General features: G+C 67.5%; 56 protein-coding genes, 1 tRNA gene and 1 pseudogene (1 of these 58 cut by a window edge). 32 read left to right on the forward strand and 26 right to left on the reverse strand.

The annotated features are described in order from the left end of the window. Positions 1-22: 22 nt before the first annotated feature. Positions 23-355: an acyl-CoA carboxylase subunit epsilon gene (locus ABZ942_RS27120; protein ID WP_357386634.1), complete on the reverse strand. Its 333-nt coding sequence runs from the start codon at positions 353-355 to the stop codon at positions 23-25. 162 nt (positions 356-517) lie between these two features. After that, the gene (locus ABZ942_RS27125) at positions 518-2,158 is read right to left on the reverse strand and encodes an acyl-CoA carboxylase subunit beta (protein ID WP_357386635.1); all 1,641 of its coding nucleotides are present in this window, start codon (positions 2,156-2,158) and stop codon (positions 518-520) included. Positions 2,159-2,365: 207 nt separating this feature from the next. On the opposite strand from ABZ942_RS27125, the gene ABZ942_RS27130 reads away from it, so the two are divergent. Together ABZ942_RS27130 and ABZ942_RS27135 are read left to right on the forward strand one after the other, a co-directional pair. Then, entirely contained in the window at positions 2,366-2,548 is a 183-nt protein-coding gene (locus ABZ942_RS27130) for a hypothetical protein (RefSeq protein ID WP_357386637.1), read from the forward strand. An 81-nt stretch (positions 2,549-2,629) separates the two neighbouring features. Next, the gene (locus tag ABZ942_RS27135) at positions 2,630-3,400 is read left to right on the forward strand and encodes a biotin--[acetyl-CoA-carboxylase] ligase (protein WP_357386639.1); all 771 of its coding nucleotides are present in this window, start codon (positions 2,630-2,632) and stop codon (positions 3,398-3,400) included. A 78-nt stretch (positions 3,401-3,478) separates the two neighbouring features. Here the strand turns inward: ABZ942_RS27135 and ABZ942_RS27140 are convergent, their stop codons facing one another. Next, positions 3,479-4,432 carry an acyl-ACP desaturase gene (locus ABZ942_RS27140; protein ID WP_357386641.1) on the reverse strand — a complete coding sequence of 318 codons (954 nt, stop codon included), beginning with the start codon at positions 4,430-4,432 and terminating at the stop codon, positions 3,479-3,481. A 182-nt stretch (positions 4,433-4,614) separates the two neighbouring features. Here ABZ942_RS27140 and ABZ942_RS27145 point away from each other — a divergent pair, with 182 nt between their 5' ends. From ABZ942_RS27145 to ABZ942_RS27155, 3 genes are all read left to right on the forward strand, one after another. Beyond that, positions 4,615-5,160 carry a PH domain-containing protein gene (locus ABZ942_RS27145; RefSeq protein ID WP_357386643.1) on the forward strand — a complete coding sequence of 182 codons (546 nt, stop codon included), beginning with the start codon at positions 4,615-4,617 and terminating at the stop codon, positions 5,158-5,160. Positions 5,161-5,221: 61 nt separating this feature from the next. Further along, positions 5,222-5,899, forward strand: coding sequence for a response regulator transcription factor (locus ABZ942_RS27150; RefSeq protein ID WP_150408010.1), 678 nt, complete (start codon positions 5,222-5,224; stop codon positions 5,897-5,899). 1 nt (position 5,900) lies between these two features. Continuing rightward, positions 5,901-7,208: a HAMP domain-containing sensor histidine kinase gene (locus tag ABZ942_RS27155; RefSeq protein WP_357386645.1), complete on the forward strand. Its 1,308-nt coding sequence runs from the start codon at positions 5,901-5,903 to the stop codon at positions 7,206-7,208. A 61-nt stretch (positions 7,209-7,269) separates the two neighbouring features. On the opposite strand, the pseudogene ABZ942_RS27160 reads toward ABZ942_RS27155, so the two are convergent. Then, positions 7,270-7,749: pseudogene (locus ABZ942_RS27160) on the reverse strand (GtrA family protein); the annotation flags it as partial. A gap of 109 nt (positions 7,750-7,858) precedes the next feature. Between ABZ942_RS27160 and ABZ942_RS27165 the strand changes: the two are divergent. Both ABZ942_RS27165 and purE read left to right on the forward strand, forming a co-directional pair. Then, on the forward strand, positions 7,859-9,082 hold the full coding sequence (locus tag ABZ942_RS27165; protein WP_357386647.1) for a 5-(carboxyamino)imidazole ribonucleotide synthase: 1,224 nt from the start codon (positions 7,859-7,861) through the stop codon (positions 9,080-9,082). After that, the gene (gene purE / locus ABZ942_RS27170) at positions 9,075-9,584 is read left to right on the forward strand and encodes a 5-(carboxyamino)imidazole ribonucleotide mutase (RefSeq protein ID WP_357386649.1); all 510 of its coding nucleotides are present in this window, start codon (positions 9,075-9,077) and stop codon (positions 9,582-9,584) included. Before ABZ942_RS27165 ends, purE begins: the two co-directional genes overlap by 8 nt. Before the next feature lie 557 nt (positions 9,585-10,141). Here purE and ABZ942_RS27175 read toward each other — a convergent pair. Beyond that, on the reverse strand, positions 10,142-10,600 hold the full coding sequence (locus ABZ942_RS27175; protein ID WP_357386651.1) for a helix-turn-helix domain-containing protein: 459 nt from the start codon (positions 10,598-10,600) through the stop codon (positions 10,142-10,144). 99 nt (positions 10,601-10,699) lie between these two features. Here ABZ942_RS27175 and ABZ942_RS27180 point away from each other — a divergent pair, with 99 nt between their 5' ends. Together ABZ942_RS27180 and ABZ942_RS27185 are read left to right on the forward strand one after the other, a co-directional pair. Beyond that, positions 10,700-11,383, forward strand: coding sequence for a TetR family transcriptional regulator (locus ABZ942_RS27180; RefSeq protein WP_357386653.1), 684 nt, complete (start codon positions 10,700-10,702; stop codon positions 11,381-11,383). A gap of 132 nt (positions 11,384-11,515) precedes the next feature. Further along, entirely contained in the window at positions 11,516-12,673 is a 1,158-nt protein-coding gene (locus tag ABZ942_RS27185; RefSeq protein ID WP_357386655.1) for an acyl-CoA dehydrogenase, read from the forward strand. Positions 12,674-12,742: 69 nt separating this feature from the next. Here the strand turns inward: ABZ942_RS27185 and ABZ942_RS27190 are convergent, their stop codons facing one another. Next, a complete protein-coding gene (locus tag ABZ942_RS27190) occupies positions 12,743-13,558 on the reverse strand; it encodes an SGNH/GDSL hydrolase family protein (protein WP_357386657.1) in 816 nt (271 codons plus the stop codon). Between the two features lie 21 nt (positions 13,559-13,579). Then, complete coding sequence (locus ABZ942_RS27195; RefSeq protein WP_357386659.1) at positions 13,580-14,260, reverse strand: hypothetical protein; 681 nt, start codon at positions 14,258-14,260, stop codon at positions 13,580-13,582. A gap of 67 nt (positions 14,261-14,327) precedes the next feature. Between ABZ942_RS27195 and ABZ942_RS27200 the strand changes: the two genes are divergently transcribed. Continuing rightward, complete coding sequence (locus ABZ942_RS27200; RefSeq protein ID WP_357386661.1) at positions 14,328-14,825, forward strand: MarR family winged helix-turn-helix transcriptional regulator; 498 nt, start codon at positions 14,328-14,330, stop codon at positions 14,823-14,825. Between the two features lie 24 nt (positions 14,826-14,849). Here ABZ942_RS27200 and ABZ942_RS27205 read toward each other — a convergent pair. The 3 genes from ABZ942_RS27205 to ABZ942_RS27215 form a co-directional block, all read right to left on the reverse strand. Next, positions 14,850-14,923: transfer RNA gene (locus ABZ942_RS27205), tRNA-Leu, on the reverse strand. Positions 14,924-14,953: 30 nt separating this feature from the next. Then, positions 14,954-15,238 (reverse strand): GNAT family N-acetyltransferase, encoded by a 285-nt coding sequence (locus ABZ942_RS27210; protein ID WP_357386663.1) that lies wholly within the window; start codon positions 15,236-15,238, stop codon positions 14,954-14,956. Positions 15,239-15,279: 41 nt separating this feature from the next. Beyond that, entirely contained in the window at positions 15,280-16,638 is a 1,359-nt protein-coding gene (locus tag ABZ942_RS27215) for an FAD-linked oxidase C-terminal domain-containing protein (protein WP_357386665.1), read from the reverse strand. Between the two features lie 117 nt (positions 16,639-16,755). Here ABZ942_RS27215 and ABZ942_RS27220 point away from each other — a divergent pair, with 117 nt between their 5' ends. From ABZ942_RS27220 to ABZ942_RS27230, 3 genes are read left to right on the forward strand one after another with little or no spacing between them, the layout of a single operon-like run. Then, a complete protein-coding gene (locus ABZ942_RS27220; protein WP_357386864.1) occupies positions 16,756-17,010 on the forward strand; it encodes a hypothetical protein in 255 nt (84 codons plus the stop codon). A gap of 57 nt (positions 17,011-17,067) precedes the next feature. Beyond that, on the forward strand, positions 17,068-17,571 hold the full coding sequence (locus ABZ942_RS27225; protein WP_357386667.1) for a GtrA family protein: 504 nt from the start codon (positions 17,068-17,070) through the stop codon (positions 17,569-17,571). An 18-nt stretch (positions 17,572-17,589) separates the two neighbouring features. After that, positions 17,590-18,384 (forward strand): MerR family transcriptional regulator, encoded by a 795-nt coding sequence (locus ABZ942_RS27230; protein WP_357386669.1) that lies wholly within the window; start codon positions 17,590-17,592, stop codon positions 18,382-18,384. Here ABZ942_RS27230 and ABZ942_RS27235 read toward each other — a convergent pair. The 3 genes from ABZ942_RS27235 to ABZ942_RS27245 are packed head-to-tail and all read right to left on the reverse strand — an operon-like array spanning position 18,365 to position 20,352. Then, on the reverse strand, positions 18,365-19,018 hold the full coding sequence (locus ABZ942_RS27235; protein ID WP_357386671.1) for a Type 1 glutamine amidotransferase-like domain-containing protein: 654 nt from the start codon (positions 19,016-19,018) through the stop codon (positions 18,365-18,367). The two genes, ABZ942_RS27230 and ABZ942_RS27235, sit on opposite strands and share 20 nt — an antisense overlap. A gap of 6 nt (positions 19,019-19,024) precedes the next feature. Continuing rightward, positions 19,025-19,864 (reverse strand): maleylpyruvate isomerase family mycothiol-dependent enzyme, encoded by an 840-nt coding sequence (locus ABZ942_RS27240; RefSeq protein WP_357386673.1) that lies wholly within the window; start codon positions 19,862-19,864, stop codon positions 19,025-19,027. Continuing rightward, a complete protein-coding gene (locus ABZ942_RS27245; RefSeq protein WP_357386675.1) occupies positions 19,861-20,352 on the reverse strand; it encodes an HIT family protein in 492 nt (163 codons plus the stop codon). Before ABZ942_RS27245 ends, ABZ942_RS27240 begins: the two co-directional genes overlap by 4 nt. A gap of 406 nt (positions 20,353-20,758) precedes the next feature. Between ABZ942_RS27245 and ABZ942_RS27250 the strand changes: the two genes are divergently transcribed. The 4 genes from ABZ942_RS27250 to ABZ942_RS27265 all read left to right on the forward strand — a co-directional run bounded on the left by ABZ942_RS27250 (position 20,759) and on the right by ABZ942_RS27265 (position 24,917). Next, on the forward strand, positions 20,759-21,910 hold the full coding sequence (locus tag ABZ942_RS27250) for a Re/Si-specific NAD(P)(+) transhydrogenase subunit alpha (protein ID WP_357386677.1): 1,152 nt from the start codon (positions 20,759-20,761) through the stop codon (positions 21,908-21,910). Further along, positions 21,910-22,224, forward strand: a complete 315-nt coding sequence (locus ABZ942_RS27255) for an NAD(P) transhydrogenase subunit alpha (protein WP_107654393.1) — start codon at positions 21,910-21,912, stop codon at positions 22,222-22,224. Before ABZ942_RS27250 ends, ABZ942_RS27255 begins: the two co-directional genes overlap by 1 nt. Then, complete coding sequence (locus ABZ942_RS27260; protein ID WP_357386680.1) at positions 22,224-23,657, forward strand: NAD(P)(+) transhydrogenase (Re/Si-specific) subunit beta; 1,434 nt, start codon at positions 22,224-22,226, stop codon at positions 23,655-23,657. The genes ABZ942_RS27255 and ABZ942_RS27260 overlap by 1 nt, the downstream gene beginning before the upstream one ends. A gap of 132 nt (positions 23,658-23,789) precedes the next feature. Next, entirely contained in the window at positions 23,790-24,917 is a 1,128-nt protein-coding gene (locus ABZ942_RS27265) for a DUF5925 domain-containing protein (RefSeq protein WP_357386682.1), read from the forward strand. On the opposite strand, the gene ABZ942_RS27270 is transcribed toward ABZ942_RS27265, so the two are convergent. Continuing rightward, the gene (locus ABZ942_RS27270; protein WP_357386684.1) at positions 24,895-26,139 is read right to left on the reverse strand and encodes an MFS transporter; all 1,245 of its coding nucleotides are present in this window, start codon (positions 26,137-26,139) and stop codon (positions 24,895-24,897) included. The genes ABZ942_RS27265 and ABZ942_RS27270 overlap by 23 nt on opposite strands. A 208-nt stretch (positions 26,140-26,347) precedes the next feature. Beyond that, positions 26,348-27,178: an NAD(P)H-binding protein gene (locus ABZ942_RS27275; protein ID WP_357386686.1), complete on the reverse strand. Its 831-nt coding sequence runs from the start codon at positions 27,176-27,178 to the stop codon at positions 26,348-26,350. 81 nt (positions 27,179-27,259) lie between these two features. Here ABZ942_RS27275 and ABZ942_RS27280 point away from each other — a divergent pair, with 81 nt between their 5' ends. Both ABZ942_RS27280 and ABZ942_RS27285 read left to right on the forward strand, forming a co-directional pair. After that, positions 27,260-28,213 carry an AraC family transcriptional regulator gene (locus ABZ942_RS27280; protein WP_357386688.1) on the forward strand — a complete coding sequence of 318 codons (954 nt, stop codon included), beginning with the start codon at positions 27,260-27,262 and terminating at the stop codon, positions 28,211-28,213. A gap of 26 nt (positions 28,214-28,239) precedes the next feature. Continuing rightward, positions 28,240-28,632 carry a thioesterase family protein gene (locus tag ABZ942_RS27285; protein ID WP_357386866.1) on the forward strand — a complete coding sequence of 131 codons (393 nt, stop codon included), beginning with the start codon at positions 28,240-28,242 and terminating at the stop codon, positions 28,630-28,632. Between the two features lie 23 nt (positions 28,633-28,655). Here ABZ942_RS27285 and ABZ942_RS27290 read toward each other — a convergent pair whose 3' ends face one another. The 3 genes from ABZ942_RS27290 to pdhA are packed head-to-tail and all read right to left on the reverse strand — an operon-like array spanning position 28,656 to position 32,278. After that, positions 28,656-30,155, reverse strand: a complete 1,500-nt coding sequence (locus ABZ942_RS27290; protein ID WP_357386690.1) for a dihydrolipoamide acetyltransferase family protein — start codon at positions 30,153-30,155, stop codon at positions 28,656-28,658. A gap of 30 nt (positions 30,156-30,185) precedes the next feature. Then, on the reverse strand, positions 30,186-31,169 hold the full coding sequence (locus ABZ942_RS27295; protein WP_357386692.1) for an alpha-ketoacid dehydrogenase subunit beta: 984 nt from the start codon (positions 31,167-31,169) through the stop codon (positions 30,186-30,188). Further along, complete coding sequence (gene pdhA / locus ABZ942_RS27300; protein WP_357386694.1) at positions 31,166-32,278, reverse strand: pyruvate dehydrogenase (acetyl-transferring) E1 component subunit alpha; 1,113 nt, start codon at positions 32,276-32,278, stop codon at positions 31,166-31,168. Before pdhA ends, ABZ942_RS27295 begins: the two co-directional genes overlap by 4 nt. A gap of 135 nt (positions 32,279-32,413) precedes the next feature. On the opposite strand from pdhA, the gene ABZ942_RS27305 reads away from it, so the two are divergent. The 3 genes from ABZ942_RS27305 to ABZ942_RS27315 all read left to right on the forward strand — a co-directional run bounded on the left by ABZ942_RS27305 (position 32,414) and on the right by ABZ942_RS27315 (position 35,296). Continuing rightward, positions 32,414-32,905 (forward strand): Lrp/AsnC family transcriptional regulator, encoded by a 492-nt coding sequence (locus ABZ942_RS27305; RefSeq protein WP_357386696.1) that lies wholly within the window; start codon positions 32,414-32,416, stop codon positions 32,903-32,905. A gap of 96 nt (positions 32,906-33,001) precedes the next feature. Next, entirely contained in the window at positions 33,002-33,808 is an 807-nt protein-coding gene (locus ABZ942_RS27310) for an SDR family oxidoreductase (protein ID WP_357386698.1), read from the forward strand. Positions 33,809-33,898: 90 nt separating this feature from the next. Next, a complete protein-coding gene (locus tag ABZ942_RS27315) occupies positions 33,899-35,296 on the forward strand; it encodes a nucleobase:cation symporter-2 family protein (RefSeq protein WP_357386701.1) in 1,398 nt (465 codons plus the stop codon). 37 nt (positions 35,297-35,333) lie between these two features. Here ABZ942_RS27315 and ABZ942_RS27320 read toward each other — a convergent pair whose 3' ends face one another. Beyond that, positions 35,334-36,566, reverse strand: a complete 1,233-nt coding sequence (locus ABZ942_RS27320) for a benzoate/H(+) symporter BenE family transporter (RefSeq protein WP_357386703.1) — start codon at positions 36,564-36,566, stop codon at positions 35,334-35,336. 250 nt (positions 36,567-36,816) lie between these two features. On the opposite strand from ABZ942_RS27320, the gene ABZ942_RS27325 reads away from it, so the two are divergent. Next, positions 36,817-37,638: a sulfurtransferase gene (locus ABZ942_RS27325; RefSeq protein ID WP_357386868.1), complete on the forward strand. Its 822-nt coding sequence runs from the start codon at positions 36,817-36,819 to the stop codon at positions 37,636-37,638. 158 nt (positions 37,639-37,796) lie between these two features. Here the strand turns inward: ABZ942_RS27325 and ABZ942_RS27330 are convergent, their stop codons facing one another. Together ABZ942_RS27330 and ABZ942_RS27335 are read right to left on the reverse strand one after the other, a co-directional pair. Then, positions 37,797-38,495, reverse strand: a complete 699-nt coding sequence (locus ABZ942_RS27330; RefSeq protein WP_357386705.1) for an HNH endonuclease family protein — start codon at positions 38,493-38,495, stop codon at positions 37,797-37,799. 80 nt (positions 38,496-38,575) lie between these two features. Continuing rightward, positions 38,576-38,938 carry a hypothetical protein gene (locus ABZ942_RS27335; protein WP_357386706.1) on the reverse strand — a complete coding sequence of 121 codons (363 nt, stop codon included), beginning with the start codon at positions 38,936-38,938 and terminating at the stop codon, positions 38,576-38,578. A gap of 115 nt (positions 38,939-39,053) precedes the next feature. On the opposite strand from ABZ942_RS27335, the gene ABZ942_RS27340 reads away from it, so the two are divergent. The 3 genes from ABZ942_RS27340 (at position 39,054) to ABZ942_RS27350 (ending at position 43,668) form a co-directional block, all read left to right on the forward strand. Then, positions 39,054-41,885: a DEAD/DEAH box helicase gene (locus tag ABZ942_RS27340; RefSeq protein WP_357386708.1), complete on the forward strand. Its 2,832-nt coding sequence runs from the start codon at positions 39,054-39,056 to the stop codon at positions 41,883-41,885. Next, on the forward strand, positions 41,882-42,649 hold the full coding sequence (locus ABZ942_RS27345; protein WP_357386710.1) for an SWIM zinc finger family protein: 768 nt from the start codon (positions 41,882-41,884) through the stop codon (positions 42,647-42,649). The genes ABZ942_RS27340 and ABZ942_RS27345 overlap by 4 nt, the downstream gene beginning before the upstream one ends. A 218-nt stretch (positions 42,650-42,867) precedes the next feature. Beyond that, positions 42,868-43,668 carry a helical backbone metal receptor gene (locus ABZ942_RS27350; protein ID WP_357386712.1) on the forward strand — a complete coding sequence of 267 codons (801 nt, stop codon included), beginning with the start codon at positions 42,868-42,870 and terminating at the stop codon, positions 43,666-43,668. Here ABZ942_RS27350 and ABZ942_RS27355 read toward each other — a convergent pair. Further along, positions 43,661-44,068 (reverse strand): DUF3224 domain-containing protein, encoded by a 408-nt coding sequence (locus tag ABZ942_RS27355; RefSeq protein ID WP_357386714.1) that lies wholly within the window; start codon positions 44,066-44,068, stop codon positions 43,661-43,663. The genes ABZ942_RS27350 and ABZ942_RS27355 overlap by 8 nt on opposite strands. A gap of 42 nt (positions 44,069-44,110) precedes the next feature. Continuing rightward, a complete protein-coding gene (locus tag ABZ942_RS27360; protein ID WP_357386716.1) occupies positions 44,111-45,604 on the reverse strand; it encodes an NAD(P)/FAD-dependent oxidoreductase in 1,494 nt (497 codons plus the stop codon). Positions 45,605-45,765: 161 nt separating this feature from the next. On the opposite strand from ABZ942_RS27360, the gene ABZ942_RS27365 reads away from it, so the two are divergent. Further along, a complete protein-coding gene (locus ABZ942_RS27365; protein ID WP_357386718.1) occupies positions 45,766-46,422 on the forward strand; it encodes a TetR/AcrR family transcriptional regulator in 657 nt (218 codons plus the stop codon). Here the strand turns inward: ABZ942_RS27365 and ABZ942_RS27370 are convergent. Together ABZ942_RS27370 and ABZ942_RS27375 are read right to left on the reverse strand one after the other, a co-directional pair. Continuing rightward, positions 46,406-47,500, reverse strand: a complete 1,095-nt coding sequence (locus ABZ942_RS27370; protein WP_357386720.1) for an amidohydrolase family protein — start codon at positions 47,498-47,500, stop codon at positions 46,406-46,408. The two genes, ABZ942_RS27365 and ABZ942_RS27370, sit on opposite strands and share 17 nt — an antisense overlap. A gap of 122 nt (positions 47,501-47,622) precedes the next feature. Next, positions 47,623-48,252, reverse strand: coding sequence for a TetR/AcrR family transcriptional regulator (locus ABZ942_RS27375; RefSeq protein ID WP_357386722.1), 630 nt, complete (start codon positions 48,250-48,252; stop codon positions 47,623-47,625). Between the two features lie 110 nt (positions 48,253-48,362). On the opposite strand from ABZ942_RS27375, the gene ABZ942_RS27380 reads away from it, so the two are divergent. Beyond that, positions 48,363-48,764, forward strand: a complete 402-nt coding sequence (locus tag ABZ942_RS27380; RefSeq protein WP_357386724.1) for a Dabb family protein — start codon at positions 48,363-48,365, stop codon at positions 48,762-48,764. Between the two features lie 10 nt (positions 48,765-48,774). On the opposite strand, the gene icmF is transcribed toward ABZ942_RS27380, so the two are convergent. Beyond that, complete coding sequence (gene icmF / locus ABZ942_RS27385; RefSeq protein ID WP_357386726.1) at positions 48,775-51,993, reverse strand: fused isobutyryl-CoA mutase/GTPase IcmF; 3,219 nt, start codon at positions 51,991-51,993, stop codon at positions 48,775-48,777. A gap of 236 nt (positions 51,994-52,229) precedes the next feature. On the opposite strand from icmF, the gene ABZ942_RS27390 reads away from it, so the two are divergent. The 4 genes in view from ABZ942_RS27390 to ABZ942_RS27405 are tightly spaced (at most 50 nt apart) and all read left to right on the forward strand, a layout consistent with a single transcriptional unit that may run on beyond the window. Continuing rightward, complete coding sequence (locus ABZ942_RS27390; RefSeq protein ID WP_357386728.1) at positions 52,230-53,237, forward strand: hypothetical protein; 1,008 nt, start codon at positions 52,230-52,232, stop codon at positions 53,235-53,237. Then, entirely contained in the window at positions 53,234-54,280 is a 1,047-nt protein-coding gene (locus tag ABZ942_RS27395; RefSeq protein WP_357386730.1) for a hypothetical protein, read from the forward strand. The genes ABZ942_RS27390 and ABZ942_RS27395 overlap by 4 nt, the downstream gene beginning before the upstream one ends. 50 nt (positions 54,281-54,330) lie before the next feature. Continuing rightward, positions 54,331-55,146 carry a hypothetical protein gene (locus ABZ942_RS27400; protein WP_357386732.1) on the forward strand — a complete coding sequence of 272 codons (816 nt, stop codon included), beginning with the start codon at positions 54,331-54,333 and terminating at the stop codon, positions 55,144-55,146. Between the two features lie 22 nt (positions 55,147-55,168). After that, a protein-coding gene (locus ABZ942_RS27405; RefSeq protein ID WP_357386734.1) for a hypothetical protein crosses the window boundary here: on the forward strand, positions 55,169-55,450 show its 5' end (the start). 669 nt of this gene lie beyond the right edge of the window; the window shows 282 of its 951 coding nt (coding positions 1-282); it begins with the start codon at positions 55,169-55,171; its stop codon lies off the right edge, out of view.

Here is a 55,450-nt window from a genome sequence, read left to right on the forward strand (position 1 = left end):
GCTGCGTCGTCGGTTCGCTCGCTCACCCGCGCAGGTGCGACAGCTGCGGGAAGGCGTAGGGGGAGAACGGCGAGGTGCCGCGGTGCATGAAGGTGGGGCGACCCCACATGTCCGCCGGACCGGTCGAGCCGGCCGCAGCGCTTTCCGCGGCTGCGGACAGCACACAGACCAGCGCGGCGATCTCCTCGTCGCTCGGGTTGCCCTTCACCACGGTGAAGAACGGCGCCGCGGCCTGAGCCGCGGACTCGGCGACAGGCGCGTCGACCTGCGCCGCCTCGACCTCATCGGTCATCGTGCCGACGGTCAGGTCGAGTTCGGCGGCGGTCAAAACATCTTCTTCTGCCACGGTCGTCACAGTGCCAGATCCTCTCTTTGCCTGATCAGGCGTGTTCCCTATTCGAAATCAACGGGGGCCGGTGATGCGATCATCCTCGAATCCACTCATTGCGTCTCTGCAACCAGTGTGCGCGGCCCACCGAGGGTATCGCTGGAGCGCGGCCGGGTGTTGCGGCCGGAATCACAGTGGGATGTTGCCGTGCTTCTTCGGCGGCAGCGTTACCATCTTGCGCTCGAGCAGGCGCAGCGCCGAGACGATCTGACCGCGGGTGTGCGAGGGCGGGATGACCGCGTCCACGTAACCGCGTTCGGCGGCGATGTAGGGGTTCACCAAGGTGTCCTCGTACTCGTTCTGCAGCTGAAGCCGCAGCGCATCGACGTCATCGCCGCCCTTGGCCGCGTCCGCCAGCTGCTTGCGGTAGACGAACCCGACGGCGCCGGAGGCACCCATCACGGCGATCTGCGCGGTCGGCCAGGCCAGGTTCACGTCGGCGCCCATGTGCTTGGAACCCATCACGTCGTAGGCGCCGCCGTAGGCCTTGCGGGTGATGACCGTGATCTTTCCCACAGTCGCCTCGCCGTAGGCGTAGAGCAGCTTCGCGCCGCGCCGGATGATGCCGTTGTACTCCTGGCCGGTGCCGGGCAGGAAGCCGGGCACGTCGACCAGGGTGAGGATCGGAATGTTGAACGCATCGCAGGTGCGCACGAACCGTGCGGCCTTCTCCGAGGCGTCGATGTCCAGGCAGCCGGCGAACTGGGTGGGCTGGTTGGCCACGATGCCGACGCTGCGGCCGTCGATCCGGCCGAAGCCGACGATGATGTTCATCGCGCGCTCGGCCTGCACCTCGAGGAACTCGTCGTCGTCGAGCAGGCGACGGATCACCTCGTGCATGTCGTAGGGCTGGTTCGGCGAGTCCGGGATGATCGAGTCCAGCTCGCGGTCCTCGTCGGTGAGGGAGTCCTCGATGGCGCCGTCGATCGGGTCGGTGGCCGGAAAGCGCGGTGCCTCGGCGCGGTTGTTGCTCGGCAGGTAGGACAGCAGGTCCTTGACGTAGTCGAGCGCGTCCTGCTCGCCGGACGCGACGTAGTGCGCCACACCGGATTTCACCATGTGCGTCTGCGCGCCACCCAGGTCCTCCATGGTGACGTCCTCGCCGGTGACGGTCTTGATGACGTCGGGTCCGGTGACGAACATCTGGCTGGTCCCGTCGACCATCACCACGAAGTCGGTGAGCGCCGGGGAGTACACGTGGCCACCCGCGGCCGCGCCCATGATCAGCGAGATCTGCGGAATCACGCCGGAGGCCTGGATGTTGCGGTGGAAGATCTCGCCGTAGAGGCCGAGCGAGACGACACCCTCCTGGATGCGTGCGCCCGCGCCCTCGTTGATGCCGACCAGCGGACGACCGGTCTTGAGCGCCAGGTCCATCACCTTGACGATCTTCTCGCCGTAGACCTCGCCGAGGCTGCCACCGAACACGGTGACGTCCTGGCTGAAGATGCACACGTCGCGGCCGTCGATGGTGCCGTACCCGGTCACCACGCCGTCGCCGAGCGGGCGGTTGTCGGCCAGGCCGAAGTTCACGCTGCGGTGCCGCGCCAACGCGTCGAGTTCGACGAAGGAGCCCTCGTCCAGCAGGGCCAGAATACGCTCGCGGGCGGTCATCTTGCCCTTGGCGTGCACCTTGTCGACCGCGGCCTCACCCATCGGGTGCTTGGCCTCATCCAGCCGATTCCGCAGGTCAGCCAGCTTCCCGGCGGTGGTGTGGATGTCGGGGGCGCCCGCTGGATCTTGTGCGGACTGCTGCTGGACACTCGTCATGGCTCCGGAGTGTAACGAGTGGCAGTGGTTCCCACTAACCGAGTAGGGGCTACCGGTGGGTAAAAAGTGCAGCTAGATCGTGTTGTCGAGGCGAAATTTCGAGTCTTTTGGCGCGTTTGCGCCGGTAGGAAATCGGTATCAATCCAGATGGGGGACCAGTTAGCCTGGGGGAGTCCAGTTTTCGTGCTCAGGGGGAGGAGCCCAGTTATGTGGGAATGGAGCAAGACCGTCGCGGAATACGCGGCCGCGGCGTCGTGGACGAGCTGTCACAACTATGAGAACGAGCCGACGATCCTGGACCCGGAGAACAAGCCCGAGGTCAGCCATGGGAACGCCGAAGGGGCCGACGGTGCGGCACGCGCACCGAGTAGCTACGTCCTCGTCGGTTAGTCGACTGCGACCTGGTCGGTCAGGCCACCGCGCACCAAGTAGCCTGCCCGAGTGACCAGGTCTCCGTTAGATGCAGAGCAGTTGCGACGCAGTCTTGTCGAACAGCCCGAGCTGTCGTTCTTCCGCCACATCGAGGTGGTGGAGTCGACCGGGTCCACCAACGCGGACCTGATCGCGCGCGCAGGCGAACCGGATGCCGATCGCGCGGTACTTCTCGCAGAGGCGCAGGAGCAAGGGCGCGGCAGACACGCACGTACCTGGGTCAGCCCGCCGCGGGCGCAGATCTCCATGTCGCTGTTGGTGCGACTGGACGGGATCGAGCCCGCGGTGCTCGGCTGGCTGCCGCTGCTCACCGGCATCGCCGTGGTGGACGCACTGCGCGCGACGGCCGGGGTGGCCGCGAACCTCAAGTGGCCCAACGATGTGCTGATCGATGGCCGCAAAGTGGCGGGCATCCTGGCCGAGGTCGCGACGAGCAACGACGCGCCGGCGGTGGTCATCGGGATGGGGCTGAACGTCAGCCTCACCGAGGCGGAACTGCCGGTGCCGCATGCCATTTCGCTCACCATCGCCGGTGCGGCGAACACCGACCGGACGCTGCTGGTGCAGTCGATGCTGACCGAATTCGCCCGTCGTTTCACGGCATGGCGCGACGCGGGCTGGCAGACCGCCGACCTCGCCGCCGCCTATCGCGAGCGGTGCGCGACATTGGGCGTGCAGGTGCGCGCCGAATTGCCCGGTGGCCGAACGCTTACCGGTATCGCCACCGATATCGACGACGCGGGCCGCCTGCTGATCGGCGACCAGCCGGTGTCGGCCGGCGATGTCACTCACCTGCGCGCCGAGTACTGAAAACGAAAGAGCCGCACGATTTCTGACTCCCGCACCGGCATCGGTGCGGGAAATCGGAAACAGTGCGGCTCTTCGGCGTCAGGCGGGTTGCAGCGCGGCCTTCGCGGCTTCCCTGGCGAACATGCGGTCGCGCTGTTCCTCGAACTTGAGCACGTCCTGCTCCAGCTTCTCGATGAACACGCCGAGCTCCTCCCGCGCCTGCTCGCCGCGCGGCCCGAAGTCGTTGCGCTCGAAGATGTTCCACTGCTTGAGCACCGGCGCCACCACGTCTTCCAGATGCTGGCGCAGATCGTAGATGCCGTGCTTGGCCATCAGCACGCCGTTGCGGCGGAAGTTGGGCATGCCCGCGCCCGGCATGATGAAGTGCGTCAGGATCTTGGTGATCGCCATCATCGCCTGATCGGGGGCCAGGTCGAGGCCCGCGCCGCACATGTTGCGGTAGAAGATCATGTGCAGGTTCTCGTCGGTGGCGATGCGCTGCAGCATGCGATCGGCGATCGCGTCGTTGCACACCCGGCCGGTGTTGCGGTGTGAGACGCGGGTGGCCAGCTCCTGGAACGTCACATAGGTGACGCTCTCCATGAACCCGCCCCAGTTGTCCGGCGCGGCAACACCGTTCGTCATGTGGATCATCCGTGCTTGTTCGAGCGCGACCGGATCGACGCCGCGAGTGACCACCAGGTAGTCGCGGATGGCGATGCCGTGCCGGTTCTCCTCGGCGGTCCAGCGGCCGACCCAGGTGCCCCACGCGCCGTCCTGGGAGAAGTTCTCGGCGATCTCGCGGTGGTAGGAGGGCAGGTTGTCCTCGGTGAGCAGGTTGGTGATCATGGCGACCTTGGCCACTTCGCTCAGCTTGGATTGCTCGGGTGCCCAATCCTGCCCACCCATCGCGGCGAAATTGCGGCCCTCGTCCCACGGGATGTAGTCGTGCGGGTGCCAGTCCTTCGCCAACGACAGGTGCCGGTTGAGATTCTGTTCGGCCACCGGCTGAAGTTCGGTCAGGATTTCCAGCTGAGTCAGGTCTTTGGTCACACATGCCTCCACGGTCGTATTCGGCGACTTTGTTCGAGCAGAACTGCTTGCGGACAGAACGTTCGAGCCAGATCGAACGGAGCACGCCAGCGCGGATCGGACACACGCAGGCAGACGATTGTGCAGCACGACGCGGTTCAGTGTCCGGCATTTCGGCATCTTTACGCGGTAGTGTTCCCGCCATGGGTTATCCGGAGGATGTGCTTGCGCCGGAAGAGCAGCTGATCCTGCACCGTCATCCGCATTGGAAGATGTTGTTCTGGCCGATCGTGACGTTGATCGTGATCACCGCACTCGCCGGTTTCGCAGGGGGACTCGCTTCGCGCAAAGCCGAGGGGACCACGCGGACGGCACTGCTGATCGCGGTGCTCGCGGTCTGGCTGATCGTCGTCGTGTGGCGTTGTGTCGCACCGGTTCTCAGCTGGAAGTCGACGCATTTCATCATCACCGACCGGCGCGTGCTGGTTCGGCAGGGCGTGCTCACGCACACCGGCATCGACATTCCGATGAGCCGCATCTCGAGCGTGCAGTTCCGGCACGGGCTGTTCGACCGGATGCTCGGCACCGGCACGCTGATCATCGAATCGTCGTCCTCGGAACCGCTCGAATTCGATGACATTCCGGCCGTGCAGAAGGTGCACGCGCTGATGTATCACCAAGTCTTCGACGTCGAAAACGGCGATAACGGACGCGGCGAGCACAGGAGCGAGCACGGCGACTACCGATGAATGAACCATCACGCATGAGGGGTAAGGGGCGGGTAACGGGTAGGCCCGTTAACCTGGGCATATGACGGCCGTACTGCTAGCAGAAGACGACGAGGCGATTGCCGCGCCGTTGTCGCGCGCCCTGGGGCGCGAGGGGTACTCGGTGACCGTCGAGCGCTTCGGCCCCGCCGTGCTCGAGCGGGCACTGGAGGGCCATCACGATCTACTCATTCTCGACCTCGGCCTGCCCGGCATGGACGGGCTCGAGGTGTGCCGCCAGGTGCGCGCTCGCGGCGCCGACCTGGCCGTGCTGATGCTCACCGCGCGCACCGACGAGGTCGACTTCGTGGTCGGGTTGGACGCGGGCGCCGACGATTATGTCGGCAAGCCGTTCCGCCTGGCCGAGCTGCTCGCCCGGGTGCGAGCGTTGTTGCGGCGCAGCGGGATCGGCGACGACACGGTGGAGGTCGGCGGCATCCGGCTGGAGCCCGCCGCACGCCGGGTGCTGGTGAACGGCGTCGAGATCGGCCTGGCGAACAAGGAATACGAGCTGCTGAAGGTGCTGATCGATCGGGCGGGCCAGGTGGTGCCGCGCGAGACCATCCTGCGTGAGGTGTGGGGCGACGCCGAGCTGCGCGGCTCCAAGACGCTGGATATGCACATGTCCTGGCTGCGTCGCAAGATCGGCGACGAGGGCCCGATGGCCGAGCGGCGCATCGTCACCGTGCGCGGTGTCGGGTTCCGGTTGAATACCGACTGACGTGCGACGCAGAATCCTGCGGTCCATGCTCACCGTGCTGACCCTCACCACGGTGGTGCTCGGGCTGCCGCTGATCTACACGGCCTGGCTGTGGGTCGAGGACATCACCCGCGACGACCTGCAGAGCAAACTCGAGCGGATCGCCACCGCGATCATCGTCCAGGAGCGGGGCGACGGCATGGTGCTCGGCGAGCTGGACACCCGATCGGTGCAGCCGCTGCTACCGCAGGACGGCAAGCTCACCATCATCTATCCGGCGCCGCAGGACAACGCGTCCCGGCTGGACATCGGCGTGACCCAGGTTCCCGACCCCCTGGTCGAGTCGCTGTCGATGGGAACCAAGGGGTCGCTGCGTCTGGAGGTCCCCTCGGCGCCGATGCACGCCAGGCAGCGTCAGGCCGTCGCGGTGGTGGCCTTGGCGGTGCTGGCCTCGCTCGGTGCCGCGGTCTCGGTCGCGGTGATCACTGCGCGCCGGGTGGCCGACCCGCTGCGCGACGTGGCGGCGCGGGCGGCGCGGCTGGCCATGGGTGACTTCCGGCCGGACCCGCGCAGGCACGGCATTTCCGAACTCGATCGGGTCTCCGACGTGCTCGACTCGGCGACGGTGGAGATCGCCGGACGGCTGCAGCGCGAGCATGCCCTGGTCGCCGACGTCTCGCATCAGCTGCGCAGCCGTCTCACCGCGGTGCGTTTGCGGCTGGACGAGCTGTCCACGCATGCCGATCAAGAGGTGGTGCACGAGGCCGAGGAGGCGATGGCGCAGGTCGATCGGCTCACCGACGCGATCGACGATCTGGTGCGCGCGTCCCGCGACGAGGACGCCGCCGATCTCGATCCGGTGCCGGTGATGGCGGAACTGCGTGGGGTCGTCGCCGAGTGGACGCATCCGTTCACCGAGAAGGGCCGGTCGCTGAAGTTGATCGGCGACGAGTCGTTGCTGGCGCCGATCACCGGATCGCGCCTGCGTGAAGCGGTTTCGGTGCTCGTGGACAACGCGCTGATGCACGGCGGTGGGACCTGCACGGTGTCGGTGCGCACCGTGCGGCCCGGGGTGGATCGGGATCCGCTGGTGTGTGTGGAGGTCGCCGACGAAGGTGACGGCGTGCGGGATGAATTGGCACCGCACATTTTCGACCGCGGCTTCTCTGCGGGCGGCTCGACCGGCGTGGGCCTGGCATTGGCCAGGGCATTGGTGGAGGCCGATGGTGGGCGGCTGGAATTGCAGCGACGGCGGCCCGCGCTGTTCGCGGTGTTCCTCGGCTCTTCCGCATATCGCACGGTGAACGCGGTGGTCACCGAACCGCGGTGAGTCAGTTGCGGCGGAATTCCTCTTCGACGAGGTCTTCGAATTCGGCGGCGATCTCGTTCATCTCATCGGGGAACACCCAGCGGCGCATCGCCCAGAACCGGAACGCCATCTGCAGCAGGTTGCCGATGATGAAGGCGCTGATGAAGTCCGCGACATTCTCGACGGTGAAGCTCACGTCGGGCTGGCGCAGGTCGAAGACGTAACTCGACACCCACAGCGGGATGAACGCGAGCACGACGCCGACGCCGCTGACTCCGAAGAACAGCAGGGCCTCGTGATGACGCTCGCGGCCACCGCGATTCCGGAACGACCATTCGCGATTCAGGATGTAGGACGCGATGACCGCGATGACACCGGAGATGATTTTCGCGGTGACCGGCTTCTCGGACAGCACGGTCCATTTCAGCGCGTAGAAGATGCCGCTATCGATCACGAAGGTTGTCGCACCGACGATGGCGAACTTGATCAGCTCCCGATGCCGGTACGCGACCTCCGCGAGCGGCTTGGGGAGGACGCTCACCACGTCGTCGACGAATGACACGGGGCCGAGTGTACCGCTACCCGGTGGTGGCGCCTCGGTTCGTCCGAGTGGAAGCGACTTGCTGGGCGATGGCGTCACCCGCTCCCGCGTGGGGGCATTTCCGCCGGTTATGACAATATTGTCCGACGTGAGCTCCGGCCGGTCTTTCGATCCCTCTGCTATGCCCACCGTCACAATGATCGGCGGTGGCCAACTGGCGCGCATGACGCACCAAGCCGCGATCGCGCTCGGCCAGCGGCTACGCGTGCTCGCCGAGAACCCGGACGACCCGGCCGCCCAGGTCAGCCCCGAGGTTGTGCTCGGTAGCCACCACGATCTGACCGCGCTGCGCAAGGCCGCGATCGGGTCGCACGCGCTGACCTTCGACCACGAGGGCGTGCCGACCGAGCATCTCGAGGCGCTGGTCGCCGAGGGCGTGAACGTGCAGCCGCCGCCGCGGGCGCTGATCTTCGCGCAGGACAAGCTGGCCATGCGCGTCAAGCTGTCCGAGCTCGGCCTGCCGGTGCCCGCGTTCGCCCCGGTGACCACGGTGGCCGACGCGGTGCGCTTCGGCGAGGAGCACGACTGGCGGATCGTGCTCAAAGCGGTGCGTGGCGGTTACGACGGCCGTGGCGTGTGGATGCCGGAGTCGGCGGACGAGGCCACCTCGATCGTGACCGATCAGCTCGCGCACGGCGCGCAGTTGCTCGCCGAGGCGAAGGTGGATCTGAAGCGCGAGCTGTCGGCGATGGTGGCGCGTTCGCCGTTCGGGCAGGCCGCGACCTGGCCGGTGGTGGAGACCGTGCAGCGCAACGGCCAGTGCGCCGTGGTGATCGCGCCCGCGCCGGACCTCGACGACGATCTGGCCGCCGCGGCGGAGACGTTGGCGCTCAACCTGGCCAAGGAGCTCGGTGTGGTCGGCGCGATGGCGGTGGAGCTGTTCGAAACCCACGACGGCACGCTGCTGGTCAACGAGCTCGCGATGCGTCCGCACAACTCCGGGCACTGGGGCATGGACGGCGCCCGCACCGGTCAGTTCGAGCAGCATCTGCGCGCCGTGCTGGACTACCCGCTCGGCGACACCTGCCCGCTGGCGCCGGTCACCGTGATGGCCAACATTCTCGGCGCGGCCGAGGCGCCGGCGATGTCGATGGACGAGCGCCTGCATCATTTGTTCGCGCGGATGCCCGACGCCAAGGTGCACATGTACGGCAAGGGCGAACGCCCCGACCGCAAGATCGGGCACATCAACATTCTCGGTGACGAGGTCGCCGTGGTGCGGGAAAGAGCTGAGCGAGCGGCACATTGGATGTCGCACGCGGTATGGACCGATGGATGGGATCCCCATGAGTGACGCGAGTACCCCGCAGGTAGGCCTGATCATGGGCAGCGACTCCGACTGGCCCACCATGGAAGCCGCCGCGGAAGCGTTGGCGGAGTTCGGCATTCGCTTCGAGGTCGGCGTCGTCTCGGCCCACCGCACCCCGCAGCGCATGCTCGACTATGCCCGCGAAGCCGCCGACCGCGGCCTCCAGGTCATCATCGCCGGCGCGGGCGGCGCCGCCCACCTCCCCGGCATGGTCGCCTCCGCCACCCCCCTCCCGGTAATCGGCGTCCCCGTCCCCCTCAAATACCTGGACGGCATGGACTCCCTGCTCTCCATAGTCCAAATGCCCGCAGGCGTCCCCGTAGCCACCGTCTCCATCGGCGGCGCCCGCAACGCCGGCCTCCTGGCCGTCCGCATCCTCGCCGCCCACAACCCAGCCCTCCGCACCCGCATGCAACAGTTCCAATCCGGCTTGGAACAAATGGTCCTCCAAAAAGACGAAGCCCTCCGCACCAAACTCCTCGGCTAACCCCCGAATCCCCCTGCGCCCCAGCGGCATACACCTTTATGCAAACCGATAACCCTTTGTATTACCCGTACCCCCGGTACAGGAGGTGAGCGGGTTACACAGAGGGTGATCGGCCTACATCACACCGCTGGAACTCGACATTCGATGGCTATCTGGGGCATCTCGAAACGCCACCACAGCCAGATGACCACTTCGGGAACGCGACACCACGCACCTGACGTACACCTAAAGTCGGGGTACCCCACCTGACGCGCCCAGCACTGCTCACAGGAAAACGTGGATAGGTCTTCAGCTCTATGGGCCGCTCACCGCATGGAGTCCTTAGCAGCACTTGCCCGGAAGAGTGCACCTTTCCGAGGGGCTCTTTGGCGTACTTGCCCGAGATCGTGCACTCAAAGACATCCTGGGTGTGCAGCCCCCGAGGTTTTCGACTGGTTCGTGGGATGCCCGAAGTAGTCAAATGGTTGTTGGTGCAATCGAGTCGAGTCAAATGGTCGCTCTTGAAGATCAACTAGCGACCACTTGACTCGACTCGATTGCGATTGTGGTCCTGCATCTCAGATGCCGAGGTCTTGGCCGAGGGCGGCCAGCTCGTCTGCTGCCGCCTTGCTCTTTGCCTCATTCTGCTGTTGGTACGCCTTGAGATCCTCGTACCGGATCCGGCGGTGCCTGCCGACCAAACGGAACGGGATTTCGCCGGCCTCCAACAGCGTGACCACATACGGGCGGGAGACGTTCAGCATGTCCGCCGCCTGCTGCGTGGTGAGCTCGGCGTGCGAGGGGACCACCGATACGCCACGCCCTTCGGCGGCTTGCGCCAGGATGAACGCCAACAGGCTGACGGCTTCACGGGGCAGGACCAACGCCTCCTCGCCAGGATGCTCCTGGGTGACCCGGATGTTCTGCTCTGCGGGGTGCCGCATCAGGTAGTCCTTGATCCGGCGCATCGCGCGTGCCGCAACCTCGGCGTCGATCTTCCCGGGCTCGGTGCGCTTTGCGGACTGCATGCTCACCATCTCAACCACCTCCTTATTCGAAGTATACGAAACAATCGAAATATTCGAAAGAGGGTCGCGTCGCCCCGGCGTGCTGGTCGGCCTCGCTACGGTGAGGGCGTGACTACTGGTGACCTCCGCCCGCGTAGCGGGGACGACAACACGCGGTTTCGGCTGACTGTTGTTGATCAGGCGTTGCGGTTGTTTGCCGAGAAGGGGTATGAGGCGACGACTGTCGAGGAGATTGCGGAGGCGGCGGGGATTTCGCGGCGGACGTTCTTTCGGCAGTTTCGGTCGAAAGAGGATGTGATTTTTGCCGATCACGAGTCGCAGTTGGCGCAGGCGGCGGAGTTTTTGGCGGCGTCGCACGGGGATGCGTGGGAGACGGTGTGCGAGGCCGTTGTTCAGGTGTTCGAGCGGTTCACGCAGTGGCGGGAGATCGCGGAGCGGCGGTATCAGGTGGTGCGGCGGGTGCCCGCGCTGCGGGAGCGGGAGATCGTGACGGTGTTCCGGTATGAGCGGCTGTTCACCGACTATCTGCGGGACCGGCTGCCGGAGGTGCCGGATCTGGCGCGGGTGCAGTACACCGCCGCGGTGACCGCGACGCACAACTATCTGCTGCGCCGCATGGTGCGCGGGGAGTCGGACGCGGGCGCGGCGGATCTGCGCGTCGAACTGGCCGCGATTCCGCGCGGTGCGGGGCGGCGCGCGGGCGCCGATGAGCTGGTGGTCGCGGTGTTCCCGCGCGACACCCCACCCCGGCAGGTCGCCGATCTGCTGGCACGCAAACTCGGTAGTCTTTGATCTAGGTCAAGTGCGACCAATCTGACACTGAGTGCCAGGAAGAATCCGCACGTTGCGGCCTTGCCTGGGCGTATACTAGCGAAAGATGTGGCACTGAGTGCCGACATGTACCGACGACCAGGAGTGAGCCCCATGGCGGGAAATCCCGATTTCGACCTGTTCAAGCTCGAGGACTTCCACGACGAACTGCGTGCGGCCATCCGCGGCCTCGCCGAGAAGGAGATCGCCCCGCACGCCAAGGACGTCGACGGCAACGCCCGCTTCCCCGAGGAGGCGCTCACCGCGCTCAACGCCGCGGGCTTCAACGCGGTGCACGTGCCGGAGGCCTACGGCGGCCAGGGCGCCGACTCGGTGGCCACCTGCATCGTGATCGAAGAGGTCGCCCGCGTCTGCGGTTCCTCCTCGCTCATCCCCGCGGTCAACAAGCTCGGCACGATGGGCCTGATCCTCAACGGCTCCGAGGAACTCAAGCAGCAGGTGCTCGCCGACATCGTCAACGGCGAGATGGCCTCCTACGCGCTGTCCGAGCGCGAGGCCGGTTCCGACGCCGCCAGCATGCGCACCCGCGCGAAGCAGGAGGGCGACGACTGGATCCTCAACGGCTCCAAGTGCTGGATCACCAACGGCGGCAAGTCTTCCTGGTACACCGTGATGGCGGTGACCGATGCGGACAAGGGCGCCAACGGTATTTCGGCCTTCCTGGTGCACAAGGACGACGAGGGCTTCGTGGTCGGCCCGCTCGAGCACAAGCTCGGCATCAAGGGATCGCCCACGGCTGAACTGTATTTCGAGAACTGCCGGGTGCCGGGTGATCGCATCGTCGGCGAGCCGGGCACCGGCTTCAAGACCGCGCTGCAGACCCTCGACCACACCCGCCCGACCATCGGCGCGCAGGCCGTCGGCCTCGCACAGGGCGCGCTCGACGCGGCCATCGCCTACACCAAGGACCGCAAGCAGTTCGGCAAGGCGATCGCCGACTTCCAGAACACCCAGTTCATGCTCGCCGACATGGCGATGAAGATCGAGGCCGCCCGCCTGATGGTCTACACCTCGGCGGCCCGTGCCGAGCGCGGCGAGAAGAACCTCGGCTTCATCTCCGCCGCCGCCAAGTGTTTCGCCTCCGACGTCGCGATGGAGGTGACCACCAACGCCGTCCAGCTGTTCGGTGGCGCCGGCTACACCACCGATTTCCCGGTGGAGCGGATGATGCGCGACGCGAAGATCACCCAGATCTACGAGGGCACCAACCAGATTCAGCGCCTCGTCATGTCGCGCGCGCTGCTGCGCTGAGCGTCGTAGCTTCGTCAACAGCTGAGGCAGTGCCGAGATTCGTTCTCGGCACCGCCTTTTCGCTGCCGGTCAGGAGATCTCGGCGAGCGAGGACACGACGACGCGGGCGACGGCGACCTGCCCTGCCGGGGTGAGGTGCACGCCGTCCGGTTCGAACAGGCCCGAGCGGGGGCGCGTGACCGCGATGGTGTCGATGGCCGGTTCCGGTCGGTCGAGCAGTAGTTGGGCGGTCTGCTCGTGATCCTTTGTGCGCCAGCCGATCTGCGCCTGCTGGAAGGGTGGATAGGCGGCGATCAGTACCTCGTCTATGTCGTGCGGGGTGACCCAGATCCAGCGTGCGCCACTCAGTCGGACACCCTCGTCGTGCAGCAGACGCAAGTTGCGCGCCGTCTCCTGGGCACTGACCATGCGCGGCCCGTCGCGTCCGATGCGCTGCGCGTCATTGGCGCCGAGTTGGCACAGCACCCAGTCCGGCCGCTGAAAGCTCAGCGCAGCAATGCTTTTCAAAGTCTGCGTGGTCGTCGCCCCGGAGACGGCCAGGTTGGTGAGGATGATCCCGTCGCCCGGTCGCCGCAGTTCGAGCAGATGCCGCAGGATTTCGAACCAGGACAGCCGATCGGCGGTGCTGCTCTCGCCGAGGGCGACCACGTGGGCGCCGGGTGCGAAGGGCAATCGATCGACCTGGCCCGCGACCCACGCCTCGGTGAGCAGTCCGGCCGCCCCCGTGCGGGCTTGTTCGGCGAATTCCGCACGCAGCGAATGATATTCGTCGGCGGTGAGGCCGAACAGTGCCGCGACATGCGCGTCGTCGATACCGTTCAGGAACGGGAGCGACAGTTCGGGCCGCTGGAATCGGGCCAGCTTGGCAGCCATCTGGGTGGTCATGGTGTTCCTTCCGGGGTGGAGCTACGAACGGGGAAGCAGGAAGCCCGCGGCGATCAGCCAGGCCATCCCGGTGAAGCGAGCAATGGGCAGCAGGAACGCGGCCGCGGTGACGGTGAGCGACGCGGTGGTGCCCAGCGCGACGACCGCGATCACCAGCCCCACTGTCGTCAGCCACGGCGCGAGCCGCCGTTGCGGCAGTGCGCTGAGTGCGATCCCCGCGACGAGTAGGCCGCTCGCCACGACATTGCCGGGTCCACCGCACAAAAACGCGAGGGTGTGCAGGGCGCGGACCAGCGCCGGGTCGGTGACCACCTCCGGCACGGTGAGCACCCAGCTGACCACGGCGGAGCAGATCAGCAGGGCCGCGGCGATGGTGCCGCCGACCGCCGCGAGGGCCGGGGCGAATCCGTCGATGATCCGCCGCGCCCGCGCGCTGACGGCCGCCACGTACAGGGTCAGCGGGATGGCGCTGGCGAATTGCAGCACCGCGCCGGTGCGTACGGCACCGGGATGGTCGCGGAAGTAGGCGAGCGCATCGTCAGCCGGTCCGAACGGCGACGGAAACGGGCTGCCACCGGCAAGAACCGTGCTGAGGACGAGTCCGGCGACGAACAGTCCGGCGGCGATGGCCGCGAGCGGGCCGAGTGGTGGTTCGAGGGTTTTCGCTGGTCGATCGAGGGGAGTCGGTGCTGAAAGCGCCATGACAATCCGTTCATGTCTATGAATCGTTCTCATGAGTGAACGACTATCCGATGGGTACGATAGCCGCGTGGCCGAATCGGAGCAAGAGGTTGTCGAGCAGGCGCGCCCGATGCGCGCGGTGGCCTTTCTGCTTGCCCAACTGGGCGCGCATGCGACGCAACGTTTTTCCGAACGCATCGCCGAAATCGGGCTCACCCCACCGGAAGTCGGCATCCTGCGGATGATCGCCGCCGAAACCGGCCGCAGTCAGCGCTCACTCGCCGCCGAACTCGGCGTCGTCCCCAGTCGGGTCGTCGCCTTGATCGATCCGCTCGACCGCAAGGGGCTTATCGAACGTCGACGCAGCGCGACCGATCGCCGCAATCACGAACTGCGCCTCACCGCGGCCGGGGGCGAAGTACTCGCCCGCCTGGCCGCGGTGGCGGTAGCGCACGAAACGGAACTGACCGCCGCGCTGTCGGACACCGAGTATCAGCAATTCGCCGACCTACTCGATCGTCTCGTCGCCGCCCGGGAGTTGTCACCGGGCGTGCATCCCGGCTACCGCACGCTCGACTCGAAGTAGTCGCCGCCGACCCGGCTCGCACTGTGCCCTCGGTCAGACTCGAACTGACACTGGACGGGTTTTGAATCCGTTGCCTCTGCCGATTGGGCTACGAGGGCAGAACAGGTCACCACACGGTGACCTGGGCGTCAGCCGACCAGGTCGGCGTATTCGCGGTGTTCGGTGATGTACTTCTCGACGTACCAGCAGGTCGGGATGATGGAGTAGCCGTTGTCGCGGGAGTCCTGCAGCGCGTATTCGACGACTTCGGCGGCGACGCCACGGCCCCGGAATTCCGGGAACGTCATCGTGTGCTGGAAATCGCGGACTTTCGGGTCGTCGCGCTGGGCGTAGTCGGCATAGCCGGCGAGGGTGTCGTCGAGATATATCTCGAAACGAGTGTCGGCGACGTTGTGCTCGAGCCTGGTGGTCATGATCTGGTGAAACTCCTTCGCGGCCGGGAATGTTCCGTGGACTAAAGAATCGCGCCGGGATTGAGAATGCCGTGCGGGTCGAGCGCGTCCTTGATGCGGTGGGTCAGGGCCATCACGTCCGCGCCGAGCTGATCGGGCAGCCACGCCTTTTTCAGCCGCCCGACGCCGTGCTCGCCGGTGATGGTGCCGCCGAGTGCGATCGCCAGGTCCATGATCTCGCCGAAGGCGCGGTGCGCGCGCTCGGTCATCGCGGCGTCGTCCGGATCGTGCACGATCAGCGGGTGGGTGTTGCCGTCCCCGGCGTGCGCGATCACCGAAACCATCACGTCGTTGCGTTCCGCGATCTCGGCGACGCCGCGCACCAGATCACCCAGTCGCGGCAGCGGAACACCGACATCCTCGAGCAGTAGCGTGCCGAGCTTTTCCACCGCTGGAATGGCGAAACGCCGTGCCGCCGTGAATGCTTCGCCTTCTTCCGGATCTTCGGTATGGAAAACCTCTGCCGCGCCCGCCTTTTCGCACGCCGCCACCATGATTTCGGCTTCCCGCCTTGCGAATTCGCCCGGCGCGTCCGAGCGGGCCACCAGCAGCGCCGCGGCTTTACGGTCCAGCCCCATCCGCAGCTCGTCCTCGACCGCGTTGATCGACACCGAATCCATGAATTCCAGCATGGAGGGCCGCAATTCGCCGGTGATCGCGAGAATCGCGTCGACCGCGGCGGTCAGCGTCGCGAAGGTCGCGACGACCGTGCTCTGCGGCGGCTGCGCGGGCAGCAGGCGCAGCGTCAGCTCGGTGATGATGCCGAGCGTGCCCTCACTGCCGACGAACAGCTTGGTCAGCGACAGTCCGGCCGAATCCTTGAGTCGCGGCCCGCCGAGCTGCAGCACCGTCCCGTCGGCCAGCACCACCTCCATGCCGAGCACGTAATCGGTTGTCACGCCGTACTTCACGCAGCACAGCCCGCCCGCGTTGGTGGCCGCGTTGCCGCCGATCGAGCAGATCTCGAACGACGAGGGGTCGGGCGGATACCAGAGCCCGTGCTCGGCGGCCGCGCGCTTCACCTCGGCGTTCAGCAGGCCGGGCTGCACCACCGCGGTCCGGGTGACCGGGTCGATGGTGATCGCCCGCATCCGCTCGGTGCTCAATACGAGGCCGCCGTCCACCGCGGTGGCGCCGCCGGACAGCCCGGAGCCCGCGCCGCGCGGCACCACCGCGATCCGCCGGTCGTGCGCCCAGCGCAGGGTGGTCGCGACGTCATCGGTGCTGGTCGCGCGGATCACCGCGAGCGGAGTGCCCGCGTCGGGATCACGCGCCCAGTCCTGCCGGTAACTTGCGAGAAGGTCGGGGTCGGTGACTACCGCGCCGTCGGGCAGCCCATCGATCAGGTCATGCAGGTCCACCCAACCAACGCTAGCCCGCCGAAGCGGCGAGGCCACGCAAGCCACCGAATGGGATGTCACCCGCCTCAGTGGTTTCGGTCGGGTTCGAGATAACAATGCGGAGAGGTGGTCGCCGTGATGTTCGTCGAAGGCGGCATCGACCAGGCGGCGCTACGCCGCATCCACGCCGGCGACCACACCGAATGGCTGACCGCCCTGGACCGCTCCGGCATCTTCGACAAGGAAACCCTCGCCGAGTTCACCGCCCAGTGGCACCGCAACCCGCGCGAACTACTGGAAACCCTGCTCACCGAGGCCGACGACGTCACCAAGCGTCGCTGCCTGACCGCGTGGTCCGCACTGGACCGCGGCGCGACGGCGCAGATCAGCTGACCAGCCAGTTCGCTGGTTGATCACTTTGCGGACACCTGGCGCTGGCAGGCTGGCTGCGTGCATGAGCTGGCGAAAACCACCGACACGGTCGCCGACCGGTTCACCCGATGGTGCGAGGCCGTGGTCGCGTGGCTGCCGTGGGGGCTGAATCGGCTTGTCGCCCCGACCTTCCTCGGCTTCGCGCTGATCAACAGCTTCACCTTCGGTGTCGACCTGCTGCTGCTCACCATTTTCCACGGCTGGTGGGGCCTGCCGGTATGGCTGTCGATCACCATCGCCTATATCTGCGCGTTCGGCCTCAGTTTCGTGCTCAACCGCACATTCAATTTCCACTCGCACGCGCCGGTCGGCAAGCAGGCCGCCGTGTACGGGGTGGTCGTCGCGATCAACTACGTCGCGTTCATCCTCGGCGTCGGCAGCGGCCTGACCGCGCTCGGTCTCGAATACCACCTGGCCAGGCTGCTGGCCGGCGGATGCGAGGCGGTCTACATGTACAGCGCGATGCGCTGGGTCGTCTTCCGCCGCGAGCCCGAGCCCGAACTTGCACCTCACGCGACGTGAGGTCCTAGCGTCGTAGGTGTGGCGAACACCAACGGGTACGTCAAGGTCGGCGAGCTGGCCACGGTCACCGGGCTGACCGTGCGCACCTTGCACTACTACGACGAGATCGGCCTGCTGTCGCCGTCCGGCCGCAGCGGCGCCGGGCATCGGTTGTATTCGACCGACGACGTGCAGCGGCTGTATCGGATCGGCCTGCTACGCAATCTCGGCCTGCGCCTGGACGAGGTGGCGGCGGCGCTCGACGATCCTGCCTGGGATCTGGCCGGTGTGATGAACCGGCACGTCGTCGACCTCGACCGCAGGCTCGCCGTCGGCCACCGCCTACGTCAGCGGCTGACCACGATGGCCGCCGCCGTCAACGACCACCGCAGCCTCGAAACCCGGGAACTGCTGGACACTTTGGAGGACATGGCCATGCTCGACACCAAAATTCAGCGGCGCATCCCGACGCTCGTCTACCGCGATATCGCCGCCGCGCACGCGTACCTGACCACCGTGTTCGGCATGGAACCCGGCCGGCTGTCCAAGGGCGAGGACGGCACGGTCCACCACGCGGAGGTCACCGCGGGCGACGGGGTGATCTGGCTGCACGCGGTCTCCGAGCAGTTCAAGTTGCAGTCGCCGATCACCCTGGGCGCCTGTACCGAGGGCATGTCGATCGTCGTCGAGGACGTGGACGCGCACTTCCGGCACGCGAAGGCGGCCGGCGCCGAGATCCTCTACGAGCCCACCGACCAGTTCTACGGCTATCGCGATTACAGCGCGCGCGACCTGGAGCAGCGGCTGTGGTCGTTCATGACCCCGCTCGACTGATCAGCGCATCGGTCCGGTCGCCGTCGACGATGATCGCGTCGTCGTCGGTGAGCGCCCAGTGCGCGATGCCTGCCGCGCGGTAGGACGCGGCGAGTTCGCCGCATTCGCCGGTCGGGTCGGTGGGGGAGTCGAGGTGCGGCACGATCCGGCGATCGACCAAACCCAGTCCGTCCCACTGTGGTTCGATGCCGCATGTCGGTGCGACCTCGGCGGGATCGTCCACCGATTCGATTCCGTGCAGATCGGGAGTCATTACGCAGGCGCCCGCGCTGTAACCCGCGTACACCATGGCGTCGGCGGCGAGCAGCTCGGGCAGCACGAGATCGGCACCGCTGCGGGCGAATTGGGCGCGCAGCACGAAGGTATTGCCGCCGCGCACCCAGACCATCGGGAAGTCCGCGAGCGTCCGCTCCAATTCCGCTGGGCTGCCGACGAAGTCGCGCAGGTCCACCGTCTCGGGCGCGTAGCCGAGCTTGCGCAGCGGCACCAGGTCACTGGTGACCGCCGCCGCCCAGGCCTGGGGCCAGGCATCACAAGCGTTGGGAATCAATGCAACCCGACCCGGTTCGCCGACCAAGGCCGCGAGGCGATCGTAGTGCGCCCCGAACCGGTAGCTGGACAGGAAGAGTCGCACCGGATCTCAGATGGTGAAGGCCAAGTTGCGAACCAGTCGCTGCCCGAGTTCCTCGTCACCGGTGATGGTGATCTCGTCCAGATGCTCGTCCGCGGCGGTGCGCCCGCCGCCGAGGCGAACGAAAAGCTCGGAGGGCAGCTGGATTTCGACATCTGCAGGCTCGTCGAACGAGTCCACGTAACCGGCCCGGCCTGCCACCTGGATGCGCAGTGTCCTGGCCAGCGCCCCGGTCAGCGTGCAGGTGATCCGCGAACCGTCCGGCGCCTCACCCTTTTTCACCAGCACGCGCGGCACACTGCCCAGGAACTCGGCGAATGCCAGCTCACCACGCGGGCCGCCCTCATCGACCTGAACACCGAGCGCGTCCGCGATATCGAGCTCATGCATCCAGCAGTCGAACAACCGCACCCGCATGAACCGCCCATAGCTGACCTGCCCGATCGGCGACTGAGTTTGCGCCTGCCACTCCGTATCACCCATGGCGGCAAGGGCTTTGCGCCTGCGGTCGACGATCTCGCCGAACACGGCGAGCAGCCGGACCCCGGACATCGGCCGCATCCGGTCCACCCAGATCTCGTTGAACACCGCGGTCTCGTTGCGAACGTGCGGCAGCGTGCTCACATCGGTCTTCACGGTGAGCGGGTCGTGCGGCGGCGGACGCTCGCCGAGCAGCCACGATTCGGTGCCGACGACATGGGCGACCACATCGAACACGGTCCAGCCCGGCAGTGAGGTCGGTGCGCGCCACTGGTTTTCGTCGATCTCGGCGACCAGCGCGGCGATCGCGTCCCACTGTTCGGACAGCCGGGCCGACAGCTCGGTGCGGTCCAGGGTCGGGTCGGTCATTGCTGCGCTCCTTCGTCGGGGCCTTCCATGCCCAGTTTTCCACTGTGGCCCGGCTTTTCGTCGCGTTCCAGCGCCGCGATCCCGCCTTGAATGGCGACCGCGGTGGACTGGGCGTCGTGCGGGCGGCGCAGCAGGAATCCGGTCGCGAAGCGAAACTTGTCGCCGTGCTTGCGCGGGATCACGTGCAAATGGACGTGCGGGACGGTCTGAAAGGCGGCGGTACCGTCGTTGAGCAGCAGGTTGGCGCCGTCGGCGGCGAGGGTGCTGCGCCGCACGGCCAGCGCGAGCCGATGCCCGGCGCGGAACACGTACGCGCCGAGTTCGGCGTCGAGATCCTCGAGCTCGGTGGCGTGTTGTTTCGGCACAACCAGCATGTGGCCGCGGGCGATCGGCCGGATATCGAGGAAGGCACAGAGGGTGTCGTCCTCGTACACCTTTGTTGCCGGGGCCTCGCCGGCCACGATGCGGCAGAAGACGCAGTCGGTCACAACGCAGGACCTTACGGCGTACGAGCGGTGCGGAACAGCCCCGCGCGCGAAACGCCCATGACGCACGTCACTATTCGCGCCCGCGACCACGCCCTGACCTGCTGTCGAACCTAAAGGTAAGCAATGGACCTGCGGGTTCGCTCTTGTCGCGGTCACCGGCAGCGACAAACATCAGTACCGGCGCTCGTCCGACCAGCGGCGAGCGCAGGAGGTAGCCACGATGTTCGCGACGACCTGGCGAATCCGGCAAAGCGGCGGAATCAGGCATGATCTTGTGACGGGCGTCTCAGCGGCCTGCATAAAACGGCAGGTACAGTTGCGAGGATTTGGCCGACCTTACTCAGAAGTAACATCGTCCGGTTGTCCATCTGAGGCCTGAAGCTCAGCACGAGAAGGAACTGACATAGTGGAGACAACGCAGAGCGTAGGCGACGAGTCGCCACGCGGCGCGCGTGTCGGAGTCGTTCGCGAGTCCAACGCGGGCGAACGACGTGTCGCATTGGTGCCGAAGATCATTCCGACCCTGCTGAAGCAGGGCGTGCAGGTGGTGATCGAGTCCGGAGCCGGGCTCGGCGCGCTCATTCCCGACAGCGCCTACGAAGCGGCGGGCGCGACGATCGGCGATCCGTGGTCGGCCGAGGTGGTCGTCAAGGTCGCCCCGCCCAGCGACGCCGAGGTGGCCAAGCTGTCCAGCGGGCAGACCCTGATCGGCTTCCTGGCCCCGCGCAACGCGGAAAACCAGATCGGCAAGCTGAAATCCGCTGGCGTGCAAGCGTTTGCGGTCGAAGCGATCCCGCGCATCTCGCGTGCCCAGGTGATGGACGCGCTGTCCTCACAGGCCAACGTCGCCGGGTACAAGGCCGTGCTGCTGGCCGCGTCGGAGTCGACCCGCTTCTTCCCGATGCTCACCACGGCGGCGGGCACGGTGAAGCCCGCGACCGTGCTGGTGCTCGGTGTCGGTGTCGCCGGTCTGCAGGCGCTGGCCACCGCCAAGCGCCTCGGCGGTCGCACCACGGGCTACGACGTGCGTCCCGAGGTCGCCGATCAGGTGCGCTCGGTCGGTGCGCAGTGGCTCGATCTCGGCATCGACGCCGCCGGTGAGGGCGGCTACGCCCGCGAGCTCACCGACGAGGAAAAGGCAAAGCAGCAACAGGCTTTGGAAGACGCGATCAAGGGCTTCGACGTGGTGATCACCACCGCGCTGGTGCCGGGCCGGCCCGCGCCGCGCCTGGTGACCGCCGCTGCGGTCGAGGGTATGAAGCCCGGCAGCGTGATCGTCGACCTGGCCGGGGAGACCGGCGGCAACTGCGAACTCACCGAACCCGGCGAGGTCGTGGTCAAGCACGAGGTCACCATCGCCTCGCCGCTGAACCTGCCCGCCACCATGCCGGAGCACGCCAGCGAGCTCTACTCGAAGAACATCTCGGCACTGCTGGAACTGATGCTGGTCGACGGGAAGATCGCCCCGGACTTCAGCGATCAGGTGCTCGCCGATTCCTGCGTGACACACGAGCGAGGCTTGCCGAGCGAGCCGACAAGCGGAAGCGTGGAAGCCTGATGTACACCGAACTTCTCGCGAACATCGCGATCCTGGTGCTGTCCGGGTTCGTCGGGTTCGCCGTCATCTCCAAGGTCCCCAACACCCTGCACACGCCACTCATGTCCGGTACCAACGCGATTCACGGCATCGTCGTGCTCGGCGCGCTGGTCACCCTCGGCAACGTGCAGGACCCGTCGATCCTGACCCAGATCATCCTGTTCGTCGCCGTCGTCTTCGGAACCCTCAATGTCATCGGTGGTTTCGTCGTGACCGACCGCATGCTCGGCATGTTCAAGGGCAAAAAAGCAGCCCCGGTGAAGGCGGAGAAGTGATGCATACCTTCGACAACGTTTCCTACCTGGTCAACGGCCTCTACATCGTCGCCTTCGGCATGTTCATCTACGGTCTGATGGGCCTGACCGGCCCGAAGACCGCGGTGCGCGGCAACCTGATCGCGGCGGTCGGCATGGTCATCGCCGTGGTCGCGACGCTGATCTCGGTGCGCCACACCAGCAACTGGATCCTGATCGTCGCCGGTCTGGTGGTCGGTGTCGCGCTCGGTGTGCCGCCGGCCAAGTTCACCAAGATGACCGCAATGCCGCAGCTGGTCGCCGCGTTCAACGGCGTCGGCGGTGGCACCGTCGCGCTCATCGCGTGGTCGGAATTCATCAACAGCCAAGGCTTTTCGCACTTCGACGAAGAGCCCACCGTGCACATCGTGGTCGGCTCGCTGTTCGCGGCGATCATCGGCTCGATCTCGTTCTGGGGCTCGCTGATCGCGTTCGGCAAGCTGCAGGAGATCCTGCCCGGCCGCCCGCTCGGCCTCGGCAAGCTGCAGCAGCCGCTGAATCTGCTGCTGCTGATCGGCGCGGTCGCCGCGGCGGTCGTGATCGGCATCGGCGCCACCAATGACGGTGTGTCCCAACTGTGGATGATCGCGGTGCTCGTGCTGGCCGGTGTGCTCGGTCTCGCGGTGGTGCTGCCGATCGGCGGCGCCGATATGCCCGTGGTCATCTCGCTGCTCAACGCGTTGACCGGATTGTCGGCCGCCGCAGCGGGTTTGGCGTTGAACAACACCGCGATGATCGTGGCGGGCATGATCGTCGGCGCGTCCGGCACCATCCTGACCAACCTGATGGCCAAGGCCATGAACCGCTCCATCCCGGCCATCGTGGCGGGCGGATTCGGTGGTGGCGGAACGGCTCCCGGCGCCAGCGGCGACGGCGAGGCCAAGCAGGCCAAGGCCACCTCCGCCGCGGACGCGGCGATCCAGATGGCCTACGCCAACCAGGTCATCGTGGTCCCCGGCTACGGTATGGCCGTCGCCCAGGCCCAGCACGCGGTCAAGGAGATGGCGGCACTGCTCGAAGCCAAGGGCGTCGAGGTCAAGTACGCCATCCACCCGGTCGCGGGTCGCATGCCCGGTCACATGAACGTGCTGCTGGCCGAGGCGGAGGTCTCCTATGACGCGCTCAAGGAGATGGACGACATCAACGGCGAGTTCTCCCGCACCGATGTCGCCCTGGTCATCGGCGCCAACGATGTCACCAACCCGGCCGCCCGCGAGGATGCCAGCAGCCCGATCTACGGCATGCCGGTCCTCAACGTCGACCAGGCCAAGAGCGTCATCGTGCTCAAGCGTTCGATGAACTCCGGCTTCGCCGGCATCGACAACCCGCTGTTCTACGCCGACCACACCTCCATGCTGTTCGGCGACGCGAAGAAGTCCGTCGGCGCGGTCACCGAGGAACTGAAGGCGCTGTAAACACCGGCACCAGCGCGCAATCGGCCCCCTGCTCACGGCGAGCAGGGGGCCGTTTGCCGCTAATTGGGTAGACACGGTGGTGCCGTAACCCCGATCATGCTCGGAGTGTCTGCACGTAATGAGCCTCTTCGGTTGATCGACCCGAGCGAGCCCTCGGCCGATCTCGCCGAGCGGCTGCCGTGGGCTGTCACCGTCGATTCCGCCTACTCCACCCGCGACGCGATCGACGCGCTCGCGGTGACGCCGTTCCTGCGCGGCGATCAACCCTGCGCGCACATCGCGCGGTTCGAACGGATCAACCCGGACGCGCTGCTCCGCCCCGAATACGGCCAGGTGGTGCGTTCGGTGCAGGAGGAGGACAGCACCGCGACCCTGGTGGTCGGCACCGGCTGGTCGTTGCGCGCCATCCGCTGGTCCGGCGGTTCGGCGATGGTCGAGGTGACCGCCGAGACCGACGAACTGGCCGCCACCGTGCTCGCCGAGTCGATCAAGGGCGCGGCCGCGCAGCCCGAAGTGGGCGAGACCATCGAGATGGGCTTCTGGCACATGAGCGGCCACGGCCCGCAGCGCCGGGGCCACACCATCTCGGCACCGGAGTGGCCGACGATCCGTGGCAACTACCCCGAGGATGTCGCGGGTGCGCTGGATCGGCTGATGGCGTTGACGGCGGCCGACGTGCGCGGCCGTCTCGTGCTGCTGCACGGCCCGCCCGGCACCGGAAAGACCACGGCGCTCAGGGCTCTCGCCCGCGCGTGGGCGCCGTGGTGCCAGTTCGATTGCGTGCTCGACCCCGAGGTGATGTTCGGCAAGCCCGGCTACCTGATGGATGTGGCGGCCGGCATCGACGGCGACGACGACACCAAGCGCTGGCGCATGCTGGTGCTGGAGGATTGCGACGAGCTGATCCGCGGCGAGGCGAAAGAGACGGCGGGCCAGGGCCTTTCGCGGCTGCTCAACCTGACCGACGGCATGCTCGGCCAGGGCAGGGACGTGCTGGTCGCGATCACCACCAACGAGGATCTGTCCCGGCTGCATCCCGCGGTCACCCGGCCGGGCCGCTGCCTGGCTCAGCTCGAGGTCGGTCGACTGTCGCCCGCCGAGTCGGCGGCTTGGCTTGCCAGGGAACGTCGTCCCGACACCCCGGCCGATGCCGCCTGCCCGGACGGCGCGACGTTGGCGGAACTGGTGGCGTTGCGCGACGGCGACACCAAAATCCAATCGATCAAGGCGGATCCGGTCAATCCGGGTCTGTACCTGTGACGCGGTCCGCAATCGGCGCGCGCCGGGATTCGGTGCTGGTCGGCGCGACGACCCCGGCGTAGCGGCAGCACACCAGCACCGCGATGAGCGGCACGGCGATCGCGGTGGTGAGCGGGACCACAGCGGTGAGCCAGCCGATCACCGCGGGTCCGGCCAGCAGGCCGAGGTAGCCGAAGCTGAAGACGCGCGACATGTCGGTCGCGGCCTTGTCGGTACCGAGATTGCCTGCGGCGGTGAAGATCTGGGGGATGCTGCCGGACAGGCCGAGGCCCGTCAAGGCCCAGCCGAGCAAGGTCAGTGGGATCCAAGGGGAGGCCAGGACCATGGTCAGTCCGAGCGCCGAGATCAGCATGCCGTAGCGGACGACGGCGACCCGGCCGAAGGCGCCGCTCACCCGGTCGGTGGCGAGGCGGCCCGCGGTCATCGCGACCGAGAAGGCGCCGAAAGCCAGTGCCGCGGTAGCCGCGTCGGCGTCGAGGTGCTCGCGCAGTTGCAGGGTGCTCCAGTCGGCGGCCACGCCCTCGGTGAGCAGCACCGCGAATGCGATCACGGCCAGCGCCAATACCTTTCGGCTGTGCGCGCGTCCGCTGGAGCCTTGCGGGACCGTAAGTCTCTGGTGTGGCTCCTCGGCTACCGGTGGTTGCGGATCGGTGTCGCGGAGCAGGCGCGGCAGGGCCGCGAAGGTCAACGCCATACCGGCGATCGCCGCCGATACCAGCGTTATTCGCAGATCCAGCCCGGCACGCAAGGTCGCGGCACCGAGCAGCGACCCGAGCAGTCCACCGCCGGAGAACAGCGCATGGAACGCCGCCATGATCGGACGGCCGTACGCCCGTTCCACATGCACCGCTTGGGTATTCATCGACACGTCCAGCGCGCCGTTGCCGAAACCGAAGCAGGCCAACGCGATCGCCAAGGTGACCGGGCCGGTAGCGAGGCCGGGCCCGATCACAGCCACCGACGCGATGACCGCGGCGGCGCCGACCAGCGTGCGACTGCCGAACCGATCGGCCAGCGGTCCGGCGATGCGCATGCCGACGATGCCCGCGCCGGCCATCAGCAGGATGAACATCCCGAGCGTCGACTTCGATACGCCGGTCCGATCGGTGATCGGCGGTATGTGCACGACCCACATCGCCAGCAGGAAGCCGTTCAGGCCGAACACCGTGAATACGGCGGCCCTGGCGACGCGGGTCGGTCGGTCAGCCGTCGGAGTCAACATCATCTCGACGGTACCGATGAGATTTCTGCGTGCGCCCCACCCCCTCGATGTCGGCACGAGACTGGCGCAACCTCGCGGGATCCGGGGCAGGACATCTTCGGCCTACCGGTCCGGAAGCCGGATCGCGCCAGTGCGGTCCGACTCCACGAGGTCGTCTGTACAGTCTCTGCTTGTCGTCTGCACAGTCTCTATTTATTTCAACCACGCACTAGCCCTGGATGTTCCAGATTCCCGTCGCGGCTGTCTCGCGGGCATATTCGGTGAAATCCTTTGGCTCCCGGCCCAACGCGCGCCGCACACCGTCGGCGGTCTTCGAATTCCGGCCGTCCAGGATCGTGCCGAACAGGTAGTCGAGCAGGCTCACCACATCGGCGGGCACCTGGTAATCGGTCAGTGCCGCAACGAAGTCCGTGCGCGAGACCGGAACGAAGGCGATCTCGCGCCCGGTCGCCTCGGCGATCTCCGCGACCGCCGCGGCGAAGGTCAGCGCGCGCGGTCCGGTCAACTCGTAGCGCTGGCCTTGGTGACCGTCCTCGGTGAGTGCGCGCACAGCGACGTCGGCGATGTCGTCGGCGTGCACGAACGGTTCCGGCACACCACCATTGGGCAGCGCGACCTCCCCGGCCAAGATGTAATCGGTGAACGCGCCCTCGCTGAAATTCTGCGCGAAGAAGCTGCACCGCACGATGGTCCAGTCGAGGCCGGATTCCTGCACGATCTCCTCGCATTCGACCGCCTCCGGCTCGCCGCGACCGGACAGCAGCACCAGCTTGCGCAGGCCGCTCTGCTTCGCGGCGGCGGCGAACGCGCGCAGGGTCTCCGGGGCTCCCGGCACCGCGAGATCGGGCTGGTACGCGACGTAGGCGGCGTGCACGCCCGCCAGCGCCGCCGGCCAGGTGTCGCGGTCGTCCCAGCTGAACGGGATCTCCGCTGAGCGCGAGCCGATTCGGATCGGCCGGCCCGCCTGCTCGAGCCGGGCGGCGACTCGGCTGCCGGTCTTGCCGGTCCCGCCGGTGACGAGGATGAGGTTGTTTGTCATGGTTCGAGTACATCGGCAGGGGCCTGGACGAGACATAGTTCAGCAGCTCATAACCATGCGTGATCGTCTACTGTGGGAGGCGTGGATGCGCTCGCCAGTCTGCTCGAAGGTCCACGTGCCCGCGGCGCGTTCGTGATGTGCTCGTTGCTGAAGCCGCCGTGGTCGCTGCGCATCCAGGACGAGGCGTCGCTCGCCGTGGTGTCGATGGTGCGCGGCGGCGCCTGGATCATGATGGGCGACAACGCGCCGCGACAATTGTGCGAAGGCGATGTCGCGATCTTCCGCGGACCCGATTACTACACGCTCGCCGACGACCCGGCCACCGCGCCGGACATCGTCATCCACCCGGGCAATGTGACGAAGACACTCGACGGCGAAGTCCTCTGCGAGACACTGAGTCTCGGCGTGCGCCAGTGGGGGACCGATGCCGACGGCGCCACCATGATGGTGACCGGAACCTACGAGTCGGCCGGCGCGGCCAGCCAGCGTCTGCTGCGCGCTCTGCCGCCGGTCATCGTGCTGCAGCGCGGCGACTTCGACACCCGGCTGCTCGACATCCTGGTCGACGAGGCGGTCAAGGAGGAGCCGGCCCAGGGCGTCGTGCTGGACCGGCTGCTGGACATGGTGCTGATCGCCGCCCTGCGCGCCTGGTTCGCGCGCAACGACGCGCCCGCCTGGTATCACGCCTACAGCGACCCGTTGGTCGGTAAGGCGCTGCGACTGCTGCAACACAATCCGGCGCACGGCTGGACGGTGGCCGGCCTGGCCGAGGCGGTCGGGGTGTCCAGGGCCGCGCTGGCCCGCCGCTTCACCGACCTGGTCGGCGAGCCGCCGATGTCCTTCCTCACCGAATGGCGCCTCGCGCTGGCCGCGGATCTGCTGGCCGAATCCGACGCCACCATCGAAGCCATCGCCCGCCAGGTCGGCTACGGCAGCGCCTTCGCCCTGAGCACCGCCTTCAAACGCCACTTCGGCGTCAGCCCGCGCGACCACCGCCAGGGCGCCACCCCCGCTGAGCTATCGTCGGCCGGGTGACGCAGCAGTATCCGGTGCTCTGGCCGATGCCCACCCGCTGGGCGGACAACGACCACTACGGGCACGTGAACAACGTGACGTACTACTCGTACTTCGACACCGCGGTCAACGCGTGGCTGATGCACGCCACCGGCACCGACATTCGCGAGCTGCCCGCGCTCGGTGTGGTCGCACAGACCTCCTGCCAGTACGTCGGCTCGCTCAGCTTCCCCGACCAGCTGCAGGTCGGCCTGCGTGTCTCCCGCCTGGGCCGCTCCAGCATCACCTACGACCTCGCCATCTTCCGGGACGCCGACGGCGAGCTCGAACTCGCCGCCACCGGCATTTTCGTACACGTCTACGTCGACGCCGAAACCCGCAAGCCCGTAGAGATTCCAGCCGTCATCCGCACCGCCGCCACCACCCTCGTCACCGACTGAGGGCGGCTGTGTGGGTAGCGGGCCTAGATTCGGCTGAGCAGGGTTAGCGGGTCTTCGAGGAGGCTTGCGGTGGTGGCGAGGAAGCGGGAGGCGAGTTCGCCGTCGATCATGCGGTGGTCGAAGCTGATGCCGAGGGTGGTGACCCAGCGGATGGCGAGTTCGTCGCGGAAGACCCACGGGCGCTTGCGGATCGAGCCGAGGCACAGGATGGCCGCCTCGCCGGGGTTCACCAGCGGTACGCCGGTGTCGACGCCGAAGACGCCGACGTTGGTGATGGTGAAGGTGCCGCCGCGCAGGTCGGTGGGGCTGGCGCCGCCGGAGCGCGCGGTCTCGGCCAGCCAGCCGATCTCTCGGGTCAGGTCGCGCAGGTTCAGGGTCTGCGCCTCCTTGATGTTCGGCACCAGCAGGCCGCGGTCGGTGGCCACGGCTACGCCGAGGTTGACGTAATGCTTGGTGACGATCTCCTGATTCGCCTCGTCCCAGCAGACGTTGATCTCCGGGAATTCGGCCAGTGCCGCAAGCACTGATCGCGCCACCAGTGCGAGCGGGGTAAGGGTCAGTCCGGCAAAGGATTTGGTGCTGCGCAGGTGGTCGAGCAGCTCCATCGACGCGGTGCAATCGAGGGTGACGAAGGTGCTCGCCTGCGGGATGGTGCGGGCACTGGCCAGCATGGCGGCCGCGGTGCGTTTGCGGATGCCGCTGATGGGTGTGCGAACCTCGCGGGCGGGTGGGCGGATCACGCCGCCGTCGGGATCGGCGACGGCCGGGGCGGTCGCCGCCTGCGTGGCCTGCGGTTGACCGGCCAGGGTGCGCGGTTGTGAGACCGGGACCGCGCCGCGCACGTCCTCGACGGTGACCGCGCCGTCCGGACCGGAGCCCGCGACGAACCACAGATCGATGCCCAGCTCACGGGCGAGCCTGCGGGCGGCGGGTGTGGCGGCCGCTCTTGTGGTGGTCAGTGGTGGTCTGGTGTTGCGTGAGAAGGGTCCTGCGGCTTCCTCTTCGGGAATCGCGATGACAGGTGAAATCGCTTGCGCAGCAGATGCTTCAGTCTGCTCCGCACCGGCGTCCGATCCCGCAGCGGGCCCCGAATCCGCTTCCGTAGCAACAGATGTGGCGGCAACGGGCCTGCGTCGCCGCGACACCGCTTCACCCTCCGGCCCGTAACCGACCAACACCGCGGTGCGCCCCGCACCGGGCGCATCGCTCGACACCTCGGCACCGTTCGTCGCACTCTCCTGCCCGGTCGGCGCCTCATCGCTCTGCACCCGAATCAACGGCGCCCCGACCAGCACCGTCTCTCCGGGCTGCGCGAGCAACTCCACCACCTGCCCGGCGAACGGCGACGGCAACGCCACCACCGCCTTCGCCGTCTCGACCTCGGCGATCGTCTGATTCAGTTCCACCGCATCGCCGACGCTGACCGACCAGGACACCAACTCGGCGTCGGCCAGCCCCTCACCCAGGTCGGGGAGCCGGAATTCCAGGACGTTGCCCCGCTCCGGCTCGGCACGTTCTTCCACGTTGGCACCTCTCACTACGGCGGACCGGCGTCAGGCGGCGAGTGTTCGATCGACCGCGGCCAGGATGCGGTCGGGGTCGGGCAGGTGGAACTTTTCGAGCTTAGCGGGGGGATAGGGGATGTCGAATCCGCCGACGCGCAGCACCGGCGCCTCCAGGTGGTAGAAGCAGCGTTCGGTGATTCGCGCGGCGATTTCCGCGCCGAGACCGGCGAACACGGGCGCCTCGTGGGTGACGATCAGCCTGCCGGTCTTGGCGACCGACTCCTCGATGGTGTCGAAGTCGATCGGCGAGAGACTGCGCAGATCGATCACCTCGAGCGAATGCCCTTCTTCTGCCGCGATTTTCGCGGCTGACAGCGCGGTGGCCACGGTGCCGCCATAGGCGACCACGGTGGCGTCGGCGCCGACGGTGCATACCCTGGCCCGGTCGAGCGGCAGCCCACCGTCGCGGTCGAGTGCGAGGAAGTCGAGATCGGCCTTGTCCCAGTAGCGCCGCTTGGGTTCGAAGAAGATCACCGGATCGTCCAGCGCGATCGCCTGGCGGATCATCAGATACGCGTCGGCGGGATTGCTCGGCGTCATCACGCGCAGCCCGGCGGTGTGCGCGAAATAGGCTTCCGGCGATTCGGAATGGTGTTCCACCGAGCCGATCCCGCCGCCGAACGGAATGCGAATCGTGATGGGCGCGTTCACCTTTCCCTGCGTCCGGTAATGGATTTTGGCCACGTGCGAAACGATCTGATCGAAGGCGGGATAGACGAATCCGTCGAACTGGATCTCACACACCGGCCGGTATCCGCGCAGCGCCATGCCGAAAGCCGTTCCCACGATGCCGGATTCGGCGAGCGGGGTGTCGATGACGCGGTTGTTGCCGAAGTCCTTCTGCAGCGTGTCGGTGACCCGGAAGACGCCGCCGAGGCGACCGATGTCCTCGCCCATGAGAATGACCTTGGGGTCGTCCTCCAGCGCGCGGCGCAGTCCGGTGTTCAGCGCTGCGGCGAAAGTGGTGATCATGAAGGGACTCCTTCCGGTCGCGCGGCCGCCTCGCTGGGATCGCCAGCCAGGTATTCCGCGTACTCCCGTCGCTCTTCGGTGATGAGCGCGTGCGGGGTGGTGTAGACGTGGTCGAACAATTCCATCGGTTCGGGGTTCGGCATCTCGATGGTGGAGGTGCGCACCTGGCGGGCGACCTCGTCGGCGTGCTCGGCGACCTGACGCTCGAAGGCATAGTCGGACAGCGATTCCCGTTCCAGCAGCCGGCGCAGCCGGTCGATCGGGTCGCGGCGGGCCCACTCCTCGGTCTCCGCGGACGAGCGGTAGCGGGTGGGATCGTCGGCGGTGGTGTGCGGGCCCATCCGGTAGGTGAGCGCCTCGATGAACGACGGTCCGCCGCCGGAGCGGGCGCGCGCCACCGCCTGCCGCGTCACGGCGAGTACCGCGAGCGCGTCGTTGCCGTCGACCTGCACGCCGGGGATGCCGTAGCCGTAGGCCCTGCGCACGATCGGAGTCTGGCTCTGCACCCGGACCGGTTCGCTGATCGCCCAGTGATTGTTCTGGCACAGGAACACCACCGGCGCGCTCCAACTCGCCGCGAAGCCGAGCGCCTCGGCGATATCGCCCTGACTGCTCGCGCCGTCGCCGAAGTAGGCGATGGTCGCGATCTCGGCGCCGTCCAGGTGCGCGGCGTAGGCGTAGCCGGTCGCGTGCAGGCCCTGCGAGCCGACGATGATGTTCGGGTTGGTCATGTTGACCGCGTTCGGGTCCCAGCAGGAGTGTGCGACACCACGCCACAGCCGGGTGATCTCGGTGGGATGTACCCCGCGGCAGTACGCGACGGCTGCCTCGCGATAGCTGCAGAACACGTAGTCATCCGGATGTAGGGCGTGCGCGGAACCGACCTGGGTGGCCTCCTGCCCCAGTAGCGGGGCCCATAGCCCGAGTTGGCCCTGTCGTTGCAGGGCGGTCGCCTCGGTGTCGATCCGCCGGGTGACGACCATGTCCTCGTAGAGGGCGCGTAGCTGCTCGGGCCCGACGTCGGCGACCAGCGCGGCGTGCTCTCGATCGAGGACACGGCGACCGTCGGGCTGGACCAATTGAACCGGATACTCGACCTTGTCTGGCATCGGTAGCCGCCTCCTCACCATTCCGGTGTGCTCTACCTCACAGCATCCACGATAATGCGATCTGCGCAAGTGATAGACACGCGAATGTGCAGAATGCTCAATTCTGACCCCGGGCCTAATGTCATACTGCGTCGCATGACCAGAGAAACCGTCGACGTGACATTGGACGCCACCGACGCCAGGCTCTTGCTGGAACTGGTCGCCAATCCGAGAGCCACCGGCGTGGAGCTGGCCGCCCGGCTCGGGCTGTCCCGCAACACCGTGCAGGCTCGGCTGTCGCGCTGGGAGGCGGGCGGCGTGCTCGGCAGTTTCGAGCGCCGGGTGCAGCCGCGCGCGCTCGGCTATCCGCTGGCCGCGTTCGTTGCGGTGGTCGTCGACCAGCACCAATTGGATTCTGTCGTAGACGAACTCGCCGAGGTGCCGGAGGTGACCGAGGTGTGCGGCATGACCGGACTCACCGATCTGACGGTCCGCGTGGTCGCCAGGGACGCCGACGACCTATATCGAATTGCCGGGCAGATACTGAAGATTCCCGGCGTCGAGCGCACCAACATGGCGCTGGTGATGCGCGAACTGGTCGGCCCGCGCACCGCGCCGCTGCTGAATCGACTGTCGCGCGGTAACTGACCGATATTTGCCCGCGAAATCTCTTGACCTCGAACCCGATAGATCGGTTGTCGAATTCATAGCGGCAGGCCCGTGCGGCCCCACTAGGGTGCGGGAATGGAGATTTCGGGCAAGGTTGCGATCGTCACGGGGGCCGGCGCGGGCATCGGAGCGGCGTTGGCCCGCAGGCTGGTTGCCGACGGTGCGCGGGTGGTGCTGGCCGACCTCGACGCCGACGGAGCGAACCGCGTCGCCGAATCTCTGGGTGCCGCCGCGGTCGGGGTCGGCGGCGATGTCTCGGACGAGCGGGTGATCCGCGTACTGATCGATCGCGCCGAGGCCGAATTCGGGCCGGTGGACCTGTATTTCGCGAATGCGGGCATCGGTGGCGGCGCCGGGCTCGACAGCACCGATGCGCAGTGGGCGGCGGCGCTGGACGTCAATGTGCTCGCCCACGTTCGCGCGGCACGGCTGCTGGTGCCTGATTGGCTGGCACGCGGGTCGGGCTATTTCGTGTCGACCGCGTCGGCGGCGGGCCTGCTCACCCAGCTCGGGTCCGCGCCCTACGCGGTCTCCAAGCATGCCGCCGTCGGATTCGCCGAGTGGCTGTCGGTTACATACGGGGACAAGGGCATTCGAGTGAGTTGTCTCTGCCCGATGGGGGTGGACACCCAACTGCTGCATACCGGCCTGGTCCCGCCGGAGCACGCCGCCGAGGCCGAACTCGCGGTGAAGGCCGTGAAGACGGCGGGCGCGGTGCTGTCCCCGGACCAGGTGGCCGAGGTCGTTGCCGCCGGTGTCGAAGCCGAGCACTTCCTGATCCTGCCGCATCCGGAGGTACTGAAGATGTACCGCTACAAGGGCACGGACTATGACCGCTGGCTCGACGGCATGCGCCGCTTCCAGGCCGCCCTGCAAGGCTGAGTGCAGGAGATATAGAGGTGTGATGTCACGCGGGGGAAACATTGCGGGCGCTCGATGTAAAGAAGACCGACTAGTTCTGTAGGCATGGTAGTGACAGCGCATTCAGTCGATACCCGGTTGCCCTTCGGGCGGCAGCTCACCTTCGGCATCCAGCACGTGCTGATCATGTACACCGGGTGCATCACGGTGCCACTGGTGTTCGGCGCGGCCGCGGGCCTCGATCGGGCCACCATCGCCCTGCTGATCAGCGCGGACCTGCTGATCGCCGGGGTGATCACGCTGGTGCAGAGCCTGGGGGTGGCCAAGCTCGCGGGTGCGCGGCTGCCGATCATCTGCGGGGCCACCTTCATCGGACTCGATCCGATGATCATGATCGCGAAGGAGTACGGGCTGCCCGCGGTCTACGGGTCGATGATGATCGGCGGTGTCGTCGGCGTCGCGCTGGCCTGGCCGTTCGCCCGCCTGGTTCGTTTCTTTCCGCCGCTGGTCACCGGGACCGTGCTCACCGTGGTCGGCGTCTCGCTGATCGGAGTGGCGGGCGGGCTGATCATCGGCACCGACCCGAAAGCGCCCACCTTCGCCGCGCCGTCCCATATCGCGCTCGCCGGGGTGGTCTTCCTGATCGCCGTCGGATTCCTCTGTGTCGGTCGCGGCATGGTCGCTCAGCTCGGCGTGCTGATCGGACTGGTGGTCGGCATTGTCGTCGCGATCCCGATGGGTCTGATCGACACCGACGGCATCGCCGGGACCGACTGGGTCGGCCTGCCCAAGCCGTTCCACTTCGGCGCGCCGGAGTTCCCGATCACCGGGGTGGTCGCGATGAGCGTGGTGATGGCGGTGGTGTTCGCCGAGTCGACGGCGAGCATGCTGGCGATCAGCGAGATCACCGGAAAGCCCATCGGCAAGGGCGATTTGGCGCGTGGACTGGTCGGTGACGGGCTCTCCGGCGTGCTCGGCGGGATGTTCACCGCGTTCATCGACACGATCTTCAACCAGAACGTCGGCGCCGTCGCCGCCACCCAGGTCTTCAGCCGCTACGTCACCGCGACCAGCGGCGTCATCCTGGTGCTGCTCGGGGTGGTGCCTCGGTTCGGCGCGATCGTCGCGGCGGTCCCGGCGCCGGTGGTCGGCGGCGTCGGGCTGGTGCTGTTCGCCACGATCGCCGTCGTCGGCGTCGACACCCTGCGCAAAGCGGACCTCGGCGACCGGGTCAACGCCACCATCGTCGCCACCGCCGTCGGCGTCGGCCTGCTGCCGGTGATGGCGAAGGACATGTTCGTCCACTTCCCGTCCTCGGCGCAGATCCTGCTCAACAGCGGGATAACCCTGGGCGCGACAACAGCTTTCACCCTCAACCTGCTCTTCAACCACACCAGACTGAGCGCGCTTGCCCGAGGCGGCGCCACTCCGAAAACGGCGGAGCAGCCGGTCGCCGCCGAACCAAAAGAACACCGCGACACGGCAACTCCGCACCCCGCGCCGGCCTGACCGCGAGTATTCGTGGCCTGGTGAGCGGCCGCGCCGGTCAATCGCGGTGTGTCAGTACCTTGCGGACTACCAGCCCCGCGATGAGGGCCCAGAAGGCGGCGCCGATGCCGAGAAAACCGACACCTGATGCGGCGATCAGGAAGGTGACGATGCCTGCTTCGCGGTGCTTCTCGGAGCTGAGCGCACCGGTCAACGCCGCCGCCAGTGTGGCCAGAAGAGCAAGGCCCGCAACGGTTTCCAGGATGCCTCTGGGGGCGGTGGCGATGAAGGTGACCAGGGCCGCCGAGCCGAGGGCGAGCACCAGGTAGCCGATGCCGGAGGTGAAGGTGGCGATCCAGCGCTTCTTCGGGTCGGGGTGGGCCGAGGGAGCCGCCGAGAGGGCGGCGCTGATCGCGGCGAGGTTGATGGCGTGGCCGCCTGCGGGAGCGCCGAGGATGGTGCCGATGCCGGTGACCGTCATCGCCGCCCGCCACGGCACTTGGTAGCCGAAGGATTTCATGACCGCGGTGCCCGGAATGTTCTGCGACGCCATGGTGACGATGTAGAGCGGTATCGCGACGCCGATGATCGCCTGCCAATTCCAGTGCGGCACTGTCAGTTCCACCGACGGCACCATCGCGGCGAAGTCGAGGCGCCGGTGCTGCACGGCGATACTGATCCCCGAGCCGACCGCCGCCGTGCCGAAGGCCGCGATCACCGCCCAGCGCTTGGCCACCCGCTGCAGCACCAGCCACACCAGGACCACCGGAATCACCACCGCCGGACTGGACTGGACCGCCTTCACCGGCGCCAGGCACAGCGGCAGCAGCACGCCGGCCAGCATGGCCTGCGCGATCTCCACCGGAATCGCGGCGACCAGGTTGCCGAGCCGCTGCCACAGGCCGGTGATCACGATCAACACCCCGGCGATCGCGAACGCGCCGACCGCGGCCGGCCAGCCGCCGACCACCGCGCCGGTGCTCGCCAGCAGCGCGGCGCCGGGCGTCGACCAGGCCAGCGTGATCGGCATCCGATACCGGTAGCTGAGCAACAGCATGCCGAGCGCCTGCGTCACGCACACCGCGAGCAGCCCCGAGGCCGCCTGCGCCGCGTTCGCGCCGACCGCGGTGAGTCCGCTGAGCACCACGGCGAACGCGCTGGTGAAACCGACCAGCGCGGTGACAACGCCCGCGCCCAATGGTTGCGCGAGGCCGACCTTGGCGGCAACGGTGGCATCCGGCCCGTTGACCAGCTCGGGAGGCGCCGCGGTGGGCGGGGAAACGTTCGACATTGTGGCGATCCTGCCCGCAACTGGACTGGTCCGTCACGGGCCAGTCGGCCGAAACTGGACCGAATTGCCGAACCGTGCGACCAGTGCGGCATACGGTGACAGGCACCCGCCGGTCCGCGATGCGCCGATTGCCCTTACCGGCGAGTAGCGCTGGGGTGCAGCCACATTGCCCTGTTCAGATGCGTAGTCTGGTGGGTATTCGGTGCGCGAAGGTGCGATTACTGGACTAGGAGCTGGGTTGAGCGCGGTACTGATCTCGCCGGTGGAGCTTCGGGAAGCGTTGTCGGACAAGCAGGTTCGCCTGCTGGACGTCCGATGGGCGCTGGGTGACCCGGACGGGCCGCAACACTATCTGGACGGCCACATCCCAGGCGCGGTGTTCGTCGACATGGAGACCGAGCTGGCCGCGCCGCCGTCGCCCGCGCGCGGCAGGCACCCGCTGCCGGACATCGCACAGCTGGAGAAGTGCGCCCGCAGCTGGGGCATCCGCAATGGTGATTCGGTGGTCGTCTACGACGCGACCGGCGGCATGGCGGCCGCCCGCGCCTGGTGGCTGCTGCGCTGGGCCGGCATCGCCGACGTGCGCATCCTCGACGGCGGACTGCCCGGCTGGACAAACGCGGGCGGCGAACTCGCCACCGGCACCGAGCCCGATCCGGAACCAGGCGACGTCGCACTGAGCCCCGGCCACCTGCAGGTCATCGACGCCGACGCGGCCGCCCGCTGGCGCGGCGTGCTGCTCGACGCCCGCGCCGGCGAACGCTACCGCGGCGAGATCGAGCCGATCGATCCGCGCGCGGGCCACATCCCCGGCGCGATCAGTGCCCCCACCGCCGAAAACCTGGACGCCAACGGACGTTTCCGCGCCCCGGCCGAATTACGCGACCGGTTCGCCGGCTTCACCGCGGAACCGGTCGCGGTCTACTGCGGCTCCGGCGTTACCGCGGCCCACCAGGTTGCGGCCCTCGCCGTCGTCGGTATCGACGCGGCGTTGTACCCGGGTTCCTGGTCCCAGTGGTCGAACGACCCGAAGCGGCCGGTCGCGACCGGGAGCTCATCGCAGCACCGATAGCGGACGTTCTGGTCGCGGTGGTCGAACGACCCGAAGCAGCCCATCGCGGACCCGGAGCTGATCGCCGCCCGTCGTGGGGTGCACACAGGAATGATCCCGCGCGGACTGCCGGTTGCGAGATGTTGTCGCCACGCGCCTGGCCGCGCGCGCTCGATACTTCAAGGGCAAGTGCGCGCGACCCCTTGCAATGCCGCGCTGTCTGCCGCAGTCAGCGGCAACTCGTATTGCGCGGCAACCGTGAGGTACTTGTCCGCGTAGAAGCAGTGGTTCGCGCGGGCGGGCGGTAGCCATTCGGCGGGGGTCTTGTCGCCCTTGGCCTCGTTGGTGCGGCCGTCAGCGGCGAGCAGGTTGAAGTCGAGGTCGTTGGCGAAGTGGATGCGGCGTTCGAGTGGCCAGGCGGCCGCGCCCAGGTCCCAGGCGGCGGCCAGCGGGTAGACGTGGTCGATCTGGATGGCGTAGGCGTCGGCCTTTTTGAAGGGGGTCTGCTTGCCGGTATACGGGTCGTTCAACGTGCCGCCGACGACCACGCAGTCGCGCGTCCCCGGCCGGAAGCTCACCTCGACGAGTTGCCTGGCCAGCACGTTGTTGCGGGTATCGCAGCCGTCGTGCCCGCCGGGCCCGTCATTGTCGTCGGTCCAGGCCGGCCCGAACACGCAGCCCTGTCCCGGCTTGCATCCTCGGTCGTAACCGCCGGGATGCGGCCGATCCGGCACCACGCGCACACCGGCGAGCAGGCTCGCCAATTCGGCCCTGGTCGGGCTTCCCGGCGCGGGCGATACCGGAGCAACGCCGAGCTGGCCGCACCCGACGGCGGACAGCGCGACGAGCGCGCCGACAAGCCAACGCCGAATGTCCATGGCACCAGATGTACCCGGAGGGACCGACATTCGTTGAACTTGAAGCACGAGCAGTTATCGGCAGTGCAGCGACACAACCCTCACAACCAGGCCCGCGCGAGCAGGTCGTCATCGACGACCTCGCTTGCCTTCGGTGGGAACCGGGTGGCCGAAATCGACTCGGCGTTCGCGCCGTCGTGCCCGATCAGCCACGAGCCGCCGCGCTCCTCGCACTCGGCGAGCTTGGCGAAGGTGGCGAGCAGGAAGGCGATAGCGTCGTGTGAGTCGAGGGTTCTGGCCAGGCGCTGTGATTCACCGGGGCGGGACAGGTCCAGCCACACGCCGGACTGACCGTCGAGCCGCATACCGACGATCTTCTCGGCGTTGATGAAGGTGAATTTGCGCCGTTCCCACGGCGTCGTCGGCGTGAAGCTCTGCTCGAGAACTTGGAGCAGAATCGTCATGATTGCCTCCGTTGACCAGCGGATATTCAAGTATGTTCCGCCCAGGCCCAGAAATCCAGCACAGTGCGATCGCCGTGCCCGCAGCGCTGTCGGACCCACCTGCTTGGATGGGTTGATGCTGCACGGTCTGTGGTCGCCGGGATCCGGGTTGCTGCTCTGGCACGACTCACCCCTTTCCACGCTGTATCCACCCACCCCGCCGGCTGCCGTACCGCTGCCCGACCCGTTGGGCAGCGTATTGACCGCGTCCAAATTCCGGCACCGGGCAGACGTGCTGGTCATCGGCCCGGACGGCACGGCGACCGAGCAGGTCCGCGCACACGCGATGGCCCCGGCGGCGGCCGCCGCGGCGCTGCGGCAGCGACTTCCGGTCGAGGCGGTGTCGGGTGATCTGCGCTTCCTCGCCCATGTCGCGCACGGTGTCGAGCGCTGGGTGCGGGCCGGTCGGATCGTGCCGGAGCTGCGCAGAGCCGACGGCCAATGGTGGATGCGCTGGCGGCTGGTCGGCGGCGAGCGGCAGCGCGCCTGGCTGGCCGAGCTGGCCGTGGCCATGCCCGCCGCGCTGCAGGTGGCGGGTCGGCCGAACGTGCTGCTCGACGACCTGGTCACCGAACTCACCGATCCGATCGCCCGCGCACTGATCGACCCGCCGGACTCGGCGCATCCGCTGGTGGACGCGCTGGTCCGCGATATCGCCCTGGACGCGGGCAGCTACCGGGTGGCCGAGACGCTCGAACACTGGCGAGCCACCTTGACCGGCGACGAACCGGAACTGGTGCTGCGCCTGCTGGAACCGGACGGCGAGCTCGGCACCGCGGACGAATCGGTGGCGCTGTGGCGGCTGGAAGTCTGCCTGCAGGTCGACGGCGAGGCACCGAATCCCGTTCTGCTGCACGCTGATCCGAATCTGCTGCGGATCGCCGTTGAGAAGCTGGGGGAGGCGCAGCGGGCGTATCCTCGGCTGCGCGATCTGCCGAGCGATCCACGCTCGATGGACCTGCTGCTGCCGACCGAGGTGGTGGTCGATCTGGTCGAGCACGGCGCGCACGCGCTGCAGGCCGCCGGCGTGCGGCTGCTGCTGCCGCGTGCCTGGAATGTCAGCGCCCCGACCATGCGGCTGCGCGTGGAGAGCGCGGTGCCCGCCGCCGAAAGTACCGTCGGCATGCCGGGACTCGTCTCCTACCGCTGGGAACTCGCGCTCGGCGACACCATCCTGACCAAGGCCGAGATGGCGCGGCTGGTCAGCAGCAAATCCGATCTGGTCCAGCTGCGCGGCGACTGGGTGCAGGCCGACCACAAGGTGCTGGCCGCGGCCGCCCGCTACGTGGCCGCGCACACCGACACCTCCGAGATCACCTTCGCCGACCTGATCGGCGAACTCGCGGGCGGTCGCGTCGAACAGGTGCCGGTCACCGAGGTCACCGCCACCGGCTGGGCCGCCGACATCCTGGATCGCACCCGCGAGCTCGAACCGATCACCGCACCGGTCGGCCTGAAGGCGCAGCTGCGGCCCTATCAGGAACGCGGCCTCGCCTGGCTGGCGACCATGAGCCGCATGGGTTTCGGCGCGATCCTGGCCGACGACATGGGCCTCGGCAAGACCATTCAGGTGCTCGCGTTGCTGGTGCACGAGCGCGAGGTGGCCGGTGTTTCCGATGGCCCCACCTTGCTGGTGTGCCCGATGTCGGTGGTCGGCAACTGGCAGCGGGAGACCGAGCGTTTCGCACCGGACCTGCGCGTGTGGGTGCATCACGGGGTCGGCAGGCGCTCGGGTGCTGAGCTGGACGCGGCGGTCGCCGAGGCGGATCTGATGATCACGACCTATTCGCTGCTCGCGCGCGACCTCGATGAACTGAAGCGGCAAACGTGGGACCGGATCGTGCTCGACGAGGCACAGCACATCAAGAACGCCGCGACCAGGCAGTCCCGCGCCGCGCGCAGCCTGCCCGCGCGACATCGGCTGGCGCTCACCGGAACTCCGGTGGAGAACCGCCTGGAGGAGCTGCGCTCGATCATGGATTTCGCGGTGCCGAAGGTGCTCGGCAGCCCGCAGACCTTCCGTGCCCGCTTCGCCGTGCCCATCGAACGTGAACGCGACGAGAACGCGATCAGCAGGCTGCGGATGATCACCCAGCCGTTCGTGCTGCGCCGGGTGAAGACCGATCCCGCCGTGATCACCGATCTGCCGGACAAGCTGGAGATGACGGTGCGCGCCAACCTGACCGTCGAGCAGGCCGCGCTGTACCAGGCGGTGGTCGACGACATGCTGGCCAAGATCAAGGACGCGAAAGGCATGGCCCGCAAGGGCGCCGTGCTCAGCGCGCTGACCAGGCTCAAGCAGGTGTGCAACCATCCGGCGCACTTCCTCGGCGACGGTTCCAACGTGCTGCACCGCGGCAGCCATCGCTCCGGCAAGCTCGCGCTGGTGGAGGACGTGCTCGACGCGGTGCTCGCGGACGGCGAGAAAGCGTTGCTGTTCACCCAGTTCCGCGAGTTCGGCGAGCTCATCGCGCCCTACCTGGTCGAACGCTTCGGCACGGAGATCCCGTTCCTGCACGGCGGGGTGCCCAAGCAGCGCCGCGACAGCATGGTCACCCGGTTCCAGGAACCGGACGGCCCGCCGCTGATGTTGTTGTCGCTCAAGGCCGGTGGCACCGGGCTCAACCTCACCGCCGCCAACCATGTGGTGCACCTGGATCGTTGGTGGAATCCGGCGGTGGAGAACCAGGCCACCGACCGCGCCTACCGGATCGGGCAGCAGCGCAATGTCCAGGTGCGCAAGCTGGTCTGCGTCGACACCATCGAAGAGCGGATCGACGAAATGATCAACGGCAAAAGGCAACTCGCCGATCTGGCCGTCGGCGCGGGGGAGAACTGGATCACCGAGATGAGCACCGACGACCTGCGCGAGCTGTTCACGCTGGGGGCGGAGGCGGTCGGCGAATGAGTCCTTACATCGACTACAGCGAGTACGGCAAGCGCCGCCCGGTGCGCGGCGGCGTCGAGGCGCGCAGTCGCCGTGGCGGTTTCGGGCGCACCTGGTGGGGCAAGGCGCTGCTCGAAGCGATCGAGCAGATGGCCGACGCCGGGCGCATGTCGCGCGGCCGCACCTACGCGCGGGCCGGGCAGGTGGTCAGCTACCGGATCGAGCCTGGCTCGGTGATCGCGGAAGTGCAAGGCAGTCAGCCGCGTCCGTTCACCGCGGTGTTCACCGTGCGGCCGCTGCGGGAGGAGGAACTCGAGTTACTCATCGAGACGATCCGGGACGCGCCGGGCATGCTCGCCGAGATCGCGTCCGGTGCGTTGCCGACCGCGCTCGGTCCGCTGTTGCTGCCGACCACCGCCGCCGACCTGGATTTCACCTGCACCTGTCCTGACCCGGGTTGGCCGTGCAAACATGTGGCCGCGGTCTGCTACCTCCTCGCCGAACGGTTGGACGAGCGCCCCCGCGAGATCCTCGCGCTGCGCGGCCTGGACCTGGACACCCTGATCGGCGGCATCGAACGCGACCTGCAGTCCACCGTCTCCGACGACCCGTACGGCAACGACGCCGCGCTGCCGGACCTACCGAAGGTCGAATTCCGGCCCGCCCCGGACGATCTCGACCCGCTGCTGCTGCGCAAAGCCTTACGGATGACCTCGGCCGAAGAGCCGATCGCCGCGGCCGGGCTGCGCGATCTCACCGCGCTGTATCGCATGTTCGAGGCCTGATCGAGCTTGGTGAGCATCCGGCGTCGGGGCTTACGGTTGTCTCCGGACTTTTCGGGGCGGGATCAGGTCCGGTGACACAGGGACCGGGACTTCCCGACACCGGATGCCTCACTCAGTTTGCGCGCACCGAACCCGCCCCGGAACTGCCCGAGGGTTGCCCAGCCGCTGCCCTTGCACCGAACATTCGGGCAGCACCCCGCGCTGCCTAGTCTGTAGACGTGGCAGGCAACAGTTCGCGGCCGGCATCCGGTCCGATGACCTTCAGCGACGATCTGGGCGCCGCCGTCCCGCTCGCGCGGCCGCCGCGGCGGGTGGTGTCGCTGGTGCCCTCGTTGACCGAGGCGGTCGCCGCTACCTGTCCCGACGTCCTGATCGCCGCGACCGATTGGTGCACGCATCCGGCCGATCTCGCGGTCGAACGCGTGCGCGGCACCAAGAACCCGCATGTGCGCCGCATCGTCGAACTCGCGCCCGATCTGGTGCTGTGCAACATGGAGGAGAACCGCCGCATCGATGTCGACCGCCTGCGCGCGGCCGGAATTCCGGTGTGGGTCACCAAAATCGAAACGGTGGCGGAGGCGCTCGCCTCGCTGACTCGCCTCTGCACCTCGGCTCTCGGCGCCGACATCCCACCCTGGCTCACCGAGGCCGAATCCGTCTGGGCGCCCCCACCGCCGCTACCACGCAACGCGGTGATCCCGATCTGGCGCAATCCGTGGATGGTGGTCGGCCGCAACACCTTCACCGGCGACCTGGCCGCCCGCCTCGGCCTGCACCTCGTGCACGCCGCCCGCCCAGACCGCTATCCCCGCCTCACCGAGCAGGAACTGACCACCGGAATCGACCTCGCCGTCCTTCCCGACGAGCCCTACGTTTTCACCAGAACCGATGGCCCCGAGGTCTTTCCGGGCACGCCGGTGGCACTGGTCGAGGGCCGCAGCCTCACCTGGTACGGCCCCTCCTTGGCCACCGCCCGGCAAACCCTCACCGAGCAGCTGGCGGCGGCCTTCCTCAGCTGAGCTCGTAGTCGAACCAGATGTGGTGGCTGCCGTCCTCGTCCACGCTGAGACCACCCGTGCCGGTGATACCGGCCAGGTCGCCGGTGCCACTGGCGGGGACGATGACAAACGATTCGGCCGTGCGGTCGGTGCCCGAGGTGGTCGCCGAATGAGCGAAGTTGAAGCTGCCCGCAGTGCCGTTCAACGCGCCCTCGAACGACTCCATCGCCACGTAGGTCCCGGTCCCGGTGGCCTGGTCGAACGCCGCGGTGAACAGCGTCGCCGAGCGACCGGTGATCTCGCCGTCGAACGTCTTCTCGATACGCGCGACCCCGACCGGAAGTGCGGTGGCGATGGGCGGATCAGGGACCACTTCGGTCGGGACGAACGAGACGACGGAGAAGGTGCCGAGTGCTTTCATACGCCGGATCGTAACGACGGGCACCGACACCTTCCGCGGCCGTTACGCCGACGTCGCGAACCGGTAGTCGGTCAGGTCGAAATGCCCACTGCGCCAGGCCGCCTCGACCGTGGTCGACGGTCGCAGCGGCACGTCGCCGTGCTTGTCGAAGTAGTAGCTGTTGGAGACGGCGCAGCTGTCCTGCCAGAACACCTGGCCGCCGCGGCGGTCGAGCATCTCCTGGAAGAAGCGGTCGTTCGCCTCGCGGGTCACCTCGACCACCGTCGCGTTGCCCGCGCGGGCGTGCCGCAGGCAGCGCAGGATGTGCCTGGTCTGGTTCTCGATCAGCGCGAAATAGGACGAGCCGTTGTAGCCGTAGGGGCCGATGATCGAGAAGAAGTTCGGGAAGCCGGGCACGCTGACGCCCTCGTAGGCTTGCAGCCGGTTCTCGTCCCACCATTTCTCGAGGTCCAGGCCGCCGATGCCGCGCAGGTCGTAGGTCGGCATGTTGCCGGATTCCATCACCTTGAAGCCGGTGGCCAGCACCAGGATGTCGACCGGATATTCGGTGCCGCTTGCGGTGCGCACGCCGGTGCTGGTGATCTGCTCGATCGGGTCGGTCTCCAGCACGACGTTGTCGCGGTTGAACGTGGCCAGGTAGTCGTTCGAGAAGCTGGGCCGCTTGCAGCCCAAAGCGTAACGGGGCGTGAGCTTTTCGCGGACGACCGGATCGTGCACCTGGCTGCGCAGATGCGCGAGACCCGCACGCTCGCCGAGCGCGGCCGTCGGCAAATTCTTGTGATAGTGCGCGGCGATCGGGAAGGTGATCTCTACGTACGTCTGGCTGATCAGCCGAGTGAGCGACCGTGCGCCCGGAATCCGTAGCGCCCACTGCACCGGCTTGGGCAGCGGCAGATCCAGTCGAGGCAGGCACCAGATCGGCGTGCGCTGGAAGACGACGAGTTGCTCGACCTCGGGCGCGGTCTCCGGAATCACCTGCACCGCAGAGGCTCCCGTGCCGATGATCGCGACCCGCTTGCCGCGCAGATCCTGCTGATGGTCCCAGCGTGAAGTGTGCATGGTGACCCCGGTGAAGTCCGCCACGCCCGGGATCTCGGGCAGCTTGGGCCGGGTGAGCACGCCGGTCGCGCTGATGACGAAGCGCGCGGTCAGCTCGCCACCGTCGGCGGTGTGCAGCCGCCAGCGGCAGCCGTCCTCATCGAACTCGGCCTCGGTGATGTTGGTGTTGAATCGGATTCGCGGCCGCAGCTCGTATTTGTCCACGCACGATTCGGCGTACGCCTTCAATTCCCGGCCCGGCGCGTAGGTTCGGGACCAGGTGGCGCGCTGTTCGAAGGAGAACTGATAGCTGAACGACGGAATGTCCACGGCGATACCGGGATAGGTGTTCCAGTGCCAGGTGCCACCGACGCCGTCGGCCTCGTCGATGATCAGGAAATCGTCGAATCCGGCCTCCCGCAGCTTGATCGCGGCTCCGATGCCGGAGAACCCCGCCCCGACGATGATGACCTCGTGATCGATGCCGTTGCTACTCATGCCACCTCCCGAATCCGGTGCGCTTCGTCGCGTCACCGCCCGTGCGTCGTGGGCCGTGTCCGCGGCGTGGACGGCGGAGTCGACCCGGTGCTGAGCGCCGCCAATCGGTAATTGGCCGCACATGCCACCAATTAGGCGCGTGGTGGGGTACTTTGTCAACCATGAGCTTGCGCGTACCGGCCCGGACCTGGGGCGGCCGCACCACCGAGGAGCGGCGCGCCGAACGCCGCGCGCGGCTGATCGATGCCGCCCTCGATATCTGGATCGAGAACGGCTGGGCGGCCGTGACCATGCGCGGTGTCTGCCAGCGCACCGCGCTCAACGACCGCTACTTCTATGAGCACTTCGCCGACCGCGACGCACTGCTCGGCGTCGCCTGGGACACGGTCTGCGGTGAGGTCCTGGCCGATCTGGCCGCGGTCTTCACCGACAATCTCGCGCGGCCGCCGCTGGAGATCCTGCGTGCGGCGGTGACCCGCGCGGTGCGGCTGCAATCCGACGATCACGGGCGCGCCCGCATCCTGCTGGCCGACCACGCGGGTAGCGCCGTGCTCGAGCAGCGCCGCAAGACGATGCTCACCGACGCCACCGACCTGCTCGTCGGCACTGCCCGGCCGTACCTGCGTCCGGACACCGACGAGCTCGAGTTCCGGATGAGCACTCTCGTCGGCATCGGCGGCTTCATCGAACTGCTCACCGCATGGCGCACCGGCGCGATGGATATCGACGGCGACCGCATCATCGAACACACCTGCCGACTCGGCGCGCTGCTCGCCACCCAATACCTGCCGCCGGAGATCATTACCCCTGCGGGATAACGGGTTTCGTGGCGATCCGATACACCCGCCGAGCGGTATCCCGGAAGATGTGCGCGAGCTCGGCCTGCCCGCCGCCGTGTCCGGTGACCGAGGTGGCCACCGCCTCGATGCTGCCGGTGATGGTGGTAATCGGTTTGTCCACCGGGAAATTCGAGCCCCAGATCAAGCGGTCCGCCCCGAATACGTCGAGGGCATGGTCGATGAGCGGGTGAATGCGGTCCACCAGCACCGGAACCGGCGTGGCTGTGCCACGCGGCGGCACCGGATGACCGAGGACCGGCATCATCAGACCGCTCACCTTCGCGACCACATTCGGGTGTTCGGCGAGGGCGGACAGGTCGTCTCGCCAGCGCAGGAACAGCGCGCGCCGCATACTCGGATTGGTTCCGGTGTGCTTGCCGATCGGGCCGAAAATGCCTGCGGGAGTGGCGAGGTGGTTGAGTACGATCGGCACCTCCGGATACCGCTCGGCGAGTGCCGTCACATCGGGCAGGGCATGTGAGTACACCCACGCCTCGAACGAGAGGTCACGCTCGGCCAACTCCCCGAAGCCGTTCAAGAACTCCTTCGTGGCGAGCGCGCCCGGGTGGTCGGCGTAGGGCCGGACACCCGGATCGGGATGATGCGCCACATGCGAGCGAATACCGCGCAGCAGTGGCGCGGCGGCGAGGTGCGCGTCGAGCAGTGCGGCGAAGTCGGGTGCCGCGGGATTCGCGTTGCCGAGGATCGCACCGAGCTCGGGATTGTCGCCGCCGAACGGCAATCGGGCTACCCAGGCCGTCTCATCGGCCTCGGCCAGCGCTTCCTTCCCGGCCCAGCTGACCTCGATGTGCACGATCGTGTCGATCGGCTCGTCCCCGGCATCGGCCCGATAGTCCGCAGGCAGGTAGGGACGGCTGAAAGCCGTAGGGTCCCCGGTGAATTCGCGATCCCGCCGCGGCGCCAGCCGTTTGGCCAGATCGATCGGCAGCGGCACCGCCCGGAGCAACTTCGCTGTCCCGCTGAATTCCCGGGGTGTGGTGAACGGATCCCACTGATGGATGTGTGCGTCGATGATCCGAATACCCGATAGATCCATGTCCGCCGTCCCAACACGCCGATGGCCTTGACCCGGCGATTGTCACACGCCAGCAGTCCTGTTCGTTCGGGTTCGACGTACCAGTCCCCGATTCCTCGAACCGGGACACCGCTGTCCGGGGCTCAGCGTGCCCCGAACGCGGACAGGAAGGTATCGACGGCGGCATCGGCGATGCCACAGCATTCGGTCGCCGGCACCGCACGGGTACCGAGCCGGGATCGTGCCTCCAGCGGCCCGGTGAGCAGGGCGAGGAACTGTTCGGCGGCAAGCGCCGGATCGCTGACCCGCAGCTTGCCCGAGAGAGCCAGTCGCGCAAGCCGATCCGCCATCGCCTCGGCGATCCGCCGCGAGGTGCGGTCGAGCACCTCTTCGGTGAGCTCGGGGAAGGCGGCGAGCTGGGCGTAGGTCAGCGCACGCAGGGCGCGGGCGCGTTCGCTCGCGCATGCCGCGAGTAGTTCGGTGGCGACCTCGGTCAGCGTGGTCCGCAGCTCTTCGCCGGGGTCGCGGAGTCGCTCGGCGATCGCGAGAGTCTCGGCCGCCACGGCATCCGCCGCGGCGAGCACGGCGTGCTGGAACAGTGTCTGCTTGTCGGTGAGGTGGTTGTACACCGTTGGTTTCGCGACGCCCGCCTCGTCGGCGATCTCCTGGACGCAGGTCTTGTCGTAACCGCGCCGGGCGAAGACGGTGAACGCGACGTCGAGGATCGCCTGCCGCTTGTCGATGCGGCCCCGCGCGGTCGTCGCCCCCGTCATCCCTGCATGGTAGCCCTCGCTCGGTTGGAAATGAACTCACGGGTTCACTCTTGTGTACCTACTAAATAGTTCTCTAGATTGAACCAGTCGGTTCAAATCGAGGAGGATCCATGATTGTTCACTTGCTGCGCTTCGGTTTTCGGGACGAGACGACCGATGAGCAGAAGGCCGAGGTGCTCGCGACGATGCGGCGCACGGCGTCGATGGAGTCCGTGTCGTTCTCGACGGTCGGTCAGAACCTCGGCGATGCCTCCGAAGGTCTGACCCATGCCTACTGTGTGGGCATCAAGGACCTGGCCGCGCTGGAGCGATATATGCACGACCCGGTCCACCTCGACGGCGACCCGAGGATTATTCCGCATGTCGCGAAAATCGCGATCGGGCCCGATGTTTCGGACGAGCCGGATCCTGACCTGCGCGACAAGATCATGGCGCTGCACGAGGCGAAGCTGGCGAAATACCCGGAGTGGGCGCAGCTGATGCAGACCGTCCCCGAGGTGCGAATCTTCTGAGCCGCCTACCTCATACGTTGCGGCGGTATTGGCCGCCGACGGTGAAGAAGGTGTCGGTGATCTGCTGCAGGGTGCATACGCGGGCGGCGTCCATCAGGACCTCGAAGATGTTGTCGTCGGTGCGGGCGACGGCCTCCAGGCGGGCGAGGGCGTCGTGGGCGGGATCGCGGTGCCGGTGCTGGAATTCGCGGACCCGGGTCAGTTGGGACTGCTTTTCCGCCTCGGTGCCGCGGGCCAATTCGATGTCGTGCTTCGGCTCGCCGTGCGGGTTGCGGAAGGTGTTGACGCCGACGATGGGCAGCGAGCCGTCGTGCTTGCGGTGCTCGTAGCGGATGGACTCGTCCTGGATCTTGCCGCGCTGATACCCGGTCTCCATCGCACCGAGCACGCCGCCGCGTTCACTGATCCGATCGAACTCGGCCAGCACCGCCTCCTCCACCAGGTCGGTGAGCTCGTCGATGAGAAAGCTGCCCTGCAAAGGGTTTTCGTTCATGGCCAGGCCCCACTCGCGGTTGATGATCAGCTGGATGGCCAGCGCGCGGCGCACCGATTCCTCGGTGGGGGTGGTCACCGCCTCGTCGTAGGCGTTGGTGTGCAGGCTGTTGCAGTTGTCGTAGATGGCGATGAGTGCCTGCAGGGTGGTGCGAATGTCGTTGAAGTTCATCTCCTGTGCGTGCAGCGAGCGACCGGAGGTCTGCACGTGGTACTTCAACTTCTGCGAACGGTCGTTGGCGCCGTAGCGATCTCGCATGGCGACGGCCCAGATGCGCCGGGCCACCCGGCCGATCACCGAGTATTCGGGATCCATGCCGTTGGAGAAGAAGAACGACAGGTTCGGGGCGAAGTCGTCGATCCTCATCCCACGCGCGAGATAGGCCTCCACATAGGTGAATCCGTTGCTCAGGGTGAAGGCGAGCTGGCTGATCGGGTTCGCGCCGGCCTCGGCGATGTGATAGCCGGAAATCGAGACCGAGTAGAAATTGCGAACGCTGTTGCGCACGAACCATTCCTGGATATCGGCCATCATGCGCAGGCTGAACTCGGTGGAGAAGATGCAGGTGTTCTGGCCCTGGTCCTCCTTGAGGATGTCGGCCTGCACCGTGCCGCGCACCGTCGCCAAGGTCTGCGCGCGGATATCGGCGGCCTCGTTGGCGGTCGGCGCCCGTCCCTCGGCGGCCGAGAAACGTTCCAGCGCTTGGTCTATCGCGGTATTCAGGAAATAGGCGAGGATCGTGGGGGCCGGGCCGTTGATCGTCATCGACACCGAGGTGGTCGGCGCGGTCAGGTCGAAACCGTCGTAGAGCGCCTTCATATCGTCGAGCGAGGCGATCGAAACGCCCGAGGTGCCGACCTTCCCGTAGATGTCGGGGCGTTCGGCGGGATCGTGACCGTAGAGCGTCACCGAGTCGAACGCGGTGGACAGCCTTTTCGCGTCGGCATATTCGCTGAGCACCTTGAAGCGCCGGTTGGTCCGGAACGGGTCGCCTTCGCCGGCGAACATCCTGGCCGGATCCTCGTTGTCCCGCTTGAACGGGAAGACGCCCGCGGTGTACGGGAAGCGGCCGGGCAGGTTCTCCGCGCGCAGAAAGCGAAGCAGCTCACCGTGGTCGGTGAACCGGGGCAGCGCGACTCGCGGGATCGAGTTGCCGGACAGCGTCTCCCGGCGTAGCGGCGTGCGGATTTCGTGGTCGCGTACCCGCACCACCTGCTCATCACCACGGTAGGTTTCGGCCAGCGCGGGCCATTCGGCGAGCAGCGCTGCGTTCTCGTCGGTCAGCGCGGCCTTGGCTTTCGTGGCGAGCTCGGCGACGGCCAGGTCCTCGGGCAGTTCGGCGGCCACCTGCTCGACCCGCTGTACTCGTTGTGCGGCAATGATTTGCGCGGCCGTCACCGCGTGATATTCGCGCACGGTCTCGGCGATATCGGCCAGGTAGCGCACCCGCGCGGGCGGAATGATCTGGGCGAATCTCGTTGATGCGCGGGTGTTCACCCTGGGCAGCGCGCCCGGCTCCAACCGCAGGCCACGCTCGGACAGCAGCCCGGCCAGGTGTTGATACAGCGCGGTGACGCCGTCGTCGTTGAAAGTCGCCGCGCTCGTACCGAATACGGGCATGTCCTCCGGCGACGCGGTGAATTCCTCCCGATTGCGGATCAGCTGACGCGACACATCACGCAATGCGTCGGCGGCGCCGCGGCGCTCGAACTTGTTGATCGCCACCACATCCGCGAAATCCAGCATGTCGATCTTCTCCAGCTGGGAGGCGGCGCCGAACTCCGGTGTCATCACATACATGGACACATCGACGTGGTCGGTGACCGCGGCGTCGCCCTGGCCGATGCCCGGCGTCTCCAGGATCACCAGGTCGTAACCCGCTGCCTTGCAGGCGGTCACGATCAGCTCGATATTGTTCGGCAGTTCGCGCCCGCCCCTGGTGGCCAGCGAGCGGAAGAAGATGTGGTGGCCGTCGAGGGCGTTCATCCGGATGCGGTCGCCGAGCAGCGCACCGCCGCCGCGGCGCCGGGTCGGGTCCACCGCGAGAATCGCGACGCGCAGCTTGTCCTGCTGGTCCGACCGCAGCCTGCGCACCAATTCGTCGGTGAGCGAGGACTTTCCGGAGCCGCCGGTGCCGGTGATACCGAGCACCGGAACCGTGCGCGCGGCGGCGGCCTGTGTCAACGCCTGCCGTTCGCTGTCGGACAGCGCGTCCTGCTGAATGCAGGTGATGGCGCGGGCCAGTGCGGGGCGTTCACCGGCGAGGACCGCCTCCAGCACCGGCGGTTCGGTGGCGAGGTCGACGTCGCAGGCGCGAATCAGTTGATTGATCATGCCCGGCAACCCGAGTCGCTGGCCGTCCTCGGGGGAGAAGATGGTCACACCGGACTCGGCCAGCCGCGCGATTTCCTCGGCCACGATGACGCCGCCGCCACCGCCGAATATCCGAACATGGTCCGCCCCGGCCTTTTTCAGCGCGTCGGCGAGATATTCGAAGTACTCGACATGCCCGCCCTGATACGAACTGACCGCGACGCCCTGCGCGTCCTCGGTGAGTACCGCGTCGACCACCTCGCTGACCGAGCGATTGTGGCCGAGGTGGATCACCTCCGCGCCCTGCGCCTGCAGGATGCGCCGCATGATGTTGATCGCCGCGTCGTGCCCGTCGAACAGGGCCGCGGAGGTCACGAAGCGAACGGGGTTGATCGGCGTGTGCAGCGCGCTGTGGTCGGCCACGGTTTCCTCCGGCGATATCCAGTTGGCGCCCGATACTAGGACGTCAAACTAATCGTACGGTGATGCCGATCACAGCGCCAGGTGACACACGCCCGGTCAATTCCGGAAAGTCCGCCATCGGGGTTCCGCTCACCATGAATGCAAATGGCGACAACCGGTCCGGGCTCGAGTTCCGATGGGGACGCGATGCCCTAAATCCGAAATCCATCCGCACAAATCCACCAAAAGGACGATCCATGGGACGGAACTCTTATCGGCTCACCGCCGCGGTAGCCGCCCTCGGCCTGTCGGCGTTCGCCGCGCCGTTCGCGCACGCCGAACCCGCGCCGCTGAACGGTCTGTTCGCACTGGCGCCCGGCGTCTGCTCCGGCGGTGCGGTGACCGGCAGCTTCTTCCGGATGATCCTGCCGACCGGTGACGCGGGCGGCCCATACCTGGCGAACAGCGACTCGGCCTGCAGCGATCAGACCGTCACCACACTGTCTGCGGGCAGCGACGGTGGCCTGGTCAGCGGCAGTTATCAACCGCAGCCCGCCGCGGCCTTCGACGGCGCGGGCAACGCGCGGTCGGGCCGGGTCACCACGCCGGTCCGCTTCTACGGCGTCGATTTCGCGACCGCGACCAATCCGACCGATCCGCAGACCGGCGGCGGGACCTCGGTGCCCGAGGTGTACTCCGACGGTGGGCAGCTGTCCGGCGATTTGAGCAGCCTCGGCGTCACCTGGAACAACCAGGTGTTCAACCAGGGCGCGCCGAAACCGGGTGGTGGGCTGCCCGGCAAGACCAGCCCGGTGCGCGGCACCATCGACGGCTCGGGCAACTTCGTGATCGAGTGGACGAGTCAGATCGTCGGCGGTCCGTTCAACAACTTCACCGGGCTATGGCATCTGGCCGGTCGGTACCAGGGTGGCGGCGTTACGCAGGCCGCGCCTGCGGCCGCGCCGATCGCAGCTCCGCCCGCTGCGCCCGCGGCAGCACCCGCGCCCGGCGCTCCGGCTCCGGCCGCGCCTGTCGCTCCGGCCGCGCCCGCCCCCGGTGCTCCGGCGGCAGCCGTGCCCGCCGCCGTGCCGGTGGCGCAGAGTCAGCCCGTGCGTACCGATCCGGTGCTCGCCGCCAAGACGGTCGAGGTCCCGCGTGGCCGGAATACCCCGGCATGGGTGGTGCCGACGCTGCTCGTCGTCGCGGTCACCGCGGCCGGTGTGTTCTTCAATGCGGACCGGATCGTCCGTCGGCAACGGCAGTGACAGCCGTGTCGGGGCTGCCCACCTATTCGGAGTTCGTCTCGAATCCGGAACCCGCGCCGCCGCGGCCCTTGAAGCGCTGGCCGTTCGTGCTGATCATCGTGATCGGCGCACTCCTGGTGCTCGCGCCGATCGTGACCGGCATGTTTCCGCGAGCGGTCAAGGGAGAGGCGATGATCGACGCGTTCGAGCCGTATATGACGCGGTCGAGCATCGACGGGTATCGGCACGATCTGCAGGTGCTCGACGACGCGCGGACGAACGTGCTCACGCTGCAGCGGAACGGCCAGCAGCCGGGCAGCTTCGGCCGCGTCGATCAGTTCGTCCGCGATTACCCGGAGATCGACTATCACATGTCCGGGATGATCGGCGCGATCGACGATAATCGGCAGAACTACGAAAAGCTCGCTGCGGTACCGCCTTTCGGTACCCTGCCGTGGTTGTTCGCGCTGCCCGGCGTGATTCTCGTCGGAGCCGGGGTATTGGGCTACCGGCGCGCGCAGGAAGGCAAGCAGGCGGTGGTCTGGCGGTCGGTCGCCGGGCTGGCCGCGCTCGGGCTGATCGCGGTGCCGCTGCTCGGCGGGTTGTTCCCGGCCTCGCCCGCGGCGCAACCGCTGATCAATGATCTGCGCCCGATCCTCACCCACGACGAGGTCCGAAAGCTGCAGGGCTACTTCGTCACTCTGGTCGCGGCCGACGGTGAACTCAACAGCCGGTACACCGCCGCTATTCGCACCACCCATCCGGAGGCCGACCTCACCGGCATCACCACTCTTGAAACCCGTTGGCAGCCGATGACATCCCGTTTCGCCGCGCTGATCGGTGCGATGAACGACAACGTGCGCAATTTCGATGCTGTTGTCGCGTTGAACGATTCGACGCAGCCGCTCGGATTCGGTGCGTTTCGCGGTCTCGGCTTCTTCTATTTGGTGCCGGGCGTCTTCGTCCTGGCCGCCACGGTGGAGGGCCTTCGATTGCCGAGTCGGGTGCTGGCGCGCGGCGCCGCCTTGCGTGGCGTGAGATCGCCTGGCGGAGTGCGGAAATGACACGTAGTCGAACGACACGTCTGGCCGAACGTAGTAGGAGGGGATCCGGGATGAGCGGACGAAAGATGATCGCGGCCACCGTCTTGGCGGCGCTTGCGCTGGTTGTGTCCGGCTGTTCCAGCAGCGACGACGCTCCCGCCTCGAACGGGCCGGAGCCGCTGGTCGGATTGCTGCGGTTCACCCCGGGGTCGGTGTCGGGCGACAGTGTCGCAGGCACCTGGTTCCGAATGGTGCAGCCGGGCGGCACGCCGGAGAAGGGGCCCTACATGCCCAACGGCGATTCCCCCGCACAGGGCGGCTCGACCACCCTGCTCGAGCCGGGCACGGCGGGCGGCCTGCGTATCGGCGGATACCAGAGCGAACCGAATCCAGGTTTCGCGCAGGGTAATTCGCTGTCCGCGTCGATCACCAAGCCGACCAAGTTCTTCGCCGTCGAGTTCGGCATCTCCACCAATCCGGTGGACCCGCAGACCCAGCGGCGGGTGCCGCCGCCCGCGGTGACGAACGACGGCGGCAAGTTGACCGCCGACGTGTCGTCCTGGGCGGCCTCCTGGAACGACCAGGAGTTCAACCAGGGTGCGCCGAAGCCGCCGGAGAAGCAGGACGCGCAGGTGGCCGGCGCCGAACAGGTGCAGAAGGTCTGGGACTGGGTCGCCAAGCAGTGGTTCGACAAGCCCACCGCTGATGCCGCCCAAGGGCCATCGGCCACCGGCACTTACGACGCGAAGACCCACAAGTTCACCCTGCAGTGGACCAGCCTCATCGTCGGCGGGCCGTTCAACGGCTTCACCGGCGTCTGGCACCTGGAGGGCTTGTTCGAACCAGCCGCCGCCGCGCCGAATTCGCCTGCGGCCCCGGTCAAATAGACATCAGAAGGAGTACGGTCCGATGAGTTCTCGCACGACGACCCGGCCTGCGCTCGCCAGTGCCATCCGCGCGGTGGCCGCGCTGACGGTCATCGGCAGCGCCGTCGCGGTCACCGCGTTGACGGTGCGCCAGGACGACGACGTCACCAGCGTGGTGATCACCCAGGAGCAGCCTGCCGCGGCCGCCCGACCCGCCGCGCCCGCGGCATCCGAGACCCCGGTGGCTCCGCCCGCACCCGTTGCCGCCGCGCCTGCCCCCACAGCTGGTGGTCCGGCCCCGGCCGCCTCGGTTCCGCTCGGCTCC

This window comes from Nocardia sp. NPDC046473 (genome assembly GCF_040645995.1).
Classification (GTDB): domain Bacteria; phylum Actinomycetota; class Actinomycetes; order Mycobacteriales; family Mycobacteriaceae; genus Nocardia.

What these genes read in the sequence shown, in the direction of transcription:
- ABZ942_RS27125 (WP_357386635.1), bottom strand. Translation starts at nt 2,158, where the DNA reads ATGACGAGTGTCCAGCAGCAGTCCGCACAAGATCCAGCGGGCGCCCCC.
- ABZ942_RS27130 (WP_357386637.1), top strand. Translation starts at nt 2,366, where the DNA reads ATGTGGGAATGGAGCAAGACCGTCGCGGAATACGCGGCCGCGGCGTCG.
- ABZ942_RS27145 (WP_357386643.1), top strand. Translation starts at nt 4,615, where the DNA reads ATGGGTTATCCGGAGGATGTGCTTGCGCCGGAAGAGCAGCTGATCCTG.
- ABZ942_RS27150 (WP_150408010.1), top strand. Translation starts at nt 5,222, where the DNA reads ATGACGGCCGTACTGCTAGCAGAAGACGACGAGGCGATTGCCGCGCCG.
- ABZ942_RS27165 (WP_357386647.1), top strand. Translation starts at nt 7,859, where the DNA reads ATGACAATATTGTCCGACGTGAGCTCCGGCCGGTCTTTCGATCCCTCT.
- purE (WP_357386649.1), top strand. Translation starts at nt 9,075, where the DNA reads ATGAGTGACGCGAGTACCCCGCAGGTAGGCCTGATCATGGGCAGCGAC.
- ABZ942_RS27175 (WP_357386651.1), bottom strand. Translation starts at nt 10,600, where the DNA reads ATGGTGAGCATGCAGTCCGCAAAGCGCACCGAGCCCGGGAAGATCGAC.
- ABZ942_RS27185 (WP_357386655.1), top strand. Translation starts at nt 11,516, where the DNA reads ATGGCGGGAAATCCCGATTTCGACCTGTTCAAGCTCGAGGACTTCCAC.
- ABZ942_RS27190 (WP_357386657.1), bottom strand. Translation starts at nt 13,558, where the DNA reads ATGACCACCCAGATGGCTGCCAAGCTGGCCCGATTCCAGCGGCCCGAA.
- ABZ942_RS27195 (WP_357386659.1), bottom strand. Translation starts at nt 14,260, where the DNA reads ATGGCGCTTTCAGCACCGACTCCCCTCGATCGACCAGCGAAAACCCTC.
- ABZ942_RS27210 (WP_357386663.1), bottom strand. Translation starts at nt 15,238, where the DNA reads ATGACCACCAGGCTCGAGCACAACGTCGCCGACACTCGTTTCGAGATA.
- ABZ942_RS27220 (WP_357386864.1), top strand. Translation starts at nt 16,756, where the DNA reads ATGTTCGTCGAAGGCGGCATCGACCAGGCGGCGCTACGCCGCATCCAC.
- ABZ942_RS27240 (WP_357386673.1), bottom strand. Translation starts at nt 19,864, where the DNA reads ATGACCGACCCGACCCTGGACCGCACCGAGCTGTCGGCCCGGCTGTCC.
- ABZ942_RS27255 (WP_107654393.1), top strand. Translation starts at nt 21,910, where the DNA reads ATGTACACCGAACTTCTCGCGAACATCGCGATCCTGGTGCTGTCCGGG.
- ABZ942_RS27260 (WP_357386680.1), top strand. Translation starts at nt 22,224, where the DNA reads ATGCATACCTTCGACAACGTTTCCTACCTGGTCAACGGCCTCTACATC.
- ABZ942_RS27270 (WP_357386684.1), bottom strand. Translation starts at nt 26,139, where the DNA reads ATGTTGACTCCGACGGCTGACCGACCGACCCGCGTCGCCAGGGCCGCC.
- ABZ942_RS27275 (WP_357386686.1), bottom strand. Translation starts at nt 27,178, where the DNA reads ATGACAAACAACCTCATCCTCGTCACCGGCGGGACCGGCAAGACCGGC.
- ABZ942_RS27285 (WP_357386866.1), top strand. Translation starts at nt 28,240, where the DNA reads ATGCCCACCCGCTGGGCGGACAACGACCACTACGGGCACGTGAACAAC.
- ABZ942_RS27295 (WP_357386692.1), bottom strand. Translation starts at nt 31,169, where the DNA reads ATGATCACCACTTTCGCCGCAGCGCTGAACACCGGACTGCGCCGCGCG.
- pdhA (WP_357386694.1), bottom strand. Translation starts at nt 32,278, where the DNA reads ATGCCAGACAAGGTCGAGTATCCGGTTCAATTGGTCCAGCCCGACGGT.
- ABZ942_RS27305 (WP_357386696.1), top strand. Translation starts at nt 32,414, where the DNA reads ATGACCAGAGAAACCGTCGACGTGACATTGGACGCCACCGACGCCAGG.
- ABZ942_RS27310 (WP_357386698.1), top strand. Translation starts at nt 33,002, where the DNA reads ATGGAGATTTCGGGCAAGGTTGCGATCGTCACGGGGGCCGGCGCGGGC.
- ABZ942_RS27320 (WP_357386703.1), bottom strand. Translation starts at nt 36,566, where the DNA reads ATGTCGAACGTTTCCCCGCCCACCGCGGCGCCTCCCGAGCTGGTCAAC.
- ABZ942_RS27330 (WP_357386705.1), bottom strand. Translation starts at nt 38,495, where the DNA reads ATGGACATTCGGCGTTGGCTTGTCGGCGCGCTCGTCGCGCTGTCCGCC.
- ABZ942_RS27335 (WP_357386706.1), bottom strand. Translation starts at nt 38,938, where the DNA reads ATGACGATTCTGCTCCAAGTTCTCGAGCAGAGCTTCACGCCGACGACG.
- ABZ942_RS27340 (WP_357386708.1), top strand. Translation starts at nt 39,054, where the DNA reads ATGCTGCACGGTCTGTGGTCGCCGGGATCCGGGTTGCTGCTCTGGCAC.
- ABZ942_RS27345 (WP_357386710.1), top strand. Translation starts at nt 41,882, where the DNA reads ATGAGTCCTTACATCGACTACAGCGAGTACGGCAAGCGCCGCCCGGTG.
- ABZ942_RS27355 (WP_357386714.1), bottom strand. Translation starts at nt 44,068, where the DNA reads ATGAAAGCACTCGGCACCTTCTCCGTCGTCTCGTTCGTCCCGACCGAA.
- ABZ942_RS27360 (WP_357386716.1), bottom strand. Translation starts at nt 45,604, where the DNA reads ATGAGTAGCAACGGCATCGATCACGAGGTCATCATCGTCGGGGCGGGG.
- ABZ942_RS27365 (WP_357386718.1), top strand. Translation starts at nt 45,766, where the DNA reads ATGAGCTTGCGCGTACCGGCCCGGACCTGGGGCGGCCGCACCACCGAG.
- ABZ942_RS27370 (WP_357386720.1), bottom strand. Translation starts at nt 47,500, where the DNA reads ATGGATCTATCGGGTATTCGGATCATCGACGCACACATCCATCAGTGG.
- ABZ942_RS27375 (WP_357386722.1), bottom strand. Translation starts at nt 48,252, where the DNA reads ATGACGGGGGCGACGACCGCGCGGGGCCGCATCGACAAGCGGCAGGCG.
- ABZ942_RS27380 (WP_357386724.1), top strand. Translation starts at nt 48,363, where the DNA reads ATGATTGTTCACTTGCTGCGCTTCGGTTTTCGGGACGAGACGACCGAT.
- ABZ942_RS27390 (WP_357386728.1), top strand. Translation starts at nt 52,230, where the DNA reads ATGGGACGGAACTCTTATCGGCTCACCGCCGCGGTAGCCGCCCTCGGC.
- ABZ942_RS27400 (WP_357386732.1), top strand. Translation starts at nt 54,331, where the DNA reads ATGAGCGGACGAAAGATGATCGCGGCCACCGTCTTGGCGGCGCTTGCG.